54 protein-coding genes, 1 tRNA gene, 2 rRNA genes and 1 pseudogene (2 of these 58 running past the window's edge) are annotated in these 57671 nt (G+C 39.1%); 52 read left to right on the top strand and 6 right to left on the bottom strand.

Annotated features, from left to right (window positions below; translation table 11 throughout):
* The 32 genes and pseudogenes from A5889_RS03365 to A5889_RS03210 form a co-directional block, all read left to right on the top strand.
* A protein-coding gene (locus A5889_RS03365) for an ethanolamine ammonia-lyase subunit EutB (RefSeq protein WP_087641469.1) crosses the window boundary here: on the top strand, positions 1-1242 show its 3' portion. Its footprint begins 126 nt before the window's first position; only the last 1242 of its 1368 coding nucleotides appear in the window; its start codon lies beyond the left edge, outside the window; the stop codon is at positions 1240-1242.
* Positions 1243-1263: 21 nt separating this feature from the next.
* On the top strand, positions 1264-2169 hold the full coding sequence (eutC, locus tag A5889_RS03360; RefSeq protein WP_176372863.1) for an ethanolamine ammonia-lyase subunit EutC: 906 nt from the start codon (positions 1264-1266) through the stop codon (positions 2167-2169).
* Positions 2170-2184: 15 nt separating this feature from the next.
* On the top strand, positions 2185-2838 hold the full coding sequence (eutL, locus tag A5889_RS03355) for an ethanolamine utilization microcompartment protein EutL (RefSeq protein ID WP_087641471.1): 654 nt from the start codon (positions 2185-2187) through the stop codon (positions 2836-2838).
* A gap of 16 nt (positions 2839-2854) precedes the next feature.
* Positions 2855-3268, top strand: coding sequence for a BMC domain-containing protein (locus A5889_RS16475; RefSeq protein WP_087641472.1), 414 nt, complete (start codon positions 2855-2857; stop codon positions 3266-3268).
* Positions 3269-3280: 12 nt separating this feature from the next.
* Positions 3281-4732 (top strand): acetaldehyde dehydrogenase (acetylating), encoded by a 1452-nt coding sequence (locus A5889_RS03345; RefSeq protein ID WP_087641473.1) that lies wholly within the window; start codon positions 3281-3283, stop codon positions 4730-4732.
* An 82-nt stretch (positions 4733-4814) separates the two neighbouring features.
* Positions 4815-5006, top strand: a complete 192-nt coding sequence (locus A5889_RS03340; RefSeq protein ID WP_217884293.1) for a BMC domain-containing protein — start codon at positions 4815-4817, stop codon at positions 5004-5006.
* A gap of 154 nt (positions 5007-5160) precedes the next feature.
* Entirely contained in the window at positions 5161-5790 is a 630-nt protein-coding gene (eutD, locus tag A5889_RS03335; protein ID WP_087641475.1) for an ethanolamine utilization phosphate acetyltransferase EutD, read from the top strand.
* 9 nt (positions 5791-5799) lie between these two features.
* Positions 5800-6420: a hypothetical protein gene (locus A5889_RS03330; RefSeq protein ID WP_087641476.1), complete on the top strand. Its 621-nt coding sequence runs from the start codon at positions 5800-5802 to the stop codon at positions 6418-6420.
* 9 nt (positions 6421-6429) lie between these two features.
* Positions 6430-6693 carry a EutN/CcmL family microcompartment protein gene (locus tag A5889_RS03325; RefSeq protein WP_087641477.1) on the top strand — a complete coding sequence of 88 codons (264 nt, stop codon included), beginning with the start codon at positions 6430-6432 and terminating at the stop codon, positions 6691-6693.
* A 21-nt stretch (positions 6694-6714) separates the two neighbouring features.
* Complete coding sequence (gene eutH / locus A5889_RS03320; protein WP_087641478.1) at positions 6715-7824, top strand: ethanolamine utilization protein EutH; 1110 nt, start codon at positions 6715-6717, stop codon at positions 7822-7824.
* Entirely contained in the window at positions 7817-8272 is a 456-nt protein-coding gene (locus A5889_RS03315; protein ID WP_087641479.1) for an AraC family ligand binding domain-containing protein, read from the top strand. Before eutH ends, A5889_RS03315 begins: the two co-directional genes overlap by 8 nt.
* Before the next feature lie 420 nt (positions 8273-8692).
* Positions 8693-9580, top strand: coding sequence for an energy-coupling factor transporter transmembrane component T (locus tag A5889_RS03310; RefSeq protein WP_087641480.1), 888 nt, complete (start codon positions 8693-8695; stop codon positions 9578-9580).
* Positions 9553-11229, top strand: coding sequence for an ABC transporter ATP-binding protein (locus A5889_RS03305; protein WP_087641481.1), 1677 nt, complete (start codon positions 9553-9555; stop codon positions 11227-11229). Before A5889_RS03310 ends, A5889_RS03305 begins: the two co-directional genes overlap by 28 nt.
* Entirely contained in the window at positions 11219-11905 is a 687-nt protein-coding gene (locus A5889_RS03300; RefSeq protein WP_087641482.1) for an ECF transporter S component, read from the top strand. Before A5889_RS03305 ends, A5889_RS03300 begins: the two co-directional genes overlap by 11 nt.
* A gap of 23 nt (positions 11906-11928) precedes the next feature.
* Positions 11929-12312 (top strand): DUF4430 domain-containing protein, encoded by a 384-nt coding sequence (locus A5889_RS03295; protein ID WP_087641483.1) that lies wholly within the window; start codon positions 11929-11931, stop codon positions 12310-12312.
* A 34-nt stretch (positions 12313-12346) separates the two neighbouring features.
* Positions 12347-12805 (top strand): EutP/PduV family microcompartment system protein, encoded by a 459-nt coding sequence (locus tag A5889_RS03290; RefSeq protein ID WP_087641484.1) that lies wholly within the window; start codon positions 12347-12349, stop codon positions 12803-12805.
* Positions 12789-13346, top strand: a complete 558-nt coding sequence (locus A5889_RS03285; protein ID WP_087641485.1) for a cob(I)yrinic acid a,c-diamide adenosyltransferase — start codon at positions 12789-12791, stop codon at positions 13344-13346. The genes A5889_RS03290 and A5889_RS03285 overlap by 17 nt, the downstream gene beginning before the upstream one ends.
* Positions 13347-13440: 94 nt before the next feature.
* Entirely contained in the window at positions 13441-13860 is a 420-nt protein-coding gene (locus A5889_RS03280) for a pyridoxamine 5'-phosphate oxidase family protein (RefSeq protein ID WP_087641486.1), read from the top strand.
* A gap of 16 nt (positions 13861-13876) precedes the next feature.
* Positions 13877-14284: an EVE domain-containing protein gene (locus A5889_RS03275; RefSeq protein WP_087641487.1), complete on the top strand. Its 408-nt coding sequence runs from the start codon at positions 13877-13879 to the stop codon at positions 14282-14284.
* Between the two features lie 134 nt (positions 14285-14418).
* Positions 14419-15153, top strand: coding sequence for a metallophosphoesterase (locus tag A5889_RS03270; RefSeq protein ID WP_087641488.1), 735 nt, complete (start codon positions 14419-14421; stop codon positions 15151-15153).
* 313 nt (positions 15154-15466) lie between these two features.
* On the top strand, positions 15467-17656 hold the full coding sequence (locus A5889_RS03265) for a Tex family protein (protein ID WP_087641489.1): 2190 nt from the start codon (positions 15467-15469) through the stop codon (positions 17654-17656).
* 44 nt (positions 17657-17700) lie between these two features.
* Complete coding sequence (locus A5889_RS03260) at positions 17701-18144, top strand: SprT family protein (protein ID WP_087641568.1); 444 nt, start codon at positions 17701-17703, stop codon at positions 18142-18144.
* A 218-nt stretch (positions 18145-18362) separates the two neighbouring features.
* Positions 18363-19088, top strand: coding sequence for a YdcF family protein (locus A5889_RS03255; RefSeq protein WP_087641490.1), 726 nt, complete (start codon positions 18363-18365; stop codon positions 19086-19088).
* Positions 19089-19193: 105 nt separating this feature from the next.
* Positions 19194-19574 (top strand): annotated as a pseudogene (locus tag A5889_RS03250) (pyridoxamine 5'-phosphate oxidase family protein); the annotation flags it as partial.
* 89 nt (positions 19575-19663) lie between these two features.
* Positions 19664-19746: transfer RNA gene (locus tag A5889_RS03245), tRNA-Leu, on the top strand.
* A 629-nt stretch (positions 19747-20375) separates the two neighbouring features.
* Complete coding sequence (locus A5889_RS03240; RefSeq protein WP_207114646.1) at positions 20376-21137, top strand: tandem-type lipoprotein; 762 nt, start codon at positions 20376-20378, stop codon at positions 21135-21137.
* Entirely contained in the window at positions 21130-22395 is a 1266-nt protein-coding gene (locus A5889_RS03235) for a hypothetical protein (RefSeq protein WP_087641492.1), read from the top strand. Before A5889_RS03240 ends, A5889_RS03235 begins: the two co-directional genes overlap by 8 nt.
* 6 nt (positions 22396-22401) lie before the next feature.
* The gene (locus A5889_RS03230; RefSeq protein WP_087641493.1) at positions 22402-22776 is read left to right on the top strand and encodes a hypothetical protein; all 375 of its coding nucleotides are present in this window, start codon (positions 22402-22404) and stop codon (positions 22774-22776) included.
* Positions 22766-23050: a hypothetical protein gene (locus A5889_RS03225; protein ID WP_087641494.1), complete on the top strand. Its 285-nt coding sequence runs from the start codon at positions 22766-22768 to the stop codon at positions 23048-23050. The genes A5889_RS03230 and A5889_RS03225 overlap by 11 nt, the downstream gene beginning before the upstream one ends.
* A gap of 299 nt (positions 23051-23349) precedes the next feature.
* Positions 23350-24006, top strand: coding sequence for a hypothetical protein (locus A5889_RS03220; RefSeq protein WP_207114645.1), 657 nt, complete (start codon positions 23350-23352; stop codon positions 24004-24006).
* Positions 24007-24117: 111 nt separating this feature from the next.
* Positions 24118-25773 carry a glycoside hydrolase family 13 protein gene (locus A5889_RS03215; RefSeq protein ID WP_087641495.1) on the top strand — a complete coding sequence of 552 codons (1656 nt, stop codon included), beginning with the start codon at positions 24118-24120 and terminating at the stop codon, positions 25771-25773.
* A 198-nt stretch (positions 25774-25971) separates the two neighbouring features.
* Positions 25972-27189, top strand: coding sequence for a pyridoxal phosphate-dependent aminotransferase (locus A5889_RS03210; protein WP_087641496.1), 1218 nt, complete (start codon positions 25972-25974; stop codon positions 27187-27189).
* Between the two features lie 87 nt (positions 27190-27276).
* Here A5889_RS03210 and A5889_RS03205 read toward each other — a convergent pair whose 3' ends face one another.
* Positions 27277-27453 carry a hypothetical protein gene (locus A5889_RS03205; RefSeq protein WP_087641497.1) on the bottom strand — a complete coding sequence of 59 codons (177 nt, stop codon included), beginning with the start codon at positions 27451-27453 and terminating at the stop codon, positions 27277-27279.
* A 193-nt stretch (positions 27454-27646) separates the two neighbouring features.
* Here A5889_RS03205 and A5889_RS03200 point away from each other — a divergent pair, with 193 nt between their 5' ends.
* Both A5889_RS03200 and nagA read left to right on the top strand, forming a co-directional pair.
* Complete coding sequence (locus tag A5889_RS03200; protein ID WP_087641498.1) at positions 27647-28474, top strand: helix-turn-helix domain-containing protein; 828 nt, start codon at positions 27647-27649, stop codon at positions 28472-28474.
* A gap of 104 nt (positions 28475-28578) precedes the next feature.
* Positions 28579-29727, top strand: coding sequence for an N-acetylglucosamine-6-phosphate deacetylase (nagA, locus tag A5889_RS03195; protein WP_087641499.1), 1149 nt, complete (start codon positions 28579-28581; stop codon positions 29725-29727).
* Positions 29728-30134: 407 nt separating this feature from the next.
* Here the strand turns inward: nagA and A5889_RS03190 are convergent, their stop codons facing one another.
* Entirely contained in the window at positions 30135-30521 is a 387-nt protein-coding gene (locus A5889_RS03190; RefSeq protein WP_087641500.1) for a hypothetical protein, read from the bottom strand.
* 19 nt (positions 30522-30540) lie between these two features.
* Positions 30541-31209 carry a DNA/RNA non-specific endonuclease gene (locus A5889_RS03185; protein ID WP_087641501.1) on the bottom strand — a complete coding sequence of 223 codons (669 nt, stop codon included), beginning with the start codon at positions 31207-31209 and terminating at the stop codon, positions 30541-30543.
* Between the two features lie 187 nt (positions 31210-31396).
* Between A5889_RS03185 and A5889_RS03180 the strand changes: the two genes are divergently transcribed.
* From A5889_RS03180 to A5889_RS03165, 4 genes are all read left to right on the top strand, one after another.
* The gene (locus A5889_RS03180) at positions 31397-32098 is read left to right on the top strand and encodes an ABC transporter ATP-binding protein (RefSeq protein ID WP_087641502.1); all 702 of its coding nucleotides are present in this window, start codon (positions 31397-31399) and stop codon (positions 32096-32098) included.
* A 9-nt stretch (positions 32099-32107) separates the two neighbouring features.
* Complete coding sequence (locus A5889_RS03175; RefSeq protein ID WP_254909562.1) at positions 32108-35533, top strand: ABC transporter permease; 3426 nt, start codon at positions 32108-32110, stop codon at positions 35531-35533.
* Positions 35534-35750: 217 nt separating this feature from the next.
* Positions 35751-36275 carry a hypothetical protein gene (locus A5889_RS03170; RefSeq protein ID WP_087641503.1) on the top strand — a complete coding sequence of 175 codons (525 nt, stop codon included), beginning with the start codon at positions 35751-35753 and terminating at the stop codon, positions 36273-36275.
* 20 nt (positions 36276-36295) lie between these two features.
* Entirely contained in the window at positions 36296-37774 is a 1479-nt protein-coding gene (locus tag A5889_RS03165) for a flotillin family protein (protein WP_087641504.1), read from the top strand.
* A gap of 53 nt (positions 37775-37827) precedes the next feature.
* On the opposite strand, the gene A5889_RS03160 is transcribed toward A5889_RS03165, so the two are convergent.
* Positions 37828-38427 (bottom strand): FUSC family protein, encoded by a 600-nt coding sequence (locus A5889_RS03160; protein ID WP_087641505.1) that lies wholly within the window; start codon positions 38425-38427, stop codon positions 37828-37830.
* 117 nt (positions 38428-38544) lie between these two features.
* Between A5889_RS03160 and A5889_RS03155 the strand changes: the two genes are divergently transcribed.
* Together A5889_RS03155 and A5889_RS03150 are read left to right on the top strand one after the other, a co-directional pair.
* A complete protein-coding gene (locus tag A5889_RS03155; protein ID WP_087641506.1) occupies positions 38545-39510 on the top strand; it encodes an aromatic acid exporter family protein in 966 nt (321 codons plus the stop codon).
* Between the two features lie 215 nt (positions 39511-39725).
* A complete protein-coding gene (locus A5889_RS03150; protein ID WP_087641507.1) occupies positions 39726-40232 on the top strand; it encodes an HD domain-containing protein in 507 nt (168 codons plus the stop codon).
* Positions 40233-40294: 62 nt separating this feature from the next.
* Here A5889_RS03150 and A5889_RS03145 read toward each other — a convergent pair whose 3' ends face one another.
* The gene (locus A5889_RS03145; protein WP_087641508.1) at positions 40295-41650 is read right to left on the bottom strand and encodes an MATE family efflux transporter; all 1356 of its coding nucleotides are present in this window, start codon (positions 41648-41650) and stop codon (positions 40295-40297) included.
* A 262-nt stretch (positions 41651-41912) separates the two neighbouring features.
* On the opposite strand from A5889_RS03145, the gene A5889_RS03140 reads away from it, so the two are divergent.
* From A5889_RS03140 to recQ, 5 genes are all read left to right on the top strand, one after another.
* On the top strand, positions 41913-43181 hold the full coding sequence (locus A5889_RS03140; RefSeq protein ID WP_087641509.1) for a voltage-gated chloride channel family protein: 1269 nt from the start codon (positions 41913-41915) through the stop codon (positions 43179-43181).
* Positions 43182-43221: 40 nt separating this feature from the next.
* Positions 43222-43500 (top strand): UPF0223 family protein, encoded by a 279-nt coding sequence (locus tag A5889_RS03135; protein WP_087641510.1) that lies wholly within the window; start codon positions 43222-43224, stop codon positions 43498-43500.
* Between the two features lie 4 nt (positions 43501-43504).
* Complete coding sequence (locus tag A5889_RS03130) at positions 43505-44275, top strand: inositol monophosphatase family protein (RefSeq protein WP_087641511.1); 771 nt, start codon at positions 43505-43507, stop codon at positions 44273-44275.
* A 182-nt stretch (positions 44276-44457) separates the two neighbouring features.
* On the top strand, positions 44458-46293 hold the full coding sequence (gene typA / locus A5889_RS03125; protein ID WP_087641512.1) for a translational GTPase TypA: 1836 nt from the start codon (positions 44458-44460) through the stop codon (positions 46291-46293).
* Between the two features lie 278 nt (positions 46294-46571).
* The gene (gene recQ / locus A5889_RS03120; protein WP_087641513.1) at positions 46572-48341 is read left to right on the top strand and encodes a DNA helicase RecQ; all 1770 of its coding nucleotides are present in this window, start codon (positions 46572-46574) and stop codon (positions 48339-48341) included.
* Positions 48342-48416: 75 nt separating this feature from the next.
* On the opposite strand, the gene A5889_RS03115 is transcribed toward recQ, so the two are convergent.
* Complete coding sequence (locus A5889_RS03115) at positions 48417-49196, bottom strand: ABC transporter ATP-binding protein (protein WP_087641514.1); 780 nt, start codon at positions 49194-49196, stop codon at positions 48417-48419.
* A gap of 157 nt (positions 49197-49353) precedes the next feature.
* On the opposite strand from A5889_RS03115, the gene A5889_RS03110 reads away from it, so the two are divergent.
* From A5889_RS03110 to A5889_RS03080, 7 genes are all read left to right on the top strand, one after another.
* A complete protein-coding gene (locus A5889_RS03110; RefSeq protein WP_087641515.1) occupies positions 49354-49920 on the top strand; it encodes a YceD family protein in 567 nt (188 codons plus the stop codon).
* 60 nt (positions 49921-49980) lie between these two features.
* Positions 49981-50160, top strand: coding sequence for a 50S ribosomal protein L32 (gene rpmF / locus A5889_RS03105; RefSeq protein WP_069634653.1), 180 nt, complete (start codon positions 49981-49983; stop codon positions 50158-50160).
* A 234-nt stretch (positions 50161-50394) separates the two neighbouring features.
* A complete protein-coding gene (gndA, locus tag A5889_RS03100) occupies positions 50395-51816 on the top strand; it encodes an NADP-dependent phosphogluconate dehydrogenase (protein ID WP_087641516.1) in 1422 nt (473 codons plus the stop codon).
* 148 nt (positions 51817-51964) lie between these two features.
* Positions 51965-52651 carry a response regulator transcription factor gene (locus A5889_RS03095; protein WP_087641517.1) on the top strand — a complete coding sequence of 229 codons (687 nt, stop codon included), beginning with the start codon at positions 51965-51967 and terminating at the stop codon, positions 52649-52651.
* On the top strand, positions 52648-54165 hold the full coding sequence (locus tag A5889_RS03090; RefSeq protein WP_176372852.1) for a HAMP domain-containing sensor histidine kinase: 1518 nt from the start codon (positions 52648-52650) through the stop codon (positions 54163-54165). Before A5889_RS03095 ends, A5889_RS03090 begins: the two co-directional genes overlap by 4 nt.
* 627 nt (positions 54166-54792) lie before the next feature.
* Positions 54793-56352: ribosomal RNA gene (locus A5889_RS03085) — 16S ribosomal RNA — on the top strand.
* Between the two features lie 230 nt (positions 56353-56582).
* Positions 56583-57671 (top strand): 23S ribosomal RNA (locus A5889_RS03080) (it continues 1823 nt past the right edge of the window).
* The 16S and 23S rRNA genes sit together here, the layout of an rRNA operon.

Raw genomic sequence — 57671 nt, 5'->3', positions numbered from 1 at the left:
CAGCGGGTGGCAGCTAAGGTGGTTTTAGCTCAGCTGACGATGGAGGATCTATTCAATCATCCTGCGGTGCCTTATGAAGAAGATGAAGTGACACGAATCATCATCGATGACGTCAATCAAAGAGCGTATGACCGCATCAAGCATTGGACAGTAGAAGAATTGCGTGAGTGGCTTTTAGATTTTAAAACAACTGATTATGACATTAAACAAGTCGCTAGAGGTCTGACCTCTGAGATGGTTGCGGCAGTTGCTAAATTGATGTCTAACTTAGATTTGATTTATGCTGCACAGAAGATCAACATCATCAAAACAGCGAATACAACGATCGGTGAAGCTGGACGTTTCTCTGTTCGTCTGCAGCCAAATCATCCGACTGATGATGTGGACGGCATCATGGCCAGTGTGATGGAAGGCTTATCTTATGGAATCGGAGATGCTGTGATCGGTCTTAATCCGGTAGATGATTCGACTGAAAGTGTGAAGCGGATTTTACACAAATTTGAAGAATTTAGAAGCGAGTGGGAAATCCCAACGCAGACCTGTGTCTTGGCACATGTTAAAACACAAATGGAAGCGATGCGTCAAGGAGCACCAACTGGTCTAGTATTTCAATCGATTGCTGGTTCTGAAAAAGGAAACACAGCATTTGGTTTTAATGCAGGCGATATCGCTGAAGCAAAACATCTAGCTTTACAGCAAGGACAAGTGGCAGGTCCTAACGTGATGTATTTTGAAACAGGACAAGGTTCGGAACTTTCATCAGATGCACATTACGGTGTCGATCAAGTAACGATGGAAGCGCGTTGCTATGGATTTGCTAAACGGTTTGATCCTTTTATGGTCAATACGGTAGTTGGCTTTATTGGGCCGGAGTATTTATACGATTCAAAACAGGTCATCAGAGCAGGATTAGAAGATCACTTTATGGGGAAACTTTCCGGCATTTCAATGGGCTGTGATGTTTGCTATACCAATCATATGAAAGCGGACCAAAATGATGCGGAAAATTTATTGACGTTACTAGGGACAGCCGGCGTGAACTTTGTGATGGGGATCCCTCATGGAGACGACGTGATGCTGAACTATCAAACTACTGGGTTTCATGAAACAGCAACGATTCGTTCGATGCTGAATAAACGTCCGATCAAAGAGTTTGAACAATGGATGGAAAAAATGGGCTTCATGGCAAATGGTCAATTAACTGATCTAGCTGGCGATGCTTCTGTATTCTTAAAAAAATAAAGGGAGTGAACAGAATAAATGGTGGATAACAATGAAATCAAATCGCTGATCGTATCTATTTTGGAAGAAATGACGGAAACAAATACGATCGCAGAACCAAAAGAACGTGTAGCAGAACCGATTCACTCAAAAGCTGAATCTCAAATCGAAGAAGGAGTCATCGATGATATTACCGAAGTTGATATTCGCAAACAATTCTTGATCCCGAATCCGGCCGATCGAGACGGTTATTTAAAAATGAAAGCAAAAACACCTGCCCGTTTAGGTTTATGGCGCAGCGGTCCACGTTATAAAACACAATCGATGCTGCGCTTTCGCGCCGATCATGCTGCTGCACAAGATGCCGTATTTTCTTATGTGTCGGATGATTTGATCAAAGAAATGAATTTTATCGAAGCAGCGACAAAATGTCAGGATAAAGACGAATATGTTACACGCCCAGACTTAGGTCGTCAATTTGATGAAGAGAACACGAAGAAAATCAAAGAAAATGTCAAACCAAACCAAAAAGTACAAGTCATCGTCGGTGATGGTTTGAGCTCTGCTGCAATCGAAGCAAATATCAAAGAAATTTTACCTTCGATCAAACAGGGGTTGAAAATGTTCAACTTGGATTTTGATAGCGATTCGGTCGTCTTTATCAAACATGCTAGAGTACCGGCGATGGATCAAATTGCTGAATTGACAGGAGCAGAGGTCGTTTGTTATTTGATCGGCGAACGTCCTGGCCTAGTCACAGCTGAATCAATGAGTGCCTATATCGCATACAAACCAACGGTGGGAATGCCGGAAGCCCGCAGAACCGTCATTTCAAATATTCATAAAGGCGGTACACCGGCAGTTGAAGCAGGTGCCTATATTGCAGAGCTGATCCATAAAATGCTGGAACATAAAAAATCAGGGATCGACCTGAAAGAAGTGGAATAAGGAGAGGATTAACGTATGAAAAATGAACGTTTAGGTGCAAGTGTACTGAGTGTCAAAGTGATTTCAAATGTCGCTCCTTCAATGGCTGAAGCTCTTGGTCTAGGGCCAGATCATCGTAGTCTAGGGCTAATCACATCAACTTGTGACGATGTAACCTATGTTGCTTTAGATGAAGCAACTAAAGCTGCAGCAGTAGATGTGGTCTATGCGAAGAGTTTTTACGGCGGCGCCGATAATGCGACGACGAAATTAGCTGGTGAAGTGATCGGGATTTTAGCGGGGCCAAGTCCAGCAGAAGTAAAAAGTGGTTTAGCCGTAGCAGTTCAGGAAATTGAAACAGGGGCAAGTTTTTACAGTGCAAATGAAGATGATTCCATTCCGTATTTTGCCCACTGTGTATCGAGAACAGGAACACATCTTTCTAAAGAAGCAGGTATCTCAGAAGGTTCAGCGTTGGCCTATTTGATTGCACCGCCGTTAGAAGCAATGTATGGATTAGATGCAGCTTTAAAAGCAGCAGATGTTGAAGTTGCTGCTTTTTACGGTCCGCCATCTGAAACCAATTTCGGCGGAGGATTATTAAGCGGCAGTCAGTCAGCGTGTAAAGCAGCATGTGATGCTTTTGCAGAAGCGGTAGCAATGGTTGCTGAAAATCCGACGACGTATTAAAAGGAAGTGAAAATCAATGAAGTTAGAAGCTTTAGGTATGATCGAAGTAACTGGCTATTTAGGTGCTGTCAGTGCAGCAGATGCTGCGTTGAAGGCCGCCAACGTTCATTTATTAAAGTCTGAGAAAATCAAAGGCGGAATCACGACCGTGGAGTTGATCGGAGATGTTGCGGCAATCACAGCTGCTGTAGATGCTGGAAAAATCGTTGCCGAAAAACTGGGTTGCCTACGCGCGAGTCATGTGATTCCAAGAATGGACATTGCAGTACAAGAACTTTTAATGGACAAACCAACGGTGACAGAAGAATCAGCACCTGTAACTGAAACAGAGGAAATTAAAGCAGAGTCAGCTGAACTTCAGCAAGATGAAAAATTTGAAAAGGAAAAAACAGCACCGAAAAAGAAAAATCCAAAAAAAGATAGAAAATAAGGAGCCTAAAAAATGACAACACTTGATAAAGACTTGGCTTCTATCCAGGAAGTCAGAAATCTGCTGACAGAGGCAAAAGCAGCGCAAGAAAGCTTAGCAAAAATGAGTCAAGAACAAATCGATCGAATTTGTGAAGCGATTGCAGCATCAGCATACGAAGCCAGAGAAAAACTGGCTAAAATGGCGCATCAGGAAACAGGCTTTGGCATTTGGCAGGACAAAGTCGTAAAAAATAGCTTCGCATCAAAATTTGTCTGGGATTCGATCAAGGAAATGAAAACAGTAGGCATTTTAAATGAAGATAAAGAGCAAAAAGTCATTGATGTCGCTGTTCCAGTTGGAGTAGTTGCCGGCTTGATCCCTTCAACAAATCCAACTTCAACAGTCATTTATAAAGCCTTGATCGCTATAAAAGCGGGGAATGCGATTGTCTTTTCTCCTCATCCGAATGCGCTTCAAGCTATTTTAGCAACTGTTGAAATCATCTCTAAGGCAGCAGAAAAGGCAGGTTGTCCAAAAGGAGCGATCGGCTGTATGCTCAAACCAACGATGCAAGGAACAGCGGAATTGATGAAGCACCAATATACATCATTGATTCTTGCAACTGGTGGTTCAGCAATGGTCAAAGCAGCTTATTCTTCAGGCACTCCTGCAATTGGCGTTGGTCCAGGCAATGGTCCTGCGTATATCGAAAAAAGTGCAGATATTCCATTAGCGGTCAAACGAATCATGGACTCAAAAACCTTCGATAATGGAACAATCTGTGCTTCAGAGCAGTCGATCATTGCTGAAACAAGCAACAAAGCAGAGGTTATCGCTGAGTTGAAAAAACAAGGAGCCTACTTCTTATCACCAGAAGAGTCCGCACAATTAGAACGATACATCATGCGCCCTAATGGTAGTATGAATCCGCAAATCGTCGGAAAATCAGTTCAAGCAATCGCAGAATTAACGCATCTATCTGTACCAAAAGAGGCACGTGTCCTGATTGCTGAGGAAACCAAAGTTGGACATAAGGTTCCTTATTCCAGAGAAAAATTAGCACCGATCCTAGCTTTTTATACAGTTGGAAATTGGGAAGAAGCCTGCGAATTGGCGATGGATATTTTGTACCATGAAGGTGCCGGGCATACGATGATGATCCATTCTCAAAATGATGAAGTGATCCGTCAATTTGGGTTGAAAAAGCCCGTTTCCCGAGTGCTGGTCAATACACCAGGTGCTCTAGGTGGGATTGGAGCGACAACTAATTTAGCTCCAGCTTTGACCTTAGGTTGCGGGGCTGTTGGTGGAAGTTCGACTTCAGACAATATCAGTCCAGCGAATTTATTCAATGTTCGTAGAATTGCTTATGGTATCCGTGAGCTTGAAGATTTAAGAGAACAGCCGGTATCGTCATCAGGATTTAATGAAGAACAGCTAGTGGATACATTAGTAGAGCGGATTTTAGCCAAGTTACAATAATATTTTTTAATATTATGTATATAGATTTATCAGGAATACCTATCGAAAAAAATAATTAAAACATTTTAGGAGGAAGTATATTATGAACGCAAATGCATTAGGAATGATCGAAACAAAAGGATTAGTTGGAGCAATCGAAGCAGCAGATGCAATGGTCAAAGCAGCAGTCGATGCAGGTGCTGCGGCAGCTGAACGTGTAGGGGATCTACTTTCTGTTCATGTGATTCCACGTCCGCATACAGAAGTGGATGCTATTTTACCTCCAGTTAAATAAATTCATGTAACAGAAATGAGAAAGGAAAAGGGAAAAAAACGACCTTATAGAATAGAAGAATCGGTCTCTTTTATACCATCGGTGTATTCTTTCCCTTTCCTTTCAACTTTCTATTATTTGACTAATACTCATTTTAAGCAGAGGTGAAAAAATAATGAATGAACAATTACTAGATACATTAGTGGATCAAGTCGTTGCTAAAATCAATCAGGAGCGTGGTTTTTTGGTTGAAGCTAGTGGCCGTCATATCCATTTGTCTCAAGAACATATCGATGAATTATTCGGCAAAGATTATCAGCTGTCGATCAATAATTACTTATCACAACCGGGACAATTTGCTTCAAAAGAACGATTGACGATTTTAGGTCCAAAGGGAGCACTTCATAACGTAGTTGTTTTAGGTCCGCCGCGTAAGGCTTCCCAAGTCGAGATTTCTGCGACGGATGCATTGACTCTTGGGGGCAAAGTACCAGTTAGAGAAAGTGGCGATATTGAAGGAACACCAGGGATTGTTTTGATCAATGGAAACAAGGTCGTATCACTTGAACAAGGCTTGATCGTAGCGAAGCGGCATATTCATGTAGCGGCAAAAGATGCCTCAAAAATGAATGTTTCACAAGGAGATATCGTTAAAGTCAAAGTTGTCAGTGAACAGCGTTCCTTGATTTTTGATGATGTCGTTATACGTGTAAGTGATAAGTTTGTCACTGCGATGCATATTGATTATGACGAAGCAAATGCCTGTTCTTTTAAAAAAGGGATCAGAGGATTTATCGTAAAGTAGGGATCAATAATGAACACAAAAGAATTTAATGATCTAGTTGATCGAATAACAGAAAAAGTGCTCGAAAAATTAGCTGAAAAGGTTCAGCTACAAACGACGTGCCTTCTAGGTGCGAATCAGGCACAACTTTCAAAAGAACAACTAAACTATTTTAGAAGTTCAGTAAAAAACGGAGATGATCTGATCATCGTAACAGAATTGTCTTTTGAAAATTTAGTCAATATCTGTCAGTTTCGACCTCAAAGTGAGTTGGAAGAAACGGTAGTGGATGCTATCAAGGCTGGCCAGCGTTTTCTTATTTTAAAAGAAGGTCGTTCATACTTATCATTATTAGAATCAGGGAAATATGCATTAAAGGAACGGATTTTAAGCTTTGAATCAGAATTATACCGTTACGGCGGAGATTTTGTTTCAATCAAAGAATCGATGGTGTCTCCCTCTTTCAGAAACAATGTCACTCCTTATGAAAATCAACAGACAAAAAAATTTCTGACAGCAAGGGAACTCATGGAACAGCAGCTTCCTTTTGGCAGTACGCTTTCCCTTTCCAACCAGTGTTTACTGACTGATCAAGCAACAGAGTATATACGTGAGAAAAAAATCAACATTAGCTGGACTAATGAGAAATGAGGAACCAATATGTTCATCGGACGAGTGAAGGGAAGTTTATGGGCAACAAGAAAAGCGGAAAAACTAAATGGATTAAAATTTTTAGTTGTGGAATCATCAGAGGATACTAATCCGCGGCAAACGCTTGTAGCGGCAGACAATACTGGCGCTGGTTTGGATGATCTTGTATTGGTTTCGACTGGCAGTGCTGCGAGAATGTCCTTGGATGATCCAACGATCCCAGTAGATGCGGTCATTGTGGGGATCATCGACTCGGTTGAACTGAATGAATAAGATGCAAAGGATGTGAAGTGAATGAGTATCAATGAAATCATTATGTATATTATCGCTTTTTTCATGGTATTAGGAGCGGTCGATAAGTGTTTGGGCAATAAGTTTGGTTTAGGGGAACAGTTTGAAGAAGGAATCATGGCAATGGGCTCTCTGGCCTTGTCGATGGTCGGGATCATTACATTAGCACCAGTTTTAGCGAACATTTTGAAACCCGTTGTTGTACCTTTATACACAGCTTTAGGCGCTGATCCAGCCATGTTTGCTACAACGCTATTAGCCAACGATATGGGCGGCTTTCCTTTGGCGATGCAGTTGGCACAAGATCCTCAGGCAGGTCTATTTGCCGGTGCGATCTTAGGCGCGATGATGGGGCCAACGATCGTGTTTACGATCCCAGTCGCTTTAGGTATTATTGAAAAAGAGGATCAGCAATATCTAGCTACAGGTGTTTTATCTGGATTGATCACCATTCCGATCGGTTGTTTTGTCGGTGGTATCATTGCAGGCTTTCCAGTGATCATGATTCTAAAAAATCTAGTGCCGATCTTATTAGTAGCTGTATTGATCATGATCGGTTTATGGTTGAAGCCAGATGCGATGATCAAAGGCTTTACGATTTTCGGTAAATTTGTAGTGATCGTTGCGATCGCGGGTTTAGTCTTAGGAGCGTTACAATTATTAGTCGGCATTACTGTAATTGATGGAATCGCACCTGTTAGTGAGGGGATCGAGGTAGTTGGAGGCATCGCATTGACGTTAGCTGGCGCCTTCTGTCTCGTTTTTGTGATCACCAAAGTCTTTAATAAGCCATTGATGAAATTGGGCAAGCTTTTAGGAATGAACGAAGTCGCTGCTGCTGGGATGGTGGCAACACTTGCAAACAGTATTCCAATGTTTCAAATGATGAAGGATATGGATCCTCGCGGGAAAATCATCAACGTAGCATTTGCTGTTTCTGCTGCTTTCGTAATGGGCGATCATTTAGGGTTTACTGCGGGAGTCGCTAAAGAAATGATTTTTCCAATGATCGTTGGAAAATTAGTTGGCGGGATCACAGCTGTTCTGGTCGCTGTTTTTATGGCGAATCGAATGCTGAAAAGAGAAACAAAGCAGGTGGATATACATGAATAATTTAGATGCAGACATGATTCGTACGCTGGTTCGTGAAGTGCTTACAGAACAATTATTAAAAAGCGAAGATCAAACGAAAATGGTCGATCCAAGCGGGATCTTATCCATTAAGCTGCCGCAATTAGATGTATCAGAAGAGGATCGATTGGATACAGGAAATCCTGAGCACAAAGTCTACTGTAAAGATTTAGTGACATTGAAAGAGAGTCCACGCTTAGGTTGTGGACTAATGGTCATGGAAGATACAACGTTCGACTGGCTTTTAGAGTATGATGAGGTTGATTACATCATAGAAGGACAATTGGATGTGCGGATCGACGGCAGAACCGTTTCAGCTGGTCCAGGAGAAATTTTGCTGATTCCAAAAGGAAGCGCCATTCAATTTTCAGTCACTGGAAAAGCGCGTTTTGTTTATGTGACCTATCCAGCTGATTGGCAAAAACAATAATCGAATAAATAGAAATGGTTCGGAAAGTTGGGGAAATGACTAATTTTTTGAACTATTTTTTTGGTTAAAAATAGTGGATAAGAAAAAGCAGAAAGACGTTGATGTATTGACTTTAGAAGGAAAAATTTATATAATGAACAAGTAAGCAACAACGACGTTTCTTACCCACTATGAATGATTATGTCAAGGAAGATATAGCAAATAGTAACAGATCAATCAGTCGCTAAACGAATTGTTTTTTTGAGCAATTGACAGGCTGTGTTTGATGATACTCTTTTGTGAAACGTTGTTTGCTTATCTGACAGAATAACATTCAGTTATAATCGTCAATTCAAACAGCACGCTTTTATAAAAGTGAGGGCTGTTTTTTTATTGCATTTCTTCAACATTTAAACCGACGATCGAAGAAAGGAGACATAGATGAATAAATTCTTTTTTGAACGTAGACATCCTTTGGTGATTACAGCCTATTATATTTTAGTATTAGTGATCCTGATGAGTACAACGAACCCTCTGATCATCACTGCTTGTTTTTTAGGTAGTCTATCTTTTCAGTTGCTGCAGCTAAATGGGCGAAAGAAGCGATCCGTTTTGTATCCATTGATCTTTCTTTTGATCATCACGATCACCAATCCATTATTTGTACATAGAGGTGGAACGATCCTCTTTTTCTTTTTAAGTCGACCAGTGACCAAAGAAGCATTCATCTATGGATTTTTCATGGGTCTAATGATTGCTGGAGTTCTCTACCTCTTTCAAAATTTCCAATCTCAAATCGATTTGGAACAGTTCTATTATTTGTTTGGACAGCGTTTTCCTAAATTAGCATTGATTTTGACAATGGTTTTTCGCTTCATTCCATTGTTTCAGCGTTATTATCACGAACTCAATCAAGTACAGAAAACAGTCCATAGAACGCAAGATCGCTCGTTTAAACAAAAAGTTTCCTATGGGTTGGACTTATTCGGAAATCTGTTTTCATGGTCGTTGGAAAACGCGATGGATACAGCAAGTTCAATGAAAGCTAGAGGGTATGGTATTGGGAAAAGAAGCAGCCGGGTTCAGTATGAGTGGCAAAAAAAGGATTCTTTCTTTCTTCTGATAGTAGGTGTTACGACAATGGTCTTTATGTACCTATTTTTTGCTGACCGTTATCACTTTGATTATTATCCTTATGTAGAAAATTTTTTTGAGGTATTCAAAAGGCAGTGGGCAAGTTATTTGGGTATTTTAGTTTTAGCTTTTCTACCGACACTCAACCGTTTAAAGGAGGCGATCATTTGGACTATCTTGAAATCGAAAATTTAAGTTTTCAATACGCTGGGGATGAACACAAGCGTTTGACGAATATTTCGTTGTCGATCAGCAAGGGTGAGTTTGTTTTGCTGTGCGGTGCTTCCGGAAGCGGTAAAACAACATTATTAAAAATGCTGAAGCCTCAATTGACTCCAGCAGGAACGAAAACAGGAAAAATAGTTTTACAAGAAAAAGAGTTTGACGAACTCTCAGAGACGTTTTCAAGCAGTAAAATTGGATATGTCATGCAAAATCCAGAAAATCAAATCGTCACTGATACAGTCTGGCATGAGTTGGCTTTTGGATTGGAGAATATGGGGCTTTCAGCTATTCTAATCAAAAGTAGGATTGCCGAGATGGCTAATTTTTTAGGGATTCAGGAATTGATGGAGGAGCAGACGGCTGATCTATCCGGAGGCCAAAAACAGCTGCTGAACTTAGCCTCTGTCTTAGTGATGCAGCCCGAACTACTGATTTTAGATGAACCAACCACACAGCTTGATCCAATCGCAGCACAAAATTTTATTGATATTTTGATCCGTCTGAATCGGGAAATGGGTTTGACGATCATTTTAGCGGAGCATGGCTTGGAATCTGTTTTTGCATTAGCTGATAAAGTCGTTCTTTTAGAACGTGGGGCATTGGTCTTTGTAGAAAAACCGCAAGCAGTTTCGACTGCTGTGAAAGATCAACGATTAGATTTAGACAAATTTATTTTGAGCTTGCCAAGCGCGCTGCAGATCTATCATGCTCTTGATATTGAAGATGAAGCTCCGATCACAGTGGTTGAAGGAAAACGTTTTTTAGCAAGACATTTTGCACATGAAAAGAAACAAGAAACTGATCAAACGAACATACAACCGACAAAAACACCTAGCCTTGTCTTGAATAATTGTTGGTTCCGATATGAAAAAAATGGAGACGATATTTTAGCAGGTGTCGATCTGACCTTAAACAAAGGGGAGATATTTTCGCTGGTTGGGGCAAACGGAACAGGAAAAACGACCTTATTGAAGGTGATTGCAGGAATTTATGACTGCTATCAAGGGAAGCAAGCGCTATTTGAACAGCCGTTGAAAAAACAACGAGCGCACATCGGCTTTTTGCCGCAAAGTCCGGAAATGCTGTTTATTAAAGATTCTGTGTTGGAAGAATACCAACAATATCTTCAAGGAAAAAATTATCATGAGTCTGAGCAGCAAAAAAAGATCGAAGCTGTGTCAGCCTTACTTGGCATTACAGATAAACTCTCACAGCATCCTTTTGATTTGAGTGGTGGAGAATGTCAACGCGCTGCTTTAGGCAAAGTCTTATTGACAGATCCCAGTGTGCTGCTTTTGGATGAGCCAACCAAAGGAATCGATAATTATGGAAAAAAACAATTGATTCAATTACTGAAAAAATTAGCGGATGAAGGAAAAACGATTTTGGTCGTCACGCACGATCTAGCTTTTGCTGCAGAGCTATCTGATCGTTGCGGATTGTTCTTCCAGCATAAAGTGTTAACAACGGCCGAGCCGGAAACCTTTTTTAGTGATCACGCATTTTATACAACAGCAGCCAGTCGGATTTCTCGTGAAACCTTTACACATTTAGTGACGACAGACCAGGTAATTAACGTTTGTCAGACAGAAAAAAGGAGACAGAAAAATGAGCATTAAGGGTAAACAAAATGGTATCAAGCTTCTTTTTGGACTTGTTTTTCTACTAGTAGGTATTGCAACTTTTCGTTCCACACAATATCAAATAATTTCTTTGCTTTTAGTGCTGCTGGCTTGTCTACCGATTTATTATCGCTATGAAAAAAAGCAGATGAATATTAAAGAATTAGTGCTGATCGCAGTCTTGACTGCGTTTGCAGTGTCCGGCAGATTTCTATTTTATATGATTCCAGCCGTTACACCAATGACTGCGATCATTATTATTTCAGGAATCTGCATAGGTCCTGAGGTTGGCTTTTTAGTGGGGTCTTTATCAGCGATCATATCCAATATGTTGTTTGGCCAAGGACCGTGGACACCGTTTCAGATGCTATCGTGGGGATTGATCGGCTGTATTGCAGGACTTCCCTGGATGAGCAGTTTGCTAAAAAAGAGTTATTGGTTCTTAGCAGTGTATGGTATCTTTGCGGGGTTGTTTTTCTCCTTTTTTATGGATATTTGGACTGTTTATTCGATCGATCGTTTTTTCTCATGGCAAAGATATGCAGCGCTTTTTATCACAGCGCTGCCGCATACGCTTTCGTATTGCTTTTCCAATGTATTTTTTTCCTGTGTTCTATTTCGCGTCATTCAGAAAAAGCTTCAACGTATTTTAATCAAATACGAAATAAAATAATAAAGACAAAGGTGGATGTTAAAATGAAAAAAGTAATGAGAGTAGTTTTAGTTATGGTCGCACTAGTTTTATTAGGTGCATGTGGAAATACCAACGAACAAAAAGAAACGGCTGAAACAAAAGAAGCAGCAGCAAAAATCACGATCGTTTTAATAGAAGATGAAAAAGAATTTGCTAAAAAAGAGGTAGCAGTTGATAAAAATGAATCATTACAAACGGTGATGGAGAAAAATTTCAAAGTTGAGATGGATAAAGATTTTATAGTTGGTATCGATGGACATAAGCAAGATGCCAAAGCAAGCAAATACTGGTTATACGATGTGGATGGTAAGCAGCCCGATGTTGGAGCAGTTGAGTATTTTCCTAAAGATGGTGAAACGATCACTTGGAGCTTGAACAAGTTATAGCACGTTTTAAAAAGGCAGCAAGGAGGAAATCAGGGTGAAAAAAGCAATTTTTATTGGTTCGGTCGGGTGTGGGAAAACGACTCTTTCTCAAAAACTTAAAGGAGAGGAATTGGCGTACAATAAAACGCAGGCGATTGAATTTCATGATCAAATCATTGATACACCAGGTGAATTTATTCAGCATCGTAATTATTATAGTGCGCTATTGACCACAGCTGTGGAAGCCGAACTAATTGTACTGATGGCTAGTGCAGTTGAAAAAAGACAAACCTTTTCACCACTATTTGCTTCAGCTTTTGCAAAGCCGTGTATCGGAATCATCACCAAGATCGATTTAGCCACTGAAGAAGACTTGAAGCAAACGAAAAGACAGCTTGAGCTGGCTGGTGCGAAAAAGATCTTTATGATCTCTGCTGTTGAAGATCAGGGCATCGATGAATTGCTTGCTTATCTAGAGTCAGACGGAGGGGATATAAATGAAACTTTACACTAAAACAGGTGACAAAGGCCAAACAAAAATCATTGGCGGTGAAACAAGAAGCAAAGCTTCTGATCGAGTGGAGGCCTATGGAACCATTGATGAGTTGAACTCACTACTCGGCTATACGATCAGCCAAATGCAAACATATCGTGAAATAAAAAAAGAATTGGAAGAAATCCAGCAAATTCTATTCGACTGTGGAACAGATTTGGCGACGCCGACTAGCGCAAAAGGCTATCGAACAAAACCAGCCTCTACTCTTTGGTTGGAAGAAAAAATCGATAAATATGCAGAAGTACCGCCAGCGCTTACGGAATTTATTTTGCCAGGCGGCTGTCCAGTTGCAAGCTTATTGCATATGGCTCGAACTGTTGCCAGACGAGCAGAACGCTGTGTTGTTCGTGTACAGGAACAAGAAGAAATCAATTTGGATGCACTGATTTTTTTGAACCGTTTATCTGATTATTTTTATGCAGTAGCAAGATTTATCAATTTCCGTGAAGGACGAGAAGATATTCGTTATCGCCGCAATACGCAAGTTTTTCATTCTTAAAAAAAGTGTCCAAACCCTGACAAGCTGTTGTCAGGGTTTCTTTGTTACTATGAGTTTATCAGTCACAGGACTGAACAATAAAGGAGTGAACTAAATGAACACAACAGAAGCATTTAAAAAAATCATGATGGAACAAACTGAAATTGCACTGGCGACTAGTGTGAAAGAAAGACCGAATGTTCGGATCGTTAATTTCTTTTACGACCAAGAAAAAGGGTGCTTGTTTTTCTCGACGTTTAAAGGAAATCAGAAAGTAACTGAATTTGCTGCTAATAACATTGTTGCTTTCACAACGATCCCAAAAGAGAATACCAATCATGTTCGAGTTCAGCAGGCTCAAGTGAAAAGAAGCTCTCTTTCTGTTTATGACACAGTAGATCGATGGGTCGAAAAAATTCCCAGCTATGCAGAAAATATCGAACAAGCAGGTGATATGCTGGAGTTATATGAAGTTCATTTCACAGAAGCGATCGTGATTTTAGGAATGAATAGTAAAGAAACGATTCACCTATAAGAAAAGAGGAAAGAAGATGAAGTATTGGATCGGTGTTGCATCAGAAGATCATGTAGGAATCGGTGTATCAGGCGGATTTGCTCAGCTTTGTCATGGAAAAGGAGCACCGTTGAATAGAATGAATGAAGGAGACTGGCTAATTTATTATGCGCCTAAGAAAAGCTTGAAAACACAAGTGCCTTCTCAACGATTTATTGCAATCGGACAAATTTTAGCGGGTGCTGCCTATCCTTTTGAAATGGAGCCTGACTTCATTCCTTTTAGAAAAAATGTAGCGTATATAAAACAAATCACCCCTCTGCCATTAAAAGCGGTAAAGGATTTTCCTTTATGGCAGGAATACCGCGCACGATTGAGGTTTGGACATTTTGAAATCCCGGAAGAATTATTTACGTTTATTTCATCTCAAATGATCGAAGAATAATGAATTAAAAGAGCCGCAACAAAACGGATACTTAGTTTTGTTTGGGTTCTTTTTTTGAGTAAATCGATTTGCTAAAGCAAACGTTATTTTGTAAGCTATAATAAAGTAATAAGTAAGCAGATAGGAGGATGAAAATGAAAGACTATCTTTATGCGATCAGTGATATTCATGGAGAATATGAATTATTTAAAGGACTGATTGATTATTTCGATCCAAAAGTGCATCAATTAGTTCTGATCGGAGATCTTAATGATCGTGGTCCAAAAACTAAGGAGAGCTTTTTGCTTGGAAAAGAATTGGTTGAAAAGTATCAGGCTATCTATCTTAGAGGAAATCATGAAGAATATTTTCTTCAGTTTTTGAATCAGCCAGAGGACTGGTTTACCAGCTATGTGCGTAATGGCGGGAAAGAAACGATGGAAAGTCTGCTTCATAAAGGAGCGACAGAGGAATACTCACCAACAGAGATTGCAATGATGATCCGCAGCCGCTACAAAGAGCTGATCGAGTTTTTAAAAGAACGTCCTCTATATTTCGAATGGAAAAACTATCTATTTGTTCATGCTGGTGTTGATTTAGCCAAAAAGGATTGGCGTGAAACAAGCCCACATGATTTCATCTGGATCCGAGACGCTTTTCATCAGGGAAAAAATAATACAGGAAAGACAATTGTTTTTGGACACACAATCACGCCGATGCTGCACGGAGATATGGAAACGACAGATTTGTGGATCTCAGATCATAAAATCGGCATCGATGGGGGCGCTGTTTTTGGCGGTTCAGTTCATGGAGTTATTTTTAACGAGAGAGGCATTGTTCAAGATATCGAGCTTCAAAATAGGCAAGGACCTTGGCAACCAACTTTTTAAGCGAAAGATGATTAAAAATAAATATTAGAAAAGAGCTCGCAACAAATGGAATACTGAATGCAATACGAGATAAATGAAATAAGGGTAAGAAACAATCGTTTAAAGTCGACTAAAATCTGGTTTCTATCACCAGTAATAGAATTTTTGAGTGCAGGATAAAGCAGAATAACTGATTTGTCTTGCACTAGATTTTTAGTTAAGAAATCTTTAGAAAAATGAACTAAGAAGTGTAAGATTCCCGCCATTTTCTAGGTTTCCACCGTAAAATATGCTAGAATAAAAGAGTATGTTAATGAAAAGAGGTATGGAATTTATGGCGGAAGCGTATAACCAAGAGGTAGTGAACCTGCTTCAAAAAGAACTGACAGATTACCGTTCAAAACAAATTACAACAGTGCTGACTTTATTAAGTGAAGGAAACACTGTTCCTTTTATTGCTCGTTATCGAAAAGAGATGACTGGCAGTTTAGATGAAGTACAGATCCGTGAAATCGACGAACGTTACACTTACTTAGGCAATTTAGAAAAGCGTAAAGAAGAAGTCCTACGCTTAATTGAAGAACAAGGAAAATTAACAGAAGAATTAGCGAAAGCCATTCAAAAAGCTGCAAAAATGCAGCAAGTCGAAGATCTTTATCGTCCGTATAAACAAAAACGCCGTACAAAAGCGACGATCGCAAAGGAAAAAGGCTTAGAGCCATTAGCAGATTGGTTGATGAGCTTTCCAAAAACAGCAGATGTCACTGTAGAAGCACAAAAATATGTCGATGATGAAAAAGAAGTAGATTCACCAGAGGCAGCATTACTAGGTGCACATGAAATCATCGCAGAACGAGTAAGTGATGAACCTAAATTCCGCAGCTGGATTCGTGATTTTACTTTTAATCAGGGGCAATATATCAGTGTCGTCAAAGATCAGAAAAAAGATGAAAAAGCCGTCTATGAAATGTATTATGATTTTTCTGAGCCTGTAAAAAGGATGGTCTCACACCGTGTTTTAGCAACGAATCGTGGTGAAAAAGAAGATATCTTGAAAGTCTCATTGTTCGTTGATGAAGAAAAAATTCAAAACTACCTAGAACGTCAGTTGATATCGGATAACCAATCACCAACTGCTCCTTATGTAGAAGCTGCCTTTTTAGACAGCTATAAACGGTTTATAGGTCCAGCAATCGAGCGGGAAATTCGCAATGAATTGACAGAAAAAGCAGATGAGCAGGCGATTTCGATCTTTGGTGAAAATCTGCGTAATCTTCTATTGCAGCCGCCATTGAAAGGCAAAGTTGTGTTAGGCTTTGACCCAGCTTATCGTACGGGATGTAAAATGGCTGTAGTAGACGCTACAGGAAAAGTTTTAGCCATTCAAGTCATTTATCCTCATAAGCCAGCTTCAGGTGAAAAACGAGCGGCAGCTGGTTCGATTTTCAACAAGTTGATCGAAGAACATCAAGTAGAAATGGTAGCGATCGGTAATGGAACAGCCAGCCGTGAATCAGAATTGTTTGTTGCAGAACAATTGAAACAAATCAAACGCGACGTTTTTTATGTGATCGTCAATGAAGCAGGTGCCTCAGTATATTCTGCAAGTGAAGTGGCACGAACTGAATTTCCTGATTTACAGGTCGAAGAAAGAAGTGCAGTAAGTATTGCCAGACGTTTACAGGATCCATTGGCAGAGCTAGTGAAAATCGATCCAAAAGCAGTCGGAGTGGGTCAATATCAACATGATGTGTCTCAAAAACGCTTAGCAGAACAGTTGGATTTCGTTGTAGAGACTGCAGTCAACCAAGTAGGAGTCAATGTAAATACAGCTAGTCCGCAATTATTACAGCATATTTCTGGCTTAAATAAAACGACTGCCCAAAATATCGTAACTTACCGTGATGAAAATGGCGCATTTACTGCTCGTAACCAAGTCAAAAAAGTGCCGCGTTTAGGACCAAAAGCGTATGAACAAGCAATCGGCTTCTTGCGTATTCCAAACGGAAAAAATATTTTAGATAATACAGGTATCCATCCAGAAAGCTATGATGCTGCAAAAGCAATTTTAGAAAAAGCAGGAATCAAACTGACAGAGCTTGGTACCTCAGAGGCCGCCCAAGGACTTAAGCATTTATCATTGGAACAAGTAGAATCAGAATTGGCTGTCGGAAGTGAGACGCTAAAAGATATCGTTGCAGCATTGATTCAGCCAGGACGAGACATGCGTGACGAAATGCCGGCGCCACTATTAAGAAAAGATGTTTTGTCTATGGAAGATCTAAAATCAGGTATGGAACTGCAAGGTACTGTTCGTAATGTGATCGATTTTGGCGCGTTTGTAGATATCGGTGTGAAACAGGATGGTTTAGTGCACATTTCTAAACTTAGTACTAAATTTGTGAAACACCCGACGGATGTCGTTGCAGTAGGTGATGTGGTCACTGTTTGGGTAGAAGCTGTCGATACGAAGAAAGGGCGCATCAGCTTAACGATGCTGCCGCAAACTGAAAGGAAAGAGTGATCTTGAACAGTTCTTCAAAAGAATATCGTTCAGATAATGATGAAATGAATGATCAGCGACTGCAAGAGTTAGTTGAAAGAATCTCTTTAGCTGATTTTGGTAAACCGTTCTGTCATCAGGCATATTTTAATCGACGACTGAAGACAACTGGCGGACGCTATCATTTACAGTCACATAACATCGATTTTAATCCGAAAGTTTTTGAACGTTACGGAGAACCAGAATTAGTGAATGTGATCAAGCATGAATTGTGTCATTACCATCTTCATTTAGAAGGTAAAGGGTATCAGCATAAAGATGCAGAATTTAAAGCACTATTGAAACAGACCGGAGGCAGCCGCTATGTTCGGCCGCTGGTAGAGCAAAAACCACAGTCGTACCATCAATACCAATGTGAAAAATGCCAAACTTTGATATTACGTAAACGTAGAATCAATACACAGCGATTTGTCTGCGGAAAGTGTCGTGGAAAACTAATTGAACTATGATTATGATCTTAGTTTCCTCCCAAGGGTTTCAACGCTTAGTGCTCTAGCACATAGAATTTTGCTAGCTTCACTGGTGAAACGTTATACGCTAGCTGATGTAATCAAAGCATAGCTTGATGGTTGCTTTTGTTTTTACCATTTATTCGTTTTTAAAGGACTGGGTCGTAACTCGTAAAGTTATGTCCCAGTTCCTGTCTTATATAAAAAGGAGAGAGACGATGATACAGTATTGGAATACAGTCATTGAGTATCTATCTGCTAAAGAAAAAATCGAAGGCACCTATGACCTGACAATTTTAGCTGGAAATAGTTTGCCGTATCTGGCAGATGAGTTGATTCACTTGTACGAGAGTAAGCGTACCTCTAAAGTCATGGTGGTCGGCGGAGTCGGACATGCCACGCCCTTTTTAGCAAAAAACTTCGAAGATCAAGGAGTCAAAGTAGGAGCTACGAGTGAAGCGGAGATGTACATCACCTATTTTAAAGAAAGATATGGTTTGTCCGAAACACTATTTTTGACAGAGACCCGCTCAAAAAATTCAGGTGAAAATGCCCGCTTTTCATTAGCAAAAATTAGAGAACATGATTTAGCCCCTCAACGTGTGCTGCTATTGGAAGACCCTATTCTGCAAAGAAGGCTTAGAGCTACTTTTGAGAAAGAATGGCGAGGATCAGGCAGTCAATTTACAAATGCAGTACCACTTATTCCATATATTAAAACGATCGATACCTCCTTGACCTTTGAAGCCAAGCAACTGAACGGTCTTTGGACAAAAGACTATTTTCTCTCACTAGTTTTAGGTGAAATCCCTCGTTTGAGAGATGATCGTAATGGTTATGGTCCAAAGGGAGCAGGCTATATAGAATCGCTAGAAATTCCGACAGAAGTCCTGTCTGCCTATGAAAAATTGAGTGATCATTATCATTATGAGTACGTACGCTAAAAAAGGAGTGAGAACATGCGCAGAAAAGAGTTCGAGGTAGTCAACAAAGAAATCATTGATGAAATTTTAGACGAAGCTCATGTCGCGAGATGAGCATTTTTTGATCAAGAGTTTCCTTATATCGTCCCTGTAAATTTTGGCTACGAATGGATCGAAGAACGATTGTTTATATATGTTCATGGCGCACGACAAGGGAAAAAACTCTCACTACTAAAAGCAAACCCCAAGATCGGTTTTGAGATGGATTGTCGTCATAAGCTGATTACAGCTGATGACGCAGCAAAGTATACCTATCATTATAGAAGTATCATTGGGCAAGGAATAGCCACTATTTTAATTGATTTAGAGCGTAAACGACATGCTTTATTAAAATTGATGGAGCATGAAACGAAACGAATGGATTTTGATCTATCGGATAAACAAGTTCTAGGAACTGGGCTGATTCAAATCGAGGTCACAAGTTTTACAGCAAAAGAACGCAAGTAGTAGGTCCAACTTACTCTGGGATTGACTTTGATAATTGAGTATTTTATACTAAAAGAGTTCGGCAGATGCGGTTTGCCGAATCTTGTTAGGCGGTCATGGCGGAATGGCAGACGCGCCAGCTTGAGGGGCTGGTGGGAGTACTCCCGTGGAAGTTCGAGTCTTCTTGGCCGCATCATTCAGTGGTAAACCTTGATGTGATAAGGTTTATCACTCTTTTTTTATTTCTTCCTAAAAGTTCTGATGTGATATTTTTTAGAGAACTATTGTAATCGATTACGTTAATTACTCTAATTTTTTGTTGGATCCCTCTTGGAGATAGACATAGTATTTAATAAAAACATTGAAGTTCTAAAACTATCTGGAATTGTTTTTAAAGTTGCACTATAGTTGGTATTCACATTAGTAAAATTTAGTATTTAAAAGGATATGTAATTGAAGAAATAGAATCAACAACAGAAGCTATGAAGAAATTAGATTTGAATGGAAAAAATTATAGTATACATAGTTGGTCAATTGTGATTTTTAAATTTGCTGATGCAAAATGTGTATATGATAATCCTAATGCTGTACTTGCATTGCAACAGGAAATTAATAACGTAGTTTAATATAATAATACTAAATAGGAGAAGATAGTATGTTGTAAAGTATACTATCCCTTTTTTTATCCATAAATCAGTAATAATATTTAAAATTGAATAACGAAAATGTAATATATAACTATCTATTGCATCCTACTTTTGGTAAAATAAATCTTGATTAAGGTGTAAATAAATTTCATCCTGTTTAGGAGGAGAAAGTATTTTGAAAAAATTGTATTTATTTATAGGAGGACTAATGATAATGAGTGGATTAACTGGATGTGAAAAAAAAAATAAAGCAGAAATTGAACAAAGTTTTGATAAGGTATTAGCAATGTATCCAACACCAAATCTGGAAAGTTTCTACGATATGGAAGGCTACCGAGATGATGAGTTTGATAAGAATGACAAGGGGGTTTGGGTGTTAAATTCTGACTTTTCAATGAGTAAAACAGAAGAAGGAGATTTATTCACAGAAGGTATGTTACTAAGGATTAATAGAAATACAAGAAAAGCGAAAGGGTTTTATTATACTAGAAAAATTTCTAACGATTTAAGTAAGCCTATTGAGAAAGAAAAGTATCCAGTTATATACGATGGTAGTGGTTTTCATTTATTAGGAGATGTACAAGAGGAAGAAATTAAAAAGAAGGTTGAAAAATTCAAGTTCTTTGTCCAGTATGGAAACTTTGATAAATTAGATAAATATAAAAATATAAAAAAAATGTATAATCCGGAAGTTCCAATGTATGAATTAGAATATCAATTGACAAATGAAGATTCCAATGTCCAAGCATTGAGAAGCAATTATGATATTGTAACAGATGAATCACCTACTTTGTTGTTGAAAGGAACTGGGGACTTAGAAGGTAACTCGGTTGGTTATAAACAGTTAGAATTTAGATTTGATAAAAAATTAAGTATATTTTTCACAGATTCTATTGATTTTCAACCTCTTTCTGAGGAGGATTTAACAAGTGAGTAAATATGAAGTCAAAGATAAAGGGATAAAAAAAGATACTGAAGCAACCAGTGCGGTATCAACAATTTCTTATGAAGTAGAAAATGCATTACTTAATAACATACCTTTAAAAGAGGTTCAGGGGCAAATTGATACATTACAAGAAAAAGGGAAATTTCCTTCTAATCTCCAACTAGTAGATGCATTCTACGACTCTAAAACAAGTTCAAGTGGTGTAGCATTTCTAGATAACAATACAGGAAAAGTAGTGGTTGGTTTTGCAGGTACTAACTTTGATAATGGTTTTTTTGGAGAAGGTTCTAAAGATGTTGGGCAATGGGGGAATATAGCCTTTAAAGGAGACGGTCCTTCGTCAGCATATTTTGATGCTAGTAACAAGTTTATGAACGATTTAAAAGCAAATGGCTACGATATTGATACAGTTACGGGGCACTCTTTAGGCGGAAGAAATGGAACTATTATGGGTATGGCGCATAATGTACCGAATATCATTCTTTACAATTCTGCACCGTTGATGAATGTTTTAACGAGTGTTCCGACAAAAGGAAATTTATCGAATGCAAAAGAACTTGAGAAATTGTTAAGTGGTTATAAGGGGAATATTATTTATTTTGTATCCGAAGATGATCCATTAAATAAAGTTTCTGGAATAGGTGGGAGTGTCTATCCAGGGAAGATTATTGTTATAAAAAATGGGAAAGCCCATGAAATCACTGGTTTTTTAACAAAAAAAGAACAAGAATTTATTCGTCAACATACACCTGATTTAAATAAAATTTATATAGCTCAACAAAAAGTTCAAACAGATACTCGGAGTAAATTAAAAGCATTGGATGTGTTACGGGCAAAGCTTTTAAAAAGCGGAGGAGGTCTGTCTGCTTCAGAAGAAATTTATTTGGATGCGTCCGAAGCACTGATATTAACACAAGGAATGAGTAAAACTCTTCAAATTGAAATAGATGATATCAAAAAAATGTATCGGGAAGCAAAGAAAGATTCCGATAAATTATGGACTGATACGTTGAAAACAGCCGACTCCATAGGCTCTACATTACATCAAGGAGAAGTATTAGATTCTTTAAGTGGTGGTGGTGCAACAGAGCCAATTGTTCGAATAGAACCAAAAGAAGAATATGAACAAAAAATATCAGAATTATCTTCAATACAACAAGAATACTATGAATTAATTGGTCAAATACAATCATCTATAAATAAACAAGTAGAAACAGACCAAGAGTTAGCGAGACAAATAGGAGGATAAACTCTCATGGAGAGAACATATATAAACATATTATCAGAGCTAGAATCAGAGTATGAAAAGAACCAAAGAAAGATTGAAGAAGAGATAGAAGAAGCTTTTTATGAAAAGCAAAAATTTAGTCGTGAGTTAGAAAATCTTGCAGAAAATTATCGCTATCATTATCAGCAAGCAGAATATAGCGAACCAGTAAATATGAGCAGAATCTATCATTTATTAGAACAATGTAAAGATGATGGGGATAGGGTTGTTAATCAGGCAATGAAAGAACTAGAAAATAAACAAGAAGAAAATACGATTCATTATAAGAAACAACCCCGATTAATAGAAGATGAACTTACTCTTTTTAAAGAAAAGGAGCGGAAAAAAGAAAATGAGCAGTGAAAAAATGAAATTAGAGTTAAAAAGATTAAGAAAAGAACTGGAAAAAGCTCTGATACGAGGCATGGTTGCTCCCCCATGTGTTCAAACAGCAGAAACGAAAAAGCAACTTGTTAAAAGCATGGGACAAGCTCGAGTAGAACGATTAAAAAGTAGTAGTGCAAACTATATTTCAAACTTTCAAACCTCTGCAAAAGGGGCATGGGTAACAAAAGCAAAAACAACGTTTGAAAATACTTCTAAAAAACTAACAACTATTACAGAAGATGGAAAATGATGAACTTCGAGGTTCATCATTTTTTGTATGTTTTGTAAAGGGAGATGACGAAAAAAAGAAATGTTAAAGATATAAGATACTTTAATTTAGGGATGTTGATATATAGCGATTTATCAATGTAGAAACTCGAACTAAATTTTGTGGAAGTTCGAGTCTTCTTGGCCGCATAAATTTTGAGAGCAGAGATGCTCTTTTTTTATTTTTATTCATTATCCGAACACAGAATTTTTTGTTTGTTTTTTTTGTCATAAGGTCGTTTATGATATAATTAACTATCAATATGAAAGTGAGGGATATGGATGAAAAAGTTTATTAGTGTTGGTTTATTTGGTATGGTTATGTTGATCAGTGGCTTAGTGATTGGAAAGACTGTGGTCGGTAGCTCTTGGGGTGGAACGAAAATCGGTGCTCATTCTGAACATATCACATTGGATCATGTTGGGGATTCATATCAGCTTCCTGGGGAAAACTGGAGACTTTTAGATGATGTACCTAGCTTTTCAATCAATCAAGATGGTGTTATTACAGCAAGTGGAGAAGGTTCGGCAAGGATCGTCTATGAAGTTGAAGGAAAGACAGTTTATTCAAGTGTTAAAGTAGATGAGTTTCCAGATTGGGGCGAGTATAAGCAAATTGAAAGTAACGTTTCCATTTTAGGCCAGTTTGACCATCCTTATGATGTTGAGCAAATGAAATTTACTGCTATAAGTGATGAGTACTTACTGAACTTGATACTACTTTCTAATGCAGGTGGGAATGGAAGCTTTAGACTTTCTAGTGATGAGGAAGAGTTGCTGAGTATTGACTTTAGCGAGATGAAAAAAGCCGGAGATTCAGTTTACTTTGAAAGAGAACTTCATTTAGAAGAAGGGAAAACTTATTATATCTCATTAAATAATGATTTGTATTTTGATTTGTTAACTTCTTATTCCATTGATTTAACACCAATCAACTAGAATAGAACGAACAATGTATCGATAAAAAAGCGTATGGGCATTTTACATACGCTTTTTTCTGATATCTTATATAATGGAATGAAATAAGATTGAGAATTGAAGGTGAGCCAAATGAACATTAAAAGAGCATGGTGGAAAGAGGCAGTTGGTTACCAAATTTATCCAAGAAGTTTTATGGATACAACAAATGATGGCGTTGGTGATTTGAATGGCATTCGCTCAAAACTCGACTATTTGAAAGACCTCGGCATCGGTTTTATTTGGATCACCCCTATTTATGAATCGCCTAATGTAGATAATGGCTATGATATCAGTGATTATCAAAAAATTCTTTCAACATTTGGTACGATGGAGGAGTTTGAACTGTTATTAAAAGAGGCCCATGAGTTAGGGATCAAAGTCATCATGGATCTAGTGATCAATCACACATCTAATCAGCATGCGTGGTTTTTAGAGTCACGTAGCTCGATCAAAGATGACTATAGAGATTATTATATCTGGGCGGATGGAACGATCGATGGTCCGCCGAATAACTGGGTTTCGATCTTTGGTGGTTCTGCATGGGAATATGATGAAACGACAAATCAATACTATCTTCATGTATTTGCCAAAGAACAACCGGATTTAAACTGGGAAAATCCACGAGTGAAAAGAGAACTATTCACGATGATCGACTGGTGGCTGGATAAAGGAATCGATGGGTTCAGAGTGGATGCCATTTCTCATATAAAGAAAGCACCGCTTGAAACCATATCTGGAGATGACCCTCACGCACCCTATAAAAATGTTCAAGGAATTGAAACGCATTTAGAAGAATTACGTGATGTATTTAAAAAGCGGGATATCCTGACCGTAGGAGAAGCGAATGGTGTTAGTGCGGATGAAGCTCACCAATGGGTCGGAGCAGAAACTGGCTACTTCAATATGCTCTTTGAATTTGACCATATTTCATTGTGGAATCGAAATGAGCAGGAAAAGTTGGATGTCATCCATTTTAAAAAGACATTGACTGCTTGGCAGGAAGCCTTAGGCGATGGACGTGGCTGGAATGCTCTTTATATGGAAAATCATGATATTCCGCGTTCTATCTCAAATTTTGGAAGTGAAGAGACGGTATTCTGGAAGGCTTCTGCTAAAGCCTTAGCTTTGACGTTTTTACTGCTTCAAGGAACCCCTTTTATATATCAGGGACAAGAGATCGGTATGACGAATATGCCATTTCGTTCAATCGACGACATCGATGCGGTAGATACAAAAAATTTCTATTATGACATGCTCCAAACCGGATTGGATGAAGAAACTGCAATGGCTGTGATCCGCAGAACTTCACGTGATAATGCGAGAACACCGATGCAATGGACAGCGGAAGAATTTGCAGGTTTCTCAAGACGAGAGCCGTGGCTTAAAATCAATCCAAACAAACAAGAGATCAATGTACTGGATGAAACCAACGATCCAGAGTCGATCTTGAATTTTTACAAACAAGTCATTCAACTTAGAAATCAAAACGATGCCCTGATTTATGGCAGCTACAAACTTTATTTACCGGAACATCCTCAATTATTTGTTTATGGGCGCCGTTTAGAACAAGAGCGCTATGTTGTGATTATCAATCTATCAAAAGAATTCGCATCGGCAGATTTACCAGAAAATGTTCGTATTGAAGAGTGGACACTCTTGCTTTCAAATTTGGATGATCATGAGATTCATCAACACACTCTATTTGCCCCATACGAAGCAAGAGTGTATAAGTATAAAAGAGACTGACAAGGTGAGAAAATTTCCTTTGGTCTATAAAGCTGAGTCCAAAAGATGAAGGCAGCGGGGCTTATTTTTTCAGTCGAATAAGAATAGAAGCAATCAAAAAAGGAAATTTTTTTAGAAATTTTCCAAATTTTGATTGCTTTTTTTTTCTGAGTGGCGTAACTTTAAACATATAAATTTTTTGAAAATGAGGGAGACAGTATGAGAAATTTCGAGAAATCCAATAAACTAGACGGTGTCAGCTATGATGTACGAGGTCCAGTTTTAGAAGAAGCAGATAGAATGCAGGAAGAAGGCATCCGCATTTTAAAACTGAATACTGGGAACCCTGCGCCATTTGGTTTTGATGCACCGAATGAAGTTGTGCGTGACATGATAACAAATGTCAGAAATTCAGAAGGATATTCTGATTCAAAAGGAATTTTCTCAGCTAGAAAAGCGATTGAGCAATACTGTCAGGTCAAAGGCTTTCCTAATGTGACGATTAACGACATCTATACGGGAAATGGTGTTAGTGAATTGATCACGATGTGTATGCAGGGCTTGCTGAATAATGGAGATGAAGTCTTAGTCCCAATGCCGGATTATCCGCTGTGGACGGCATCTGTATCTTTAGCTGGAGGCAACCCAGTCCATTATATTTGTGACGAACAAGCAGAGTGGAATCCTGATATTGATGATATTAAAGCGAAAGTTACTTCAAATACAAAAGCGATCGTGTTGATCAATCCTAATAACCCAACAGGTGCGTTATATCCAAAAGAAATCTTAGAACAGATCGTTGAAATCGCCAGACAGAATGATTTGATCATCTTTTCAGATGAAATTTATGATCGTTTGGTCATGGACGGATTGACACATATTCCGATCGCAACACTTGCCCCTGATCTTTTTGTCGTGACCTTGAATGGTCTATCTAAATCACATCGGGTCGCTGGTTTCCGTTGCGGCTGGATGGTCTTGAGTGGAAATAAAAAACATGTGAAGGGATATATTGAAGGCTTGAATATGTTGGCATCGATGCGTTTGTGTTCAAATGTATTGTCGCAGCAAATCATCCAGACAGCTTTAGGCGGTTATCAAAGTGTGGATGAATTATTATTGCCTGGCGGTCGGGTGTATGAGCAAAGAGAGTACATTTACAATGCGATCAACGACATACCTGGGCTTTCAGCAGTGAAGCCAAAAGCGGCCTTTTATATCTTCCCTAAAATAGATATTGCCCGCTTCGATATTTATGATGACGAAAAATTTGTACTGGATTTTCTTCATGAACATCATATCTTATTGGTCCACGGCGGCGGATTCAACTGGACACAGCCGGATCATTTTAGAATCGTCTATTTACCAAAAATGGAAGATCTGAAGTTGACAGCAGAAAAGATGCGGACCTTTTTAAGTAGTTATAAACAAAAATAAGGTAATTCTTTCAACAAAAAAAGCGGTTCAAAACTTTGTTTCGTTTTGAACCGCTTTTTAATTAAGACTATCGCAACCAGAATAAAATCAGTCTGTACTACGGCAATCTTTCTTACTAATTACCATTCGATTTGTATATTTTTCTTCCATGTCTGGACTTGGATCTGAAACAACAACAAGATATGCATTTTCATATTCTTTTTCGACATAGCCCAGATAACTATTTTTTTCCCAGCTAAAGCTAATTCGTTTCTCCTGCTCCATGAGTAAACACTCCTTAATTTACAAAGTAAAATTTTTAAATCGTCTTGGTCTAGCGTTAGGTAATGTTCTTGCAGTATATTATGCAATAAAGTACAATAAATACATAATGCGAATTCGCATATTTTTCTTTTTTTTATCAAACGATGCATTTTTAATTGTTTATGATAATTAAAATAGGCATAGGAGTGAAGAAATGGACTCTTTTGGAGCAGTTATTAAAGAAATTCGTAAGAATCGAAAATTAACACAAAAGATGTTGTCAGAAGATATTTGCTCACAGAGCGTATTAAGCAGAATCGAAAATAACGAAGAATTGCCTAATGTTGTTGTTATGCAGCAACTTTGTCAACGCTTAGGTGTGACGATCGATCAAATTATGCAGTTTAAATCAGATGATGTTCGGCTGCTGACTCAAATGTTTGAAAAAATCGCTGATTATTTTCGTCATAAAGAATACAGTAAAATCATGGATTACATGGAGGCGACAAAAATCGAAGATCGTCTTCATTTAGATACAGATTGGCAGCGCTATTATTATTATTTAGGTAGTTGTAAATTTTATCTCCACAATAATTATGAACAGGCGATATTCGATCTAAAAAAAGGGCTATCGTATACGTACCAATCAAATAAAGACAATCTATCAGATTTTGAAATTCAGGTGATCAGCTGTATCGGCAGTACTTATGGCAGTATTGGTAAAATAAATGAAGCTGAAAAATATTTAAAGCTTAGCATTCACTATTTTCATAAATTGCCAAATGAACGGGTAAATGCTGAACTGACAAAAATATTCTATAATTACGCAAAATTCTTAAAGGATCAGGGACGGTTGGATGATGCTCAAATATATATCGATCAAGGAATCGTCTGGTCTCGCTATAGAAATAGCTATTACTATTTAAGTGAGCTATTTCAATTGAAGAGTCAATTGATGCTGGCTAAAGGAATCATTGATAAAGCGAAAGAATACGAGGCACTATCTGAACAAATCCGACACATCGAAACAATTAAAATCTAACGAAGACAGCGTAAGTTTTTTTATAAAAGGTCTACACCATTCTTGACTTATACTGATTTTAAGAGTACGTTTAAAGTAGAAAAAAATGAGAAAGAAGGATGAAGATGAGAACGTTTATCTTTGCTGAAAAGTTCTTTTTGAAAAGCGATGTAAAAGGACCTGGCTATTTAGAAATTACCGATGGTATTTTTGGAGATTATTATAAGGAAGTCCCAGAATCAGATGCAAAAGTGATCAAAGAAGAAGGCAAATGGATCGCTCCCGGATTGGTCGATACACATATTCACGGGTATATGAATCATGATGTCATGGACAATGATGCAGAAGGCTTGAAAGTAATGTCAGAAGGCTTATTGTCTTGCGGCGTAACATCATTTTTACCAACAACACTGACATCAAGTAAAGAACGCTTGAAAGATGTAGCCCAAACGATCGGAGAAGTGTATCAAGATGTTCCTGGTGCGAAAGTACAAGGAATCTATTTTGAAGGACCTTTCTTTACAGAAGAACATAAAGGAGCGCAAAATCCTAGCTATTTTGGTGATCCTGATTTAGATACCTTCAACGAATGGCAAGAAGCTTCCGGCGGATTGATCAAGAAGATCGCTCTTGCTCCTGAGCGTAAGGGAGTAAAGGAATTCGTCAAAGCTGTGACAGATGAAGGCGTTGTTGTTGCTTTAGGACACAGCGATGCGACGCTGGAACAAGCAACAGAGGCTGTTGAAGCTGGAGCTAGTGTTTTTGTTCATGCGTATAATGGGATGAGAGGCTTAAATCATCGTGAACCAGGTATGGTTGGTGCGTTGATGTCCTTAAATCATGTATTTTCTGAATTGATTTGTGATGGGCATCATGTACATCCAAATGCAGCAGATATCTTGATGGAAAAAGCAGGGCATGATCACGTTGCTTTGATTACAGACTGTATGATGGCTGGTGGTATGCCTGACGGTAATTATAACTTAGGTGAATTTCCAGTTGTAGTTAAAGATGGAACTGCCCGTTTAGAAACTGGTAATTTAGCTGGAAGTATCTTGAAGCTGAAAGAAGCAATCAAGAATGTTGTGAACTGGGAAATTGCTACACCAGAACAAGCAATCATGATGGCAACATTAGTGCCGGCAGTCAGCTGTAAGATCGATGATCAATGCGGAATGATTGCAAAAGGACGAGATGCAGACTTTATCGTGTTAGAACCAACGATGGAACTAGCAGCGACCTATTTAGATGGAGTCGAAAGATACCGTAAGTAACACTTTGTGAAAAAAGAGAGTGATGCAAAACTGATTTTTAGTTTTTGCTTCACTCTTTTTTTGCGTTATACAAGGAGTTCTGTTCTCTAATAAGATAACTTTTGTTTTTTTATAATATATAAATTTCTATTGATTTTTTCACAAAGTTTCATCAAATTTCGTCCTTCAGCATCCCCTATTTTTATAATTAACCTAGTTTTTTTGCTGTTAAAATAAAAAAGTGAGGAGGTGACGATAAACTTGAAAAAGGTGATCAACTGTACTTCAATTTTGCTATTAATGTTTTTGATTTCATTAATAGTGAGAACTTCACCGATCGTAGGGAAAGGAAAACAAGAAACCGAGATAAAACTGGATAACAGTTTTATCTCGGTTTCTAATTCTAAATAAACACGTTTGTCTTTTTTTCAACGATACGTCGGCAATATAGAAGAATGAATCTTCTGAGTAGAATAGTCGATGAAAAAATCGGACAGAAACAAATCAAATGATTCGATATCAGATTTGTATAATGAAACAGGGATGACAAACGTTTGATCTTTTGTTCCTGCGATATAATCCCCGTCGATCGTTTGGGCAACGACAAGGAATTCATTTACCTGCCATTCTTTTAGATCATCGAGAGTCAAGGTTTCTGCTGAGCTTAAAAACGCAACTGCCTGTTCAAACTGTTCTTCTAGATCACCGCTGAAGATAATAGAAGCATCTTCTTCTTGTTCAGTCGCCAAGACAGCGGTCAAAAATCCATGAGGGTTTCGTTCGATAAGCTGTTCATTTATTAGACGAAAATCCATTGGGTACCTCCTAGATAACTCATTTTTCATTCAAAATCGATACGCGAAAATCAATAGTCGTGTTTTTGTTTAGCCCTTTTGCTTCAAGTTCGATCTCTTTACATAATAACTCTGTTCCCTCATAAATAGGGGTGACGCGATAGCGGACAGTCTCACCTTTATCCAGTGCTTGACGGATCTGATTTTCATACTTTGTCATAAAAGGAGTATTCACCGGAGTCTGATACAGTGTCGTTAAATTTCGGGCATCATCCCCTGAACCGCCCATTTGGCGACCGATCAAATGACCTCTAGAATGATTATAAGGGTCTAAGCCGGAAATAAAGCCGGGCGGTCGAACGTCTTTATTTGCTGCTGTTCCTGTGTTGACCATTGCCGGTTTTAGTAAAGCATCTGCCCCGGTAGCGCGTCCTAACGAATCAAGTTTATGGTAATCGATCCAGCCTTTTTTGCTGTCAGCCATTTCAGACGCTGAAAAGGTTGCTGGGCCTAATTCTTTTGGTCCTGGATTCGTTGAGGTCGAAGAGCTAGGGGCACTTGGTTTTGTTTCCTGTTGTGTATGGATACCGAAGATTTCCTGAATAGAATCAGGAACTTGAACACCAAATACGCCTAAAACTAAAATGATTAAAACCGCCACAAGCACAACAGCAGGGCTAAATGGGGGTTTTTGTTTTTTTCTTGCCATCTTTTTCTCCTAACAAATAACTGTAAGTGGAAACGATAGAAAAATCAATTCGATACGAACGATGTCAATCTGATTCCATTTCCTTATTATACGGAAAAAAAAGAAAAAATCAAAAAGAGATTTGAGCTGTCAGAGGACTTGTTTGACTACTTATGATAAAATTTCTTTGAGAGGGGATTTGAATAAAATGGCATATATTGATGTAATAGATGAATATAAACGATATCATATGGGAGATACGACGATCGCTGCAAACGACGGCATCAATTTTTCAGTAGAAAAAGGTGAGGTTGCAGTGATTTTAGGTCCCAGTGGAGCAGGGAAATCTACTGTACTAAATATTCTAGGCGGTATGGACTCTTGTGATGAAGGTCAAATCATCATTGATGGGACAGATATCGCTAAATATAACGAAAAACAATTAACGACCTATCGTCGTAATGATGTGGGATTTGTTTTCCAATTTTATAATTTAGTCCCTAACTTAACAACGAAAGAAAATGTGGAATTGGCTTCACAGATCGTGTCTGATGCTCTTGATCCTGAAGAGGTATTAAAATCAGTTGGCCTAGGCAAACGATTGGATAATTTTCCCGCACAATTATCAGGTGGCGAGCAACAAAGAGTAACGATTGCCAGAGCGATCGCCAAGCGTCCTAAATTATTATTGTGTGACGAACCGACGGGTGCATTGGATTATGAAACAGGAAAACAAATCTTGACTATTTTACAGGAAACGGCTAGAAACACTGGGACGACAGTGATCATTATTACCCATAACTCAGCGATCGCACCAATGGCTGATCGGGTCATTCGGATCAACGATGCTAAAGTCCGCAGTATGACGATCAATGATGAACCTAAACCTGTTTCAGAGATAGAATGGTAGGTGGACGCAGTGAAAAAGACAGCGCTACTTAAAACAAGTTTTCGGGAAATCAGGCAATCAAAAACACGCTTTATCTCGATCATGGGCATCATCTTTCTAGGTGTGATGGTATTTGTCGGGCTAAAAGCTACCGGTCCTGACATGACTAGAACAGCATCAAATTACTATCAAAAACAAAAATTACCGGATGCCCGTATCGTTTCGACTTTAGGTTTGGTCGATCAAGATATCAAGCAAATCCAAAAGGATAAAAATATTGAAGAAATTCTTCCGAGATATACAAAAGATATCGTCATCACAGAGAAAAATAGTGCAGTCAAATTTATTAGTTACGATTTGACTAGTGAGCAAAAGCTTTCAGAATATGCTGTGGTGACTGGCCGCATGCCGAAGAAAAGCGGTGAGGTCGCTTTAGATGAGTTAGCTAGTCTATACGGCCGCTATAAAATCGGTGATACACTTACTCTTTCAAAAGAAGATAATCAAGACAATGCCTTAAAGAAAAATCAATTTAAAGTGGTTGGCTTTGTCCGTTCACCAGAATATATTGAAAATACTTCAAGAGGAAATACAACAGTTGGTAAAGGTTCTTTAGATTTTTTTGCTGTAGTACCAAAAGAGGATATGGATCTAGCGACATATACGGAATTGCTCGTTTCTTTTCAAGGATTAGCAGATAAAGACAGCTACTCAACTGAATATGAAGAGCAAAGAGATCAATTAGTCGAAGCTGTAGAGAAAGTCATGAAAGACAGACCTGAGCAGCGAGTGGAAGAAATTCGTACAGAATCAAAAAAATCCCTTGAAAAAGCACAAAAAGAAATTACTGATGGGGAAAAAGCCTTGCAAAATGCTGAAGAGCAATTGCAGGCAAGTAAACAGGATCTTGAAGTAGGGAAAAATGATTTGGCTGTGGCTAGAGAATCTTATGTACAGAAAATCTCAGCTGCAGAAAATGAGTTAGCAGCAAATCAAGCAGCGATCACAAATGGTGAAAATGAACTTGCGAATCAAAGCAGCCTATTAGAGACTAAGAAAAATGAATTAGCGCAAGCACAAGCTAAGGTCATAGAAGGACAAAATACTTTGCCGAGTTTGCAGCAGCAGCGCAGTGAGCTTGCTGCGACTAGCGAATCGCTGAATCAATTAGCGAATGGCTATCAAAGCTTGGGTTCTTCTGTTGCTTTATTGGATAGAGTGCCGGATGAAGCATTAGCACAAAGCGTGGCAGAGGCAGCACCGCAATTACAAGGAGCTGTTGCTGCATTAGGATCACCAGCTGGAATTTCAGCTGCCGTTGGTCAATTGATCGCTCAACCTGTTAGAGAAAATATTGCAGGTGTAATGGGCGCGATCAATAGTTCTTCAGCTGAGTTGACTGCACAACAAGGACAAGTATCCCAAGGCTTGCAGACGTTGGATCAAACGATTGCTACAATCAACCAAGGAATTGCTCAATACACTGACGGGCAACAGCAGATAGCTGCAGGAGAAGCTCAATTGGCTCAGGCTCAAGCTGAGCTTTCGGCTGGAAAAGAACAATTAGCAGCTGGACGTGCGCAACTAGAACAAGCCAAAGTTGAAGGGCAAGCTCAGCTGGACGAAGCGCAGGCTAAGCTTGATGACGGACAAAAGGCGTATGAAGAAGGTGCCGCTGAATTAGAGAAGAAGAAAAAGGAAACCTTACCTAGATTAGCGGATGCTAAAAAAGAATTGGCAGAGAAGCAAAAAGAACTAAATGAATTGAAGGCTGCTGACTATTATTATTTTACAAGAGCGGATAATCCTGGTTATTCTGAATATAAAGACAATGCTGACCGAATCTCTTCGTTGTCGACTGTTTTCCCGATCTTTTTTTTCTTGATTGCGGCTTTAGTTAGTTTGACGACTATGACACGAATGGTTGAAGAAAAACGAATGGAAATCGGCAGTATGAAAGCATTAGGCTATCGAAATGGTGAAATAGCCTTTAAATTTCTAGTTTATGCATCCATAGCTAGTTTATGCGGCGCTATTTTAGGTTTGGTTGTAGGATACTATTTATTCCCGACGATCATTTTTGATGCGTATGGTCAACTGTATAACATTCCTGATTTTATCACACCGTGGTATTTCAGTTACAGCTTGATAGGAGTATTGGTTGCTGTTTTATGTACAGCTGGAGCTGCGATGGTTGTGTTGCGTATCGATTTGTTTAGTACATCAGCGACATTACTACGTCCCAAAGCACCAAAAGCAGGACAAAGAATTTTTCTGGAACGCTTAAAACCGATTTGGAACCGTCTGAGCTTTATTCAAAAAGTAACGGCTCGTAATTTGTTCCGTTACAAACAAAGAATGCTGATGACTGTTTTAGGGATCGCAGGCTGTATGGCTTTGATCATCACAGGATTTGGCTTGAAAGATTCTATTTCTGATATCGTAAATGTCCAATTTAATAAAATTTGGCATTATCAAGCAGTGGTGACCTTCAAGGAGGACGCAACAGCAAATGAATCGAAGGAATATCAACGTTCAATTGAAAAGACAGAGAATTTGAAAGAAACAATGCCATTACATGTGGAAACGCTAAAAACCACAAAGAAAACAAATGCGAAACAAGATGTCTCTGTATATGTACCTAAAAATCCGGCAACTATCGATCAATTTATTTTATTCAACAAACGACAGACAGGGGAAAAATATCAGCTAACGAACGCAGGCGTGATCATCAATGAGAAACTTGCAAATCTTTTCAACTATAAAGTTGGCGATACACTCGTTCTGAAAAATAATGACAATCAGGAGTTTCAATTGAAAATTGCTGCTATTGCCGAAAATTATACTGGGCACTTTGCCTATATTACACCGGAATATTATGAGAAAATTTTCAAAAAGGCTCCTCAATATAATACAGAGTTTCTCCTTTTTGACAAAAAGCTGGACGAAAAAACGGAGGCCTCTGTCGGAAAAACATTGATGGAAAACAAAAAGGTATTGAATGTTTCGTTCCTTTCTGTTTCTAGTGATGCACTAGATGATACGATCCACAGCTTGAACATCGTCGTCTGGGTCTTGATCACCGTTTCCGGGATACTGGCATTTATCGTTTTATACAATTTAACGAATATCAATATTTCAGAGCGGATCAGAGAATTATCGACGATCAAGGTGCTAGGTTTTTATGATAATGAAGTAACGATGTATGTTTACCGTGAAAATATCATTTTGACATTGATCGGTATCGTGATCGGCTGCTTCTTCGGAAAAGTCGTTCATGGCTATGTTTTAACAACGGTTGAAGTAGATATGCTGATGTTCTCGCCAACGATTCATTGGATCAGTTATTTTTATTCAGCTGTGATCACGATGTTCTTCACGTTGTTAGTAATGGTCTTCATGCATAGAAAACTCAAGAAAGTGAATATGATCGAAGCGTTGAAATCAAATGAATAATCGAAAAAGAACGGCTGTTTTTGTAAAGAAAACGGTACGTTCTTTTTCTAGTTAAGTCTCTCTACATCCTTCGTATGATTTTTAAAGATTTACTGTTATTTCTAATCAAGTATTGGTAAAATATAGTTATCGTCGGAAAAGGAGCATATATGGGAATAACAACTGCGATACCTTTAAAGAGCAGCTGAAAGACCTATTTGCGGAAAGGAGTGAGAACATGGTTCAAGGAATTCCGATTGAAACAATTTATCTATATGTATTGATTGCATGTGCTGGAATTGCTGTTTTATTAGTGATTTTTGGGGATGTATTTGATTTTGACGGTCCCATTGACCCTATGCTGATCATTCCGTGGCTGGCATTTACTTCATTGTTCGGCTATTTAGGTGAACAGCTGCTTGACTGGGGACATGGCTTTTTGTTTATCGTTAGTGGTGCGCTTGCAACGATTCTAGTATTTTTCCTTAATTTCTATGTATTAGTACCAATGAAAAATGCTGAATCAACGATTTCGATCTCTGAAAAAGATATGGAAGGCACTCAAGCAACCGTTATCACACCAATTCCTGTCAGTGGGATGGGTGAGATCCAACTGAAAAGTGTGACTGGTTCGATCAATCGTCCAGCAGCTTTATATGCACCGCAAGAAATACCGATCGATCGTGGCGAACAAGTTTTGATCATTGAAGTAAAGGAACGTGTTTGCTATGTTGTGCCTTATAAAGGCAGTCTGCAAGTCTAAAATAAAAGGAGTAGAAGAAAATGGAATTAGGATTATTGGGACCGATCGTTTTGGTTGTTTTCATCTTATTGATGATGTTGATCGTATTTATTTCAAAATACCAAACAGCCAAACCAGATGAAGCACTGATCGTCAGTGGGAGTTACTTAGGAAGTAAAAATGTTCATAAGGATGAACGAGGAAATAAAATCAAGATCGTCCGTGGGGGCGGTGCTTTTGTATTACCTGTTTTCCAGCGTTCAAATCGGATTAGTTTACTATCAAGTAAATTAGATGTATCGACACCAGAAGTTTATACAGAACAAGGGGTTCCGGTAATGTGTGACGGAACATCGATCATCAAAATCGGTTCTTCTGTGGAAGAAATCGCCACAGCCGCAGAACAATTTTTAGGTAAAACAAGAGAAGAGCTTGAAAATGAAGCACGTGAAGTCTTAGAAGGACATCTGCGTTCGATCTTAGGGTCAATGACCGTCGAAGAAATTTACCAAAACCGCGATAAGTTCAGCCAAAGTGTACAAGAAGTGGCAAGTGTGGATTTGGCAAAAATGGGACTGATCATCGTATCATTCACGATCAAAGAAGTTCGTGATAAAAATGGCTATCTTGATTCATTAGGGAAACCAAGAATCGCTCAAGTAAAACGTGATGCAGATATCGCTGAAGCAGAAGCATTGAAAGAAACAAGGATCAAAAAAGCCGAAGCTGAAAAAGATTCTCAACAAGCAGAGTTGCAACGCCAAACAGAAATTGCCGAAGCGTCAAAAGAAAAAGAATTAAAACTGGCAACTTACAAAGAAGCACAAGATATCGCGAAAGCCAAAGCCGATCAAGCTTATAACTTAGAAACAGCGAAAGCACAACAAGAAGTTGTGGCGCAAGAGATGGAAATCAAAGTCATCGAGCGTCAAAAACAAATCGAGTTGGAAGAAAAAGAAATCGTTCGTCGTGAGAAGCAATACGACTCAGAAGTGAAGAAAAAAGCAGATGCAGATCGTTATGCCAAAGAACAAGAAGCCTTAGCACAAAAAGCGCGTGAAGTGGCAGAAGCAGAAGCAGAGCGTTTCCGTGTAGAAGCTTTAGCAGAAGCAGAAGCCAATCAAACACGTCTTGCTGGTCAAGCCGAAGCGGAATCTATTTTAGCTCGTGGGGCTGCTGAAGCGGAAGCGAAGCAAAAAATTGCGGATGCATTCAAAGAATACGGCGAAGCTGCTGTATTAAGTATGGTTATGGAAATGCTGCCTCAATTAATGAAGGAAGCGGCACAACCTCTTGGCAACATCGATAAAATTTCTGTTGTCGATACAGGCGGCGGTGGAGAAAATGCCGGAGCTAACCGTATTACAAACTATGCAACGAATTTATTAGCAGGCACACAGGAAACTTTAAAAGAAACGACAGGGCTGGATGTCAAAGAATTGATCGAGAACTTTTCTAAAAAAGGGACGAACAGCAATGTAAACTTTTATAGTGAAGAGTCTTCAACTGAAGAAAATTAGATATAAAAAACTGTCAAGCTCCTTACGGAACTTGGCAGTTTTTTAGCGTTACTTTATTTTTTATTTTGATTCTCAGCTTCTACTCGTGCTTGAACTCGTTCCCTAAGTTCCTTCAGTTCAGCCTCTTTCTTTTCTAGTTCAGCGAGATCTTCTTCGATCTCGTGTGTTTCTTCAATTGGTTTCGGTTTGAAAAAAAAGTTCAAGCCGATGCCGATGAATGTACCAATAAACGTATCAATGACTCGATCTAAAGCGAAATAAAAAGATTCACCTTGAGGAATACTAAGGGAAATCAACAACAGCGTTGCAATGGCAGAAATAATACCAGAGTTATTGTTGATACCGTCAGAAACAACGATCACGATAATGACTAGTATAGGAAGCAACAGCAATTCGACTAGGAAATCATTGGCAAACAGATCTTTTACTAAAAAATAAACGATCGCCAATCCGCCGCCGAGCGTGTTACCGAGAATTCTGGATTTACCGAAAGTCACGCTGGTGGTCAGGTCTTGCCGCAATGAAAAAACAGCGGCCAAAGCAGCGATCATCGGTGCGCCTCGATCAAATACTTTAAATAAAATAATACATAACATTACTGCGAGGGCAGTTTTTAGTGTCCGCATACCTAAGCGAAAACGACCAACCTCCATGAGCTTTCACTCCTATCATCAACATTTAATGACTTTACTATTTCATCATAACCGAAATAGAGGTAAAATTACTAGTATTAAAATAAAAGATTAACTAAAATTATAAGGAGAGGTCAAATGAAAATTGGCTTAAGAACCATCAAAACTGCTGTCAGTGCCACACTGTCGATGATCATTGCAGGTAGTTTAGGATTGCTTTATCCAGCATCTGCTGGGATTATTTCTGTCTTAAGTGTGACGAACACCAAAAAGACCTCATTATTGACAGGGCTTTATCGCCTATTGTCTTTAGCGTTGGCCACTGGGATCGCCTATGTCTGTTTTACTCTTTTTGGCTTTAACCCTGTTGCATTTGGTATTTTTTTACTTTTATTCATTCCCTCAGCAGTCTATTTCAAGCTTTCCGATGGAATCGTTGTGAGCTCAGTATTAGTCACTCAGTATTTAGTTGAAAAAAATCTGTCCTGGGCATTCATAGGCAACGAATTTTTATTGATGACGATCGGTGTAGGTTTCGCTTTGTTGATGAATGTCTACATGCCGGATGCTGAGAAACGTTTAAAAGAAGATCAGGAAGTCATCGAAGTCATGTTTCGTAAAATATTGAATAACATGGCGGCGTATTTGAATCAACACGGAAAAGAACGAAATCTTTTTGAAAAATGTGATGATCTAAAAGCATTTATTCGTACAGGTGAAGCTTGGGCAAAAACACATGCAGAAAATCATTTGTTATCATCGAATGATTACTATTTAAACTATTTTACGATGCGCAGGATGCAAAGCAACAGCTTGAAAGACATGTTACGAATCTTGGAGAAAATAACTGTTGAGCCGGAACAAGTTGAAAGCATTCAGCAGTTGTTGGAATATACAGCGGACACATTCGCAGAAACAAACGATGGACAAGCAATCCTTGATCGAATCGCTCAAGTTTATGAAGTGTATCGTAAAAAGGAATTACCGAAAACAAGGGAAGAATTTGAAAACCGAGCGCAGATTTTTCAATTACTTCAAGTTTTTCATTCCTTTATCCAAATCAAAGCAGAATTTTCCAGACATCAAAATGAAAAAGCGCTATAGTGTCAACAGTTACAATTCTAAAGCAATTATTAAAGTTTAGTTACGGATTTCTAAAATCCTAGTATTTCCAAAATCAAGGTGCTATACTTTCATCAAGTTAAAAAGACACAATCACTGGCAAATCAAAGCCAAGTCTTTCAAATCGTTAAGCTTGATATGTTTTCCTTCGATTAGAAGAGACGATCAGCTTTTCAAAAAAGGTGGAACCCGAATTAATGACTGAAAAATGGCGTGAAGATCAAGAATATATGTCTTATGTAGAAGATTTATTGGAAAAAGAAGAAGTTCAGCGCTTAAGTAATTACACACAGCATGTTCATTCAACTCGTTTGGATCATTCGATCAGCGTTTCTTACAACAGCTACCTATTAGCGAAGAAATGGAACGGAGATGCAAGAGCAACCGCTCGTGCTGGTTTATTACATGATCTGTTTTATTACGATTGGCGGACGACAAAGTTTGATGAAGGCTCACATGCCTACATGCATCCTAGGATCGCTGTGAAAAATGCAGAGAAGCTGACAGAACTTTCAGATTTAGAACGCGATATCATCATCAAACATATGTGGGGAGCAACGATTGCGCCTCCTAAATACAAAGAAAGCTATATCGTTACGATGGTCGATAAATATTGTGCTGTGAAAGAAGCATCAGAACCAATGACCAATGCTGTAAAATCAAAATGGCGCCAATACTTCGGTAAAAAGCAGCCTGTACAATAATCAAAAAAAAAGAGCGAAACAAAACTAAAAAACAGTTTTGTTTCGCTCTTTTTTTTGATTATTTAATTGATTTCAAGATGTTGAGCGTGTTCCAGCTTTCTTAAACGTTTGATTGCTTTGATATAAGATGCAAGCAGTACGATCACCGATCCAGCCCAAGCTAGAGGAGATGCGAGTGCTGCTCCGACAAAGCCTAAAGAGGCTGTCAAAATGATCGCTGCAAATGAACGCATGATCAGCTCCATGATTCCAGCGATCGTAGGCACTACGCTTTGCCCGAGTCCCTGAAGTGTGTAGCGAAGGATGAAAAGAATCGCCAAAAGCCAATACATACTTCCGTTGACATTAAAGTAGATCTGGGATAAATCAAGAACGGCCGTTTCTTTTGCACTGACAAAAAGTGTCACGAGATTTTGACCGAAAAGAACTACGATCCCACCTGCAAGTAAACTAAAACTGATGCTCATCACTAAGCATTGTGTCGCACCTTGAAGGATACGTTTGTACTTTTTAGCACCATAATTTTGAGCAGTAAATGTAGCCATAGCGATCCCAAAGGACATCATCGGCTGTGTAGCAAACTGTTCGATCTTTCCAGAAGCTGCTTGTGCGGCTACTACATCTGTTCCTAAACTATTCAAAGCAGCTTGTAAAATGATTGCGCCAATAGCGATGATCGAAGATTGAAAAGCCATCGGTAATGCAATATTCAAATGGGCACGAAAATCCTGTTTATCAAAAGCAAAATCTTTTTTTCGTAACTGAAGGTTCGGAATTTTCCAGCGAATATAAATGACACACAATAAACTAGAAACGACTTGAGCAGTGACCGTAGCAATCCCGGCTCCTGCAACGCCCATATGAAAATTGATGATCAAAACCAAGTCTAAAACAACATTGATGATGCTGGCAATAATCAAAAATAAAAGTGGTGTCCGACTGTCACCGAGAGCACGAATCACATTTGACAGAAGATTAAAGGCCATTGCAGCAAAAATTCCGGCAAAAATAATAGAAATAAAAAGTTGTGCATCAGCGATGATCTCTTTAGGGGTTTGCATCAACACCAACATCGGGTGGACAAAAACTAAACTCAATACTGTTAAAATGATCGTCACGATACCGCTGATCATGATCCCGGTCGCAAAACTTTTTTTCACGCCACGGTAATCTTGACCGCCGAAACGCTGAGAAGTTAAAATAGACAGGCCGGCAGTTAAGCCTTGAGCAAAACCGATGATCAAAAAAGTTATGCTGCCAGTAGAACCAACTGCAGCTAAAGCATCTTTTCCAAGTGTTTGTCCTACAATGATCATATCCGCCATATTATAAAACTGCTGGAAGATATTACCGATCAATAGTGGAATCGTAAAAAAGAAAATCAATTTTGCCGGGTTGCCATGTGTTAATTCTTTCAATGAAAACATCCTTTCATTTGTAAAAATCAAACCAATAGATCGTCTGTTTAAATAAAGTGCTCATTCGTTCAAGGATAGGTATGATAAAAATTTCTCATTCATAGTAGCACAATCTATTGGATTTGCAAGGGCTTTACTAAGAAAAAACGGAATTAAAAAAATTGATTTATCTAATTTGAAAAAGTTTTGATATAATTGACCAGTATGTCATAGAAAGGTAGTATGATAGAGAATAGTCAACATTGATTGAGGAGTTGAAGGTATGGAAAGTGAATTAAAAATGCCAATAAAAATAAGCGTTCATATGGCGAAATGGCTCGTGATCTCTGCGTTAATCGGACTAATAATGGGGATACTGTCTGCCTTTTTTTTGAAAAGTTTAGATCTAGTGACCACAACAAGATTGAATCATACGTGGCTATTGTTTCTATTGCCGTTGAGTGGAGCTGTGTTTGCCTTTTTATATAAGCGATATGGAGGGAATGCAGTCAGAGGAAATAATCTTGTGATCGATCAAGCAAATGGTGGAGCAGAAAATATTCCTCTACGGTTGATCCCGTTAACATTATTTGGAACGATCACGACTCATTTGTTCGGTGGCTCTGTTGGACGTGAAGGAACGGCTGTCCAAATGGGTGGAACAGTTGCCAATGCAGTTGGACGTGTGTTTCGTTTGGATAAATTAGAAAGAGAAATCGTTATTATCAGCGGGATCAGTGCTGGTTTTAGTTCAGTCTTCGGTACACCACTAGCTGGTACGGTTTTTGGCTTGGAAGTGTTGGTGATTGGCCGATTAAGATCAGACGCCATCTTTCCAAGTTTTTTTGCAGCATTTTTTGCAAATTTTGTAACAGAATCATTGGGCGTTACACATACACACTATAACATGGGGCAAATTCCAGACTGGACACCACTAGTATTCATAAAAGTTTTTGCAGCTGGTATTTGTTTTGGCTTAGCAGGCTGGCTGTTTAGCCGTTCCATCGTTTTTATCAAGAAGATTTATGCGAATTGGATCGAAAATGTTGCTTTGAGAAACTTTATTGGCGGGGCAGTTGTTGTTATTGTTGTTTTAGTTTTACAAACACAACGTTATCTTGGCTTGAGTTTACCGTTATTAAAAGATGCGTTCAATGGAGAAAGCTATTGGTTTGATTGGATAGGGAAGCTTTTCTTCACTGTGCTGTCATTGGGAGCTGGATATCAAGGTGGAGAAGTGACGCCGCTATTTGAAATTGGTGCAACGTTAGGCAGCAGCTTGGCTGTGGTCCTCCATTTATCTATTCCGTTTTTAGCTGGACTGGGCTTCATTGGGGTCTTTTCAGGAGCGACCAATACTCCTATTGCTTGTTTTATTATGGGGATCGAACTTTTTGGCAGTGACGCTGCTGTTTTCTTTTTCATGATTTGTCTAGTGAGCTACATGTGTTCTGGAAATGCTGGAATTTATTCTGCACAGCGAATTGGTGTTGAAAAAGGAGTGTTGTTTTTACCATTATGGACAAACTGGCAAGAACGGCGGAAAAAGTGATTTCATGAAGATATGCTATACTAGTTGAAGAGGTGAAGACATGAAAGATTATCAATACCCTTTAGATTTGGACTGGACCACAGATGAGATGGTCATCGTGACGAATATGTGGTCAGCAGTGGAACAGGCAAACGAAACTGGGATGGAGACAGCAGAGTTTTTACAAACCTATCAACGTTTCAAAACTGTTGTCAAAAGCATTGGCGAAGAAAAACGCTTAGGGAATGAATTTCAAAAAGTCTCAGGATATTCATTATATAGAACGGTTCAGCAAGCGAAAAGACAGCAGACAGGCAGATTGAAACTAGGAGCTGATTAAGAGGATGACAGAAAAAATGATTACTGAAATCAAAGGATGGATGCAAGAAGCCGCTGTGTTTATCAAAACTAGTTTATCAACTGAGATGGCTGTTTCGCAAAAATCAGGGCGGACAGATTTAGTGACGAATGTTGACGAGGAGACTCAGGCATTGCTGATCAAGAAAATCAAAGAACAGTATCCAGCTGATAAGATTTTGGCAGAAGAAAAAGGCTACAGCACAATCGACTCTCTAGCAGGCCGCGTCTGGATCATCGATCCAATCGACGGTACGATGAATTTTGTGATGGAGCAGGAAAACTTTTGCATCATGATCGCTGTTTTTGAAGATGGGATCGGAAAACTAGGGTTTATTTATGATGTGATGAAAGATGAGTTATGCTGGGGCGGAAAAGGGATCGGTGTGTTCCTGGGAGAACAAAAGCTGATACAGCCGCAAAATTTAGGACTATCAGCTGGCTTACTTGGGATGAATGCCTACATGTTTGGTGAAGATATCCACTGTGCTAGAGAAATCGGCCATGCTTCGATGGGTGTACGTGTGAGTGGTTGTGCAGGTATCGAGTTGATCGCCATGTTAAAAGGCAATCATATTGGTTATGTCTCTAATTTGAGCCCTTGGGATTATGCAGCTGGATTGGTCTTACTAGAGGAATTCAATTTTCTTTACTCTACTATAGAAGGAGAAGACTTATCGTTTTCTGGTCGCGAGTACTTTTTAGCAGCAACTCCAAAGGCATATAATGAAATTAGAACAAAGTTTTTAGATAAGTAAACGAAGTCTGAGGTTGATTTTTAGCGAATAATGTGCTATTTTTCAGAAAATAGCAAGAAAATCATGAAGTTTTCACAACTTTTGAAAGCTTTAGACTATATTTCATGAAAAAAGTTTGCTATAATAAACAGTCGGATTTAATGAACAAGTGACGTAAGGCTAAAGGATAAGGAGCAATTACAGTGAAATACAGAGAAGATATCAGAAACGTAGCAATCATCGCCCACGTCGACCATGGGAAAACAACTTTGGTGGATGAATTATTAAAACAATCGCAAACATTAGATGGACATACGCAGCTGCAAGAACGCGCGATGGACTCAAATGCGATCGAAAGTGAACGTGGGATCACGATTTTAGCCAAAAATACAGCCGTAGATTATAATGGCACACGCATCAATATTTTAGATACTCCTGGACACGCGGACTTCGGTGGTGAAGTAGAGCGTATCATGAAAATGGTCGATGGGGTAGTCTTAGTTGTCGATGCTTACGAAGGAACGATGCCTCAAACTCGTTTCGTATTGAAAAAAGCATTAGAACAAAAAGTAACACCGATCGTTGTAGTAAATAAAATCGATAAACCATCTGCTCGTCCTGAGCACGTTGTGGATGAAGTCTTAGAATTATTTATCGAATTAGGTGCAGATGATGATCAATTGGATTTCCCAGTTGTATATGCATCAGCTTTAAATGGAACCTCAAGTAATTCAGATAACCCAGAAGACCAAGAACCAACTATGGCGCCGATTTTTGATCAAATCATCAATCATGTACCAGCTCCAGTTGATAACTCAGATGAACCATTACAATTCCAAGTTTCATTATTAGATTACAATGATTACGTTGGACGTATTGGTATTGGTCGTGTTTTCCGAGGCACAATGAAAGTTGGCGATCAAGTTGCTTTGATGAAACTAGATGGCAGCGTGAAAAATTTCCGTGTAACGAAAATCTTTGGTTTCTTCGGCTTACAACGTGTTGAGATCAATGAAGCAAAAGCTGGGGATTTGATTGCTGTTTCTGGTATGGAAGATATTTTCGTTGGAGAAACAGTTGCTGATGTAGCACATCAAGAAGCTTTACCGATTCTACACATCGACGAACCAACATTACAAATGACATTCTTAGTAAATAACTCTCCCTTTGCCGGTCGTGAAGGTAAATTTGTCACAGCGCGTAAAATCGAAGAACGCTTGATGGCGGAATTACAAACAGACGTATCACTACGCGTAGAACCAATTGCTCCAGATGCTTGGACTGTTTCTGGTCGTGGTGAATTGCACTTGTCGATCTTGATCGAAAACATGCGCCGTGAAGGGTATGAATTACAAGTATCTCGTCCAGAAGTTATTGAACGTGAGATCGAAGGTGTAAAATGTGAACCTTTTGAACGTGTTCAAATCGATACACCGGAAGAATATATGGGTAGTGTCATTGAATCATTAAGCCAACGTAAAGGTGAAATGCAAGACATGATCCATACTGGTAATGGTCAAATTCGTTTGATTTTCTTAGCGCCAGCTCGTGGTTTGATCGGTTATACAACTGAGTTCTTATCAATGACTCGTGGTTATGGAATCATGCACCATACTTTTGATCAATACTTACCGATGATCCAAGGAACGATCGGTGGACGTCACCAAGGCGCACTTGTTTCTATCGATACAGGTAAAGCAACTACGTATAGTATCATGAGTATTGAAGAACGCGGAACAGTCTTTGTAGAACCAACAACTGAAGTTTACGAAGGAATGATCATCGGTGAGAATAACCGTGATAATGACTTAACAGTAAATATCACGAAGGCTAAACAAATGACCAACGTACGTTCTGCAACTAAAGACCAAACGTCAGTGATCAAAAAACCTAAAAAGCTTACATTAGAAGAATCATTAGAATTCTTAAATGAAGATGAGTACTGTGAAGTAACACCAGAAAGCATCCGTTTAAGAAAACAAATTTTAAACAAAAACGAACGTGAAAAAGCAAGTAAAAAGAAAAAAGTAGCAGAATAAACTCGTCGTTTGACTATTTCTTAGCTACACGAAATTAGATGAGACATGACAATAATTGTTGTGTCCCATCTTTTTTTGTGGATAACTCTAAATGGAAAGCTAAAAAAATGCGTATACTATTTTATAAAGCTTGGTAAATAAGGATTTTTGAAAAAGAGTTAAGGATAAATATGTTTCACGAAAACAAATTTGTTTCACGGTGAACCACGATCCTTTATTGAATTGCAAGATAGGGCGTGCTAAAATAACTGTCATATACAAAGAATGGAGCGAACCACATGATTGACATAAAAGCACTATTAAAAGAAAAATTTGGCTATGATGATTTTCGTCAAGGTCAAGAAGAAATCATCAATCATGTCTTAAATAAAGAAAATGTATTAGGGATCATGCCCACAGGCGGCGGCAAATCGATTTGCTACCAACTGCCTGCTCTTGCTTTAGAGAATTTGACTTTAGTGATTTCGCCGTTGATTTCCTTGATGAAAGATCAAGTCGATGCTCTCAACATGATGGGGATCCCTGCGACGTTTATCAATAGCACGATTTCTCAGCAAGAGATGAACAAACGAGTTCAACTGGCTGTAGACCGAAAAGTTAAACTGCTTTATGTAGCACCTGAACGTTTAGAGTCATTTGATTTTCAGCAGCTGCTTTTACATGTGCCCATCGATTTACTGGCTGTGGATGAGGCACACTGTATTTCGCAATGGGGACATGATTTTCGTCCTAGTTATTTACGTTTAGCTAAAATCATCGAACAATTTCAGCAACAGCCTTCAGTCATTGCATTGACTGCTACAGCGACACCTCAAGTTGCAGAGGATATCTTAGAGCAATTACACATACCAAAACAGAATCAAGTTCAAACAGGATTTGCCCGTGAAAACTTATCCTTTCAAGTGGTGAAAGATCAAAACCGCGACGTTTATTTGCTGGAATATTTAAAGATGAACAAAGATCAGTCGGGAATTGTCTATGCCAGCACTAGAAAAGAAGTAGAACGGATCTATCATTTATTGAAAAGTAAGAAAATTGCTGTTGGTATGTACCACGGAGGCATGAATGAGAGTGATCGAAATCATAATCAAGAGGAATTTCTATTTGACAAAATACAGGTGATGGTTGCTACAAATGCATTTGGTATGGGGATCAATAAGAGTAATGTACGGTTTGTCATCCATGCTCAAATTCCAGGGAATATTGAGTCCTACTATCAAGAGGCTGGTCGTGCTGGTCGTGATGGGCTGCCAAGTGATGCTGTATTGTTATACGGACCTCAGGATCTGCAAATTCAGCAGTTTTTTATCGATCAATCTGAGATGACGATCGACTACAAGCAAAAAGAATACATGAAGCTGCGTGAAATGTCACAGTATGCCAATGCTCAAATGTGTTTACAGCAGTTCATTTTACGTTATTTTGGTGAGCAGGGAACAGAATGCGGTCGCTGCTCCAATTGTTTAGATGAACGAGAATTAGTCGATGTGACAGTCGATGCTCAAAAAGTCCTGTCATGCGTCAAACGTATGGGAGAAAAATTTGGTAAAGGGTTGGTTGGTAAAGTATTGACAGGTTCAAAGGATCAAAAAATCGATCAGTGGCATTTCCATCGTTTACCGACCTATGGACTAATGAAAGATCGTACCCAAAAGGAAGTCACTCAGCTCATCGACTACCTCACTGCAGAAAGATATTTGACACCATCTGACGGACAATACCCGTTGTTATCTGTTTCTCCTACTGGTGTTCAGGTGTTATTAGGCAAACAAACAGTTTTTAGAAAAGAAGATCAGCGCGTAAGAAAAGTTGCAGCTGTAGATGACGCATTGTTTGAAGTGTTGAGAGGACTAAGATTGGATTTAGCACAGGATGCCGGCGTTCCGCCATATCTAATTTTTTCAGATAGCACCTTAAAAGAAATGTGTGAAAAACGACCTAAAAATTCGATTCAGCTGCTTCAAATAAAAGGAGTAGGTCAAAACAAGTTGGATAAGTACGGTGAACAGATTATTGAGGCTATAACAGCTTTTTCAAAAGAAAATTAAAAATGCTTGATCAACTGAAGCGTAGAATAGACTAAATGCACTTTAGTTGATCAAGCTAAACACTCATTATTCCAATTATTTGGGGTAGACTGCAAAACGATCTTCTTTTAAAGAAACGATCTGAATGGGTTCATTATAAAAGTCAGTAAAGTTTTTTTCGTTAAAAAGGCTGTCACGAGCGCCTTTTGCAAAAATTTCTCCGTCTTTCAACAACATCAAATGTTCAAAACAAGGAAGGATCTCTTCTGTATGATGTGTCACATAAAGCAAAGTTGGATGATTTTTTTGAGTTGCGATTTGCTGGATTTGATTCAGTAGTTTTTCTCGTGCAAATAAATCAAGCCCGTTACAAGGTTCATCTAGAATCAATAATTCTGGATGTGCCATCAAAGCTCTAGAGATCAACACAAGTTGTCGTTCGCCTTGAGATAGCACTTCATATTTTTTTCCGATCAATGAAGTACCGCCAGCGTTAATCAAAATCATTTTAGCTTCCTCTAACTCTTCGTCTGTATACTCTTGGTAGATGCCGATGCTGGCGAATTTACCAGATAAAACGATGCGTTCAGCTGTTTCCCAATTTTTCATTCGATACTGCAAAGCAGTGCTGACCCAGCCGATCCTTCGTTGTAGCTCTGGAATCGAGGTATGCCCAAAAACTTCATCTAAGACTTCCAACCTCCCGGATGAAGGCCAAAGGTAACCGCAAATCAATTGTAAAAGCAACGTCTTGCCTGCACCGTTCAATCCCAAAATGGCCCAATTTTCAGATGAATCAACGGACCAAGTTACGTTATTTAACAGTGTCTTTTTATCCCGAATAAAAGAGACATGTTCAAATTTGAATGCATTCATATAACTCCTCCTTTGGTTTATTTTACCATTAAAAATTAAGAATAGAAGAGACTCAGCTGAAAAAAAGTGAAAGAAGAAAATACTGTCAAGAAAATTTCATTGACAAAGCTTTCATCCCCCTGTATAATTGCTTTTGTTGCGTTAAGAGGTGATGAATATGAAATGGTCTTTACTAGAACTAAATAAATACAAAGACAATCCATTAGAATTCTCGGAGACATTAGATTTAAAAGCATCATTGATGAAGCGGGATCATTTGATTTTGGATGTTAGTCCTGTAAAAACGACTGGAATCTTATCGGTTGGCAAAGAGGAGTATTTGATTCATTATCGAATCGATGTTATTGTAACGGTACCATCTTCACGTTCTTTAACTCCTGTTCCGCTAAGTATGGTGATTGATGTTGACGAAGTGTTTATGACACAAGAACAATATCAAAACAAAGATGACCGTTTATCAGATGAAGAAATCATCTTGTTGGAGAAGCCGACGATCGATTTAGACGAATCTGTAGAAGACAACATTCTTTTAGCGATACCGATCCAAGTGTTGACAGAAGAAGAACAAACAAGCAATGACATGCCTAAAGGAAATGATTGGGAAGTTTTGTCAGAAGAAGCATACTTGGAAAAAAGAGAAACAGAAGCACAACAAACAACGGATCCTCGTCTTGCCAAATTATCTGAGTTATTTAATGAAACAGCAGATAGCGATGATGACTAAGTAAGATTGGAATATATCGTGCACTCGCTGCACACATCTTTACAAGGAGGTGGAACACCAATGGCAGTACCAGCTAGAAGAACTTCAAAAGCTAAAAAGGGCAAACGCCGTACTCACTACAAATTAACAATCAAAGGTTTGAATGCATGTTCAAACTGTGGTGAAATGAGAAAAAGCCATCACGTATGTCCAGCATGTGGTCATTACGATGGAAAAGACGTAGTCTCTAAAGAAGCATAAAACATTTTTTTGAAAATGTTCCAAATCCCCTAGGCTAACCATGGAGCCTAGGGGATTTATTTTATGAGAAAGTGTTTTTGAGCGAAGAAGAAATGTCTAGAATTTTACATAAACGATAAAAATGAACGTAATCGAACTATTTTTGTTTTCATATCAATCATTCTACGTTATAATAATGTAGATTATAAGAAACTTCTAATGAATTTCTTTTCAAAGACAGTAGGAGGATACAAGATGACAAAACAACAATTTGGCGTAGTCGGAATGGCCGTGATGGGAAAAAATCTAGCATTGAATATTGAGAGTAGAGGCTATTCAGTTGCTCTATTTAATCGTACAGGATCAAAAACAACAGATGTTGTTGAAGAGCACCCTGATAAAAATTTTAAAGCAACATACACGATCGAAGAGTTTGTAGATTCTATTGAAAAACCACGTCGTATCATGTTGATGGTCCAAGCAGGCTTTGCGACTGATGCAACGATCCAAGAATTATTACCTCATTTAGATAAAGGCGATATTTTGATCGATGGCGGAAACACATTCTTCAAAGATACGATTCGTAGAAATGAAGAATTAGCAAACTCTGGAATCAACTTCATCGGAACTGGTGTTTCAGGTGGTGAAGAAGGCGCTTTGAAAGGACCTTCGATCATGCCTGGTGGGCAGAAGGAAGCATACGAATTAGTCGCTCCTATTTTAGAAAAGATTTCTGCAAAAGCGGAAGATGGTGAACCATGTGTGACATACATCGGTCCTAACGGAGCTGGTCACTATGTGAAGATGGTCCACAACGGTATCGAATACGGAGATATGCAGCTGATTGCAGAATCGTATGATCTTATGAAAAATATCCTTGGTCTTTCTGTAGACGAAATGGCTGAGATTTTCAAAGAGTGGAATCAAGGTGAATTAGATAGTTATCTTGTGGAGATCACTGCAGATATTTTGACACGTAAAGACGATGAAGGAACAGGACAGCCAATTGTTGATGTTATCTTAGATGCTGCTGGGAACAAAGGAACTGGTAAATGGACAAGCCAAAGCTCTTTAGACTTGGGTGTACCATTACCACTGATTACTGAGTCTGTTTTCGCCCGCTTTATTTCAGCATATAAAGAGGAACGTGTAAAAGCTAGTAAAGTATTAGCAAAACCTGAAAAAGCAGTGTATTCAGGAGATAAGAAAGAATTGATCGAAAAAATCCGCGAAGCACTTTATTTCAGTAAAATCATGAGTTACGCTCAAGGTTTTGCTCAGCTGCGTGTTGCATCAGAAGATTATGACTGGGATCTGCCATTTGGCGACATTGCAAAAATTTGGCGTGCGGGATGTATCATCCGTGCACAGTTTTTACAAAAAATTACAGATGCATATGATAAAAACCCAACGATTGAGAACTTACTCTTAGATGACTACTTTATCGATATTACAAAAAAATATCAGCAATCCGTACGTGATGTTGTTTCGATTGCTGTACAGGCTGGCGTACCAGTACCAACATTTGCCTCAGCTATTGCATACTATGACTCTTATCGTTCAGAAAGATTGCCTGCAAACATTATTCAGGCACAAAGAGATTACTTTGGAGCTCATACGTATCAACGTACTGATAAAGAAGGAACATACCACTATAGCTGGTATAACGAAGAATAATATGTTCGAAAGCCATGGGATTAAGAATCTTCTCATGGTTTTCTCTCTGTTACGAAGTGAAAATAGGTTGTTGCTAGCTTTTTAAGATAAAAGTGGGTATAATAGGTAGGCTTTAAGATAGCTTTTAAAGAGAGAGGAAAAATAACCAATGAGTAATATTCTTATTATTGAAGATGAAAAAAACTTAGCTCGTTTTGTAGAGCTTGAATTAAAACATGAAGGTTACACGACAGAAGTTCACTATAATGGACGTACAGGCTTAGAAGCAGCCTTGAATGATGAGTGGGATGCCATTCTTTTAGATTTGATGTTGCCGGAATTAAATGGTCTTGAAGTTTGCCGTAGAATCCGCCAAGTAAAAAATACGCCGATCATCATGATGACAGCTCGTGATTCTGTGATCGATCGTGTATCTGGTTTAGATCATGGTGCCGATGACTATATCGTAAAGCCATTTGCAATTGAAGAACTTTTGGCACGTTTACGTGCATTGCTTCGTCGTATCGACATCGAAGGAGATAAAAATGTAGCGAAACAAACAACAATTACATATCGTGACTTAACGATTGAAAAAGAAAATCGCGTCGTTCGCCGTAATTCTGAAATGATAGAATTGACTAAGCGTGAGTATGAGCTGCTTTTGACATTGATGGAAAATGTCAATGTTGTTTTAGCACGAGATGTTCTTTTAAACAAAGTGTGGGGTTATGAAACAGAAGTTGAAACGAACGTAGTTGATGTTTATATCCGCTATTTGCGTAATAAAATTGATGTTCCTGGCGAAGAAAGTTATATCCAAACCGTTCGTGGAACAGGATATGTGATGCGCTCGTGAGACCGTTAAAATCAAAAAAGATAGAAAGAAAAGAACTGAAGGGGCCTTCTTTGACGATCAAGTGGGCCTTTGCAAGTTCTTTCTTCATATTCGTTGTTTTTACGATATTCGCTGTTATTACATATAAGACATCTGTTAGCCTCATTGTCCAAAAAGAACGGGAGAATGCTGAAAGGACGGTTGCCGAAGTGGGTAATCGTTTGGCTAATGTTGAAGCTGATTTGACTGTATCGGAGGTCTATGAAAAGTTAAAAACGCCAAGCTTGGATACAAATGATCTGGACAACAAAAAAGTTTCAGTCGAAGGTTCGTTGATGGAGATGGACAGCATGCTTTCAGAGCTAGGACAACCGGCACTATTTTTATCTGTATTTGATCCAGAAGGAACATTACTTTTTGAAACCCAAAAAGCACAGAATCAATTGGTCAAAAAAGGAAAGCAGAAGGCAGAGATCAAGACATTAAACGATAAAACAGGTTACTTGATCATCCAACCTGTGTATTCAAAGAGTACGAGAGAAAAAACTGGTTATATTCAAGCCTTCTATGAGCTGTCTTCTTTTTACGCAATTAAAAATCATTTGTTGCTGACCTTAATCATTTTGGAAGTCATTTCACTGATACTTAGCAGTGTATTAGGATTCCTACTATCTTCTTATTTCTTGAAACCTTTGAAAGTACTGAGAGATACTATGGATACGATTCGAAAAAATCCACAGTCTAGTATTCACATGCCGGACATACACTCAAATGACGAGTTGGCGGATCTTGCTGAAATCTTTAATGAAATGTTAGATCGTATGAGACGCTATATTGAACAACAAGAACAATTTGTAGAAGATGTTTCTCATGAACTGCGGACACCAGTCGCGATTATCGAGGGACATTTAAATCTATTAAATCGTTGGGGAAAAGAAGATCCAGAGGTTTTAGATGAATCTTTAGAGGCTAGTTTACAGGAAATCACTCGAATGAAAAGCCTTGTCCAAGAAATGCTGGATTTATCTCGTGCAGAACAAGTAGATACACTCTACCCAAATCACACGACTAACGCTAAACAAGTCGTGTATCAGGTGTTTAATAACTTCAAACTTCTATATCCTGATTTTGTGATCACACTGGATGATGATTTGCTGCATGAAGTTAAGCTAGGGATTTATCGTAATCACTTTGAACAATTGCTGATCATTATTTTAGATAATGCGGTAAAATATTCTACAACTCGAAAAGAAGTCCATATCTCGATCTCTAAAACACTAAATGAATTTGAAATCGCAATTCAGGACTTTGGAGAAGGAATTTCAGAAGACGAACTCGATAAAATTTTTAATCGCTTTTATAGAGTAGATAAAGCCAGAGCTAGAAACAAAGGCGGTAATGGATTAGGATTGTCAATTGCCAAGCAATTGGTGGAAAATTATAAAGGAAGAATCGATGCTGAAAGTGTCATTCATCAAGGAACGATATTCAGAATCCATATTCCAATAGTAGAAAATAGTGAAGACAACGAGTAGGTGCGAGAAGCACCTACTTTTTTTGGATAATTAGCCGAATGATTGAGAGCTATATATGATGAATGTAGCAGAAAAACCGAATGCTGATTTGAAGTTATCTAAATTTGTTCGCTAAGAAAAAAAAGAACGAAATTTAGGCATTTTCTAGTTGCATTTTATGATAAGTATTGTTATATTTATACATGTTCTGATTGATGTTCTTTACTAGAAATTTGTTGAGAAAAAAAGTAAAATTTCTTCTTGACGAATAAAAGTAATTCATGATAGAATAACAAAGTTGCTGATGAAAAAAGCAATTAAAACATTGAAAAATCAGGAATAAAGTTGTTGACAAATAACAAACAACCTGATAAACTAATGAAGTTGTCGTTGGAACAAACGACAACGCCAAGCAGAAAAAAACTTTGAAGCTTTTTAAGAAAAGTGTTGACATCAAATCGAAGATTTGATATGATATAAAAGTTGCTGCGAGGTAACAACGTAGACCTTTGAAAACTGAACAAAGTAAGACAAACCAAATGTGTAGGTTGTTTTCACAACGGTGAAAACAAACAACAATTTTTAACAAGCGAAGCAATATGCTAGCAAACAAATGAGCTTAACGATCGCAAGATCGTGTTCAACTTTTATTATGAGAGTTTGATCCTGGCTCAGGACGAACGCTGGCGGCGTGCCTAATACATGCAAGTCGAACGCTTCTTTTCTACCGAGTGCTTGCACTCACTTGAAAAGAGGAGTGGCGGACGGGTGAGTAACACGTGGGTAACCTGCCCATCAGAGGGGGATAACACTTGGAAACAGGTGCTAATACCGCATAACAGTCGACACCGCATGGTGTTGATTTGAAAGACGCTTTCGGGTGTCACTGATGGATGGACCCGCGGTGCATTAGCTAGTTGGTGAGGTAACGGCTCACCAAGGCCATGATGCATAGCCGACCTGAGAGGGTGATCGGCCACACTGGGACTGAGACACGGCCCAGACTCCTACGGGAGGCAGCAGTAGGGAATCTTCGGCAATGGACGAAAGTCTGACCGAGCAACGCCGCGTGAGTGAAGAAGGTTTTCGGATCGTAAAACTCTGTTGTTAGAGAAGAACAAGTAGGAGAGTAACTGCTCTTACCTTGACGGTATCTAACCAGAAAGCCACGGCTAACTACGTGCCAGCAGCCGCGGTAATACGTAGGTGGCAAGCGTTGTCCGGATTTATTGGGCGTAAAGCGAGCGCAGGCGGTTTCTTAAGTCTGATGTGAAAGCCTCCGGCTCAACCGGGGAGGGTCATTGGAAACTGGGAGACTTGAGTGCAGAAGAGGAGAGTGGAATTCCATGTGTAGCGGTGAAATGCGTAGATATATGGAGGAACACCAGTGGCGAAGGCGACTCTCTGGTCTGTAACTGACGCTGAGGCTCGAAAGCGTGGGGAGCAAACAGGATTAGATACCCTGGTAGTCCACGCCGTAAACGATGAGTGCTAAGTGTTGGAGGGTTTCCGCCCTTCAGTGCTGCAGCAAACGCATTAAGCACTCCGCCTGGGGAGTACGACCGCAAGGTTGAAACTCAAAGGAATTGACGGGGGCCCGCACAAGCGGTGGAGCATGTGGTTTAATTCGAAGCAACGCGAAGAACCTTACCAGGTCTTGACATCCTTTGACCACTCTAGAGATAGAGCTTTCCCTTCGGGGACAAAGTGACAGGTGGTGCATGGTTGTCGTCAGCTCGTGTCGTGAGATGTTGGGTTAAGTCCCGCAACGAGCGCAACCCTTATTGTTAGTTGCCATCATTCAGTTGGGCACTCTAGCGAGACTGCCGGTGACAAACCGGAGGAAGGTGGGGATGACGTCAAATCATCATGCCCCTTATGACCTGGGCTACACACGTGCTACAATGGGAAGTACAACGAGTCGCTAGGCCGCGAGGTCATGCAAATCTCTTAAAGCTTCTCTCAGTTCGGATTGTAGGCTGCAACTCGCCTACATGAAGCCGGAATCGCTAGTAATCGCGGATCAGCACGCCGCGGTGAATACGTTCCCGGGCCTTGTACACACCGCCCGTCACACCACGAAAGTTTGTAACACCCGAAGTCGGTGAGGTAACCTTTTGGAGCCAGCCGCCTAAGGTGGGATAGATGATTGGGGTGAAGTCGTAACAAGGTAGCCGTATCGGAAGGTGCGGCTGGATCACCTCCTTTCTAAGGGATATTACGGAACTACACGGTTCGTCAACACTTTGTTCAGTTTTGAGAGGTCTACTCTCAAACGATTGTTCATTGAAAACTGGATATTGAAGTAAAAAAAGTAATCAAAACAAACCGAGAACACCGCGTTGAAGAGTTAATTAATTAATTGTTCGAAGCTTATTTTATTGACCAACCTTCTATCGCTAGAAGAAGTAGTCAAGACCCAACCGCAAGGTTGACAAGGTTAAGTGAATAAGGGCGCACGGTGGATGCCTTGGCATTAGGAGCCGATGAAGGACGGGACTAACACCGATATGCTTTGGGGAGCTGTAAGTGAGCTATGATCCAGAGATTTCCGAATGGGGGAACCCAGCATCTTTTATAGGATGTTACTTTCCAGTGAATACATAGCTGGTTAGAGGTAGACGCAGAGAACTGAAACATCTAAGTACCTGCAGGAAGAGAAAGAAAATTCGATTCCCTGAGTAGCGGCGAGCGAAACGGGAAGAGCCCAAACCAACAAGCTTGCTTGTTGGGGTTGTAGGACTCCAATATGGTAGTCTGTCAGGATAGTCAAAGGACTTGGAAAGGTCCGCCAAAGTGGGTAATAGCCCCGTAGACGAAATTGTGACAGCACCTAGGAGGATCCTGAGTACGGCGGAACACGAGAAATTCCGTCGGAATCCGCGGGGACCATCCCGTAAGGCTAAATACTCCCTAATGACCGATAGTGAACCAGTACCGTGAGGGAAAGGTGAAAAGCACCCCGGAAGGGGAGTGAAATAGATCCTGAAACCGTGTGCCTACAACAAGTTCGAGCCCGTTAATGGGTGAGAGCGTGCCTTTTGTAGAATGAACCGGCGAGTTACGATTGCATGCGAGGTTAAGGTGAAGAGCCGGAGCCGCAGCGAAAGCGAGTCTGAATAGGGCGAATGAGTATGTAGTCGTAGACCCGAAACCATGTGATCTACCCATGGCCAGGTTGAAGGTGTGGTAAAACGCACTGGAGGACCGAACCCACGTACGTTGAAAAGTGCGGGGATGAGCTGTGGGTAGCGGAGAAATTCCAAACGAACTTGGAGATAGCTGGTTCTCTCCGAAATAGCTTTAGGGCTAGCGTCGAAGTTGAGAATGATGGAGGTAGAGCACTGTTTGGACTAGGGGCCCATCTCGGGTTACCGAATTCAGATAAACTCCGAATGCCATTCATTCATATTCGGCAGTCAGACTGCGAGTGATAAGATCCGTAGTCGAAAGGGAAACAGCCCAGACCACCAGCTAAGGTCCCAAAATAACTATTAAGTGGAAAAGGATGTGGGGTTGCACAGACA

It is taken from the genome of Enterococcus sp. 9D6_DIV0238 (assembly GCF_002174455.2).
Lineage (GTDB): Bacteria > Bacillota > Bacilli > Lactobacillales > Enterococcaceae > Enterococcus_L > Enterococcus_L dunnyi.
Note: the sequence above shows the minus strand (reverse complement) of the source record. Positions and strands in the feature narration are given on the sequence as shown.

Excerpts from the sequence above, each read along its gene's own strand:
- A5889_RS03275 (WP_087641487.1), top strand. The coding sequence starts at position 13,877 with ATGAAGTATTGGATCGGTGTTGCATCAGAAGATCATGTAGGAATCGGT.
- A5889_RS03180 (WP_087641502.1), top strand. The coding sequence starts at position 31,397 with ATGGCATATATTGATGTAATAGATGAATATAAACGATATCATATGGGA.
- A5889_RS03260 (WP_087641568.1), top strand. The coding sequence starts at position 17,701 with ATGAATGATCAGCGACTGCAAGAGTTAGTTGAAAGAATCTCTTTAGCT.
- gndA (WP_087641516.1), top strand. The coding sequence starts at position 50,395 with ATGACAAAACAACAATTTGGCGTAGTCGGAATGGCCGTGATGGGAAAA.
- rpmF (WP_069634653.1), top strand. The coding sequence starts at position 49,981 with ATGGCAGTACCAGCTAGAAGAACTTCAAAAGCTAAAAAGGGCAAACGC.
- A5889_RS03265 (WP_087641489.1), top strand. The coding sequence starts at position 15,467 with ATGGCGGAAGCGTATAACCAAGAGGTAGTGAACCTGCTTCAAAAAGAA.
- A5889_RS03300 (WP_087641482.1), top strand. The coding sequence starts at position 11,219 with ATGAGCATTAAGGGTAAACAAAATGGTATCAAGCTTCTTTTTGGACTT.
- A5889_RS03340 (WP_217884293.1), top strand. The coding sequence starts at position 4,815 with ATGAACGCAAATGCATTAGGAATGATCGAAACAAAAGGATTAGTTGGA.
- A5889_RS03170 (WP_087641503.1), top strand. The coding sequence starts at position 35,751 with ATGGTTCAAGGAATTCCGATTGAAACAATTTATCTATATGTATTGATT.
- A5889_RS03220 (WP_207114645.1), top strand. The coding sequence starts at position 23,350 with ATGAAAAAGTTTATTAGTGTTGGTTTATTTGGTATGGTTATGTTGATC.
- A5889_RS03095 (WP_087641517.1), top strand. The coding sequence starts at position 51,965 with ATGAGTAATATTCTTATTATTGAAGATGAAAAAAACTTAGCTCGTTTT.
- A5889_RS03310 (WP_087641480.1), top strand. The coding sequence starts at position 8,693 with ATGAATAAATTCTTTTTTGAACGTAGACATCCTTTGGTGATTACAGCC.
- A5889_RS03280 (WP_087641486.1), top strand. The coding sequence starts at position 13,441 with ATGAACACAACAGAAGCATTTAAAAAAATCATGATGGAACAAACTGAA.
- eutH (WP_087641478.1), top strand. The coding sequence starts at position 6,715 with ATGAGTATCAATGAAATCATTATGTATATTATCGCTTTTTTCATGGTA.
- A5889_RS03255 (WP_087641490.1), top strand. The coding sequence starts at position 18,363 with ATGATACAGTATTGGAATACAGTCATTGAGTATCTATCTGCTAAAGAA.
- A5889_RS03200 (WP_087641498.1), top strand. The coding sequence starts at position 27,647 with ATGGACTCTTTTGGAGCAGTTATTAAAGAAATTCGTAAGAATCGAAAA.
- A5889_RS03160 (WP_087641505.1), bottom strand. The coding sequence starts at position 38,427 with ATGGAGGTTGGTCGTTTTCGCTTAGGTATGCGGACACTAAAAACTGCC.
- A5889_RS03330 (WP_087641476.1), top strand. The coding sequence starts at position 5,800 with ATGAACACAAAAGAATTTAATGATCTAGTTGATCGAATAACAGAAAAA.
- A5889_RS03215 (WP_087641495.1), top strand. The coding sequence starts at position 24,118 with ATGAACATTAAAAGAGCATGGTGGAAAGAGGCAGTTGGTTACCAAATT.
- A5889_RS03155 (WP_087641506.1), top strand. The coding sequence starts at position 38,545 with ATGAAAATTGGCTTAAGAACCATCAAAACTGCTGTCAGTGCCACACTG.
- A5889_RS03130 (WP_087641511.1), top strand. The coding sequence starts at position 43,505 with ATGACAGAAAAAATGATTACTGAAATCAAAGGATGGATGCAAGAAGCC.
- A5889_RS03325 (WP_087641477.1), top strand. The coding sequence starts at position 6,430 with ATGTTCATCGGACGAGTGAAGGGAAGTTTATGGGCAACAAGAAAAGCG.
- eutD (WP_087641475.1), top strand. The coding sequence starts at position 5,161 with ATGAATGAACAATTACTAGATACATTAGTGGATCAAGTCGTTGCTAAA.
- A5889_RS03135 (WP_087641510.1), top strand. The coding sequence starts at position 43,222 with ATGAAAGATTATCAATACCCTTTAGATTTGGACTGGACCACAGATGAG.
- A5889_RS03205 (WP_087641497.1), bottom strand. The coding sequence starts at position 27,453 with ATGGAGCAGGAGAAACGAATTAGCTTTAGCTGGGAAAAAAATAGTTAT.
- A5889_RS03140 (WP_087641509.1), top strand. The coding sequence starts at position 41,913 with ATGGAAAGTGAATTAAAAATGCCAATAAAAATAAGCGTTCATATGGCG.
- recQ (WP_087641513.1), top strand. The coding sequence starts at position 46,572 with ATGATTGACATAAAAGCACTATTAAAAGAAAAATTTGGCTATGATGAT.
- A5889_RS03285 (WP_087641485.1), top strand. The coding sequence starts at position 12,789 with ATGAAACTTTACACTAAAACAGGTGACAAAGGCCAAACAAAAATCATT.
- A5889_RS03110 (WP_087641515.1), top strand. The coding sequence starts at position 49,354 with ATGAAATGGTCTTTACTAGAACTAAATAAATACAAAGACAATCCATTA.
- A5889_RS03210 (WP_087641496.1), top strand. The coding sequence starts at position 25,972 with ATGAGAAATTTCGAGAAATCCAATAAACTAGACGGTGTCAGCTATGAT.
- A5889_RS03150 (WP_087641507.1), top strand. The coding sequence starts at position 39,726 with ATGACTGAAAAATGGCGTGAAGATCAAGAATATATGTCTTATGTAGAA.
- A5889_RS03230 (WP_087641493.1), top strand. The coding sequence starts at position 22,402 with ATGGAGAGAACATATATAAACATATTATCAGAGCTAGAATCAGAGTAT.
- eutL (WP_087641471.1), top strand. The coding sequence starts at position 2,185 with ATGAAAAATGAACGTTTAGGTGCAAGTGTACTGAGTGTCAAAGTGATT.
- A5889_RS03345 (WP_087641473.1), top strand. The coding sequence starts at position 3,281 with ATGACAACACTTGATAAAGACTTGGCTTCTATCCAGGAAGTCAGAAAT.
- A5889_RS03190 (WP_087641500.1), bottom strand. The coding sequence starts at position 30,521 with ATGGATTTTCGTCTAATAAATGAACAGCTTATCGAACGAAACCCTCAT.
- nagA (WP_087641499.1), top strand. The coding sequence starts at position 28,579 with ATGAGAACGTTTATCTTTGCTGAAAAGTTCTTTTTGAAAAGCGATGTA.
- A5889_RS03185 (WP_087641501.1), bottom strand. The coding sequence starts at position 31,209 with ATGGCAAGAAAAAAACAAAAACCCCCATTTAGCCCTGCTGTTGTGCTT.
- A5889_RS03295 (WP_087641483.1), top strand. The coding sequence starts at position 11,929 with ATGAAAAAAGTAATGAGAGTAGTTTTAGTTATGGTCGCACTAGTTTTA.
- A5889_RS03315 (WP_087641479.1), top strand. The coding sequence starts at position 7,817 with ATGAATAATTTAGATGCAGACATGATTCGTACGCTGGTTCGTGAAGTG.
- A5889_RS03165 (WP_087641504.1), top strand. The coding sequence starts at position 36,296 with ATGGAATTAGGATTATTGGGACCGATCGTTTTGGTTGTTTTCATCTTA.
- A5889_RS03270 (WP_087641488.1), top strand. The coding sequence starts at position 14,419 with ATGAAAGACTATCTTTATGCGATCAGTGATATTCATGGAGAATATGAA.
- A5889_RS16475 (WP_087641472.1), top strand. The coding sequence starts at position 2,855 with ATGAAGTTAGAAGCTTTAGGTATGATCGAAGTAACTGGCTATTTAGGT.
- A5889_RS03115 (WP_087641514.1), bottom strand. The coding sequence starts at position 49,196 with ATGAATGCATTCAAATTTGAACATGTCTCTTTTATTCGGGATAAAAAG.
- A5889_RS03225 (WP_087641494.1), top strand. The coding sequence starts at position 22,766 with ATGAGCAGTGAAAAAATGAAATTAGAGTTAAAAAGATTAAGAAAAGAA.